The 57,671-nt window shown below is 69.6% G+C and carries 48 protein-coding genes and 3 tRNA genes (1 of these 51 running past the window's edge); 20 read left to right on the top strand and 31 right to left on the bottom strand.

Translation table 11 applies throughout. The annotated features are described in order from the left end of the window. Both JG540_RS00250 and JG540_RS10685 read left to right on the top strand, forming a co-directional pair. Positions 1-986, top strand: partial view of an AAA family ATPase gene (locus tag JG540_RS00250; RefSeq protein ID WP_200275925.1) — the 3' portion only. The gene continues 163 nt to the left of window position 1, outside the view; the window shows 986 of its 1,149 coding nt (coding positions 164-1,149); its start codon lies off the left edge, out of view; it ends in the stop codon at positions 984-986. Beyond that, positions 983-1,549 carry a DUF4276 family protein gene (locus JG540_RS10685; protein ID WP_407648328.1) on the top strand — a complete coding sequence of 189 codons (567 nt, stop codon included), beginning with the start codon at positions 983-985 and terminating at the stop codon, positions 1,547-1,549. The genes JG540_RS00250 and JG540_RS10685 overlap by 4 nt, the downstream gene beginning before the upstream one ends. Here JG540_RS10685 and JG540_RS00245 read toward each other — a convergent pair. Both JG540_RS00245 and dnaB read right to left on the bottom strand, forming a co-directional pair. Further along, positions 1,464-1,772 (bottom strand): thiamine-binding protein, encoded by a 309-nt coding sequence (locus tag JG540_RS00245; protein WP_200275924.1) that lies wholly within the window; start codon positions 1,770-1,772, stop codon positions 1,464-1,466. The genes JG540_RS10685 and JG540_RS00245 overlap by 86 nt on opposite strands. A 163-nt stretch (positions 1,773-1,935) precedes the next feature. Beyond that, a complete protein-coding gene (gene dnaB, locus JG540_RS00240) occupies positions 1,936-3,384 on the bottom strand; it encodes a replicative DNA helicase (RefSeq protein ID WP_200275923.1) in 1,449 nt (482 codons plus the stop codon). Positions 3,385-3,787: 403 nt separating this feature from the next. On the opposite strand from dnaB, the gene JG540_RS00235 reads away from it, so the two are divergent. Beyond that, positions 3,788-5,161, top strand: a complete 1,374-nt coding sequence (locus JG540_RS00235) for an MATE family efflux transporter (RefSeq protein WP_200275922.1) — start codon at positions 3,788-3,790, stop codon at positions 5,159-5,161. Positions 5,162-5,251: 90 nt separating this feature from the next. On the opposite strand, the gene rplI is transcribed toward JG540_RS00235, so the two are convergent. The 5 genes from rplI to JG540_RS00210 form a co-directional block, all read right to left on the bottom strand. After that, the gene (gene rplI / locus JG540_RS00230) at positions 5,252-5,707 is read right to left on the bottom strand and encodes a 50S ribosomal protein L9 (protein WP_200275921.1); all 456 of its coding nucleotides are present in this window, start codon (positions 5,705-5,707) and stop codon (positions 5,252-5,254) included. A 14-nt stretch (positions 5,708-5,721) separates the two neighbouring features. Next, a complete protein-coding gene (gene rpsR / locus JG540_RS00225; RefSeq protein WP_026426343.1) occupies positions 5,722-5,958 on the bottom strand; it encodes a 30S ribosomal protein S18 in 237 nt (78 codons plus the stop codon). A 109-nt stretch (positions 5,959-6,067) separates the two neighbouring features. Next, complete coding sequence (locus JG540_RS00220; protein ID WP_200275920.1) at positions 6,068-6,652, bottom strand: single-stranded DNA-binding protein; 585 nt, start codon at positions 6,650-6,652, stop codon at positions 6,068-6,070. Positions 6,653-6,692: 40 nt separating this feature from the next. Further along, positions 6,693-6,980 (bottom strand): 30S ribosomal protein S6, encoded by a 288-nt coding sequence (gene rpsF, locus JG540_RS00215; RefSeq protein WP_200275918.1) that lies wholly within the window; start codon positions 6,978-6,980, stop codon positions 6,693-6,695. A gap of 220 nt (positions 6,981-7,200) precedes the next feature. Further along, a complete protein-coding gene (locus JG540_RS00210) occupies positions 7,201-9,630 on the bottom strand; it encodes a transglycosylase domain-containing protein (protein WP_200275916.1) in 2,430 nt (809 codons plus the stop codon). 353 nt (positions 9,631-9,983) lie between these two features. Between JG540_RS00210 and JG540_RS00205 the strand changes: the two genes are divergently transcribed. Beyond that, positions 9,984-12,839: a cation-translocating P-type ATPase gene (locus JG540_RS00205; protein WP_200275914.1), complete on the top strand. Its 2,856-nt coding sequence runs from the start codon at positions 9,984-9,986 to the stop codon at positions 12,837-12,839. A 178-nt stretch (positions 12,840-13,017) separates the two neighbouring features. Here JG540_RS00205 and JG540_RS00200 read toward each other — a convergent pair whose 3' ends face one another. From JG540_RS00200 to JG540_RS00170, 7 genes are all read right to left on the bottom strand, one after another. Next, complete coding sequence (locus tag JG540_RS00200; protein WP_234042818.1) at positions 13,018-13,851, bottom strand: MerR family transcriptional regulator; 834 nt, start codon at positions 13,849-13,851, stop codon at positions 13,018-13,020. 18 nt (positions 13,852-13,869) lie between these two features. Then, positions 13,870-15,168, bottom strand: coding sequence for an MFS transporter (locus JG540_RS00195; RefSeq protein ID WP_200275912.1), 1,299 nt, complete (start codon positions 15,166-15,168; stop codon positions 13,870-13,872). A gap of 131 nt (positions 15,169-15,299) precedes the next feature. After that, complete coding sequence (locus JG540_RS00190; RefSeq protein WP_200275910.1) at positions 15,300-16,493, bottom strand: phosphoglycerate dehydrogenase; 1,194 nt, start codon at positions 16,491-16,493, stop codon at positions 15,300-15,302. A 10-nt stretch (positions 16,494-16,503) separates the two neighbouring features. Then, positions 16,504-17,589, bottom strand: coding sequence for a 3-phosphoserine/phosphohydroxythreonine transaminase (gene serC, locus JG540_RS00185; RefSeq protein WP_200275908.1), 1,086 nt, complete (start codon positions 17,587-17,589; stop codon positions 16,504-16,506). Positions 17,590-17,828: 239 nt separating this feature from the next. Then, a complete protein-coding gene (locus JG540_RS10510; RefSeq protein ID WP_267977966.1) occupies positions 17,829-20,891 on the bottom strand; it encodes a CAP domain-containing protein in 3,063 nt (1,020 codons plus the stop codon). 237 nt (positions 20,892-21,128) lie between these two features. Next, positions 21,129-22,187 (bottom strand): YeiH family protein, encoded by a 1,059-nt coding sequence (locus JG540_RS00175; protein WP_200275904.1) that lies wholly within the window; start codon positions 22,185-22,187, stop codon positions 21,129-21,131. A 162-nt stretch (positions 22,188-22,349) separates the two neighbouring features. Then, positions 22,350-23,936, bottom strand: a complete 1,587-nt coding sequence (locus JG540_RS00170; RefSeq protein WP_200275902.1) for an aspartate:alanine exchanger family transporter — start codon at positions 23,934-23,936, stop codon at positions 22,350-22,352. A gap of 90 nt (positions 23,937-24,026) precedes the next feature. On the opposite strand from JG540_RS00170, the gene JG540_RS00165 reads away from it, so the two are divergent. The 5 genes from JG540_RS00165 (at position 24,027) to JG540_RS00145 (ending at position 28,865) form a co-directional block, all read left to right on the top strand. Further along, the gene (locus tag JG540_RS00165) at positions 24,027-24,677 is read left to right on the top strand and encodes a phosphoribosyltransferase (protein ID WP_200275900.1); all 651 of its coding nucleotides are present in this window, start codon (positions 24,027-24,029) and stop codon (positions 24,675-24,677) included. 226 nt (positions 24,678-24,903) lie between these two features. Continuing rightward, on the top strand, positions 24,904-27,267 hold the full coding sequence (locus JG540_RS00160; RefSeq protein WP_200275898.1) for a carbon starvation CstA family protein: 2,364 nt from the start codon (positions 24,904-24,906) through the stop codon (positions 27,265-27,267). A 1-nt stretch (position 27,268) separates the two neighbouring features. Next, positions 27,269-27,517: a YbdD/YjiX family protein gene (locus tag JG540_RS00155; protein ID WP_200275896.1), complete on the top strand. Its 249-nt coding sequence runs from the start codon at positions 27,269-27,271 to the stop codon at positions 27,515-27,517. A gap of 112 nt (positions 27,518-27,629) precedes the next feature. Further along, positions 27,630-28,067: a VanZ family protein gene (locus tag JG540_RS00150; protein WP_234042817.1), complete on the top strand. Its 438-nt coding sequence runs from the start codon at positions 27,630-27,632 to the stop codon at positions 28,065-28,067. A gap of 96 nt (positions 28,068-28,163) precedes the next feature. Continuing rightward, a complete protein-coding gene (locus tag JG540_RS00145; RefSeq protein ID WP_200275894.1) occupies positions 28,164-28,865 on the top strand; it encodes an FhaA domain-containing protein in 702 nt (233 codons plus the stop codon). A gap of 349 nt (positions 28,866-29,214) precedes the next feature. Here JG540_RS00145 and JG540_RS00140 read toward each other — a convergent pair. Further along, a tRNA-Leu gene (locus JG540_RS00140) sits at positions 29,215-29,301 on the bottom strand. A 248-nt stretch (positions 29,302-29,549) separates the two neighbouring features. On the opposite strand from JG540_RS00140, the gene JG540_RS00135 reads away from it, so the two are divergent. From JG540_RS00135 to pknB, 7 genes are read left to right on the top strand one after another with little or no spacing between them, the layout of a single operon-like run. Beyond that, on the top strand, positions 29,550-30,251 hold the full coding sequence (locus JG540_RS00135) for an FhaA domain-containing protein (protein ID WP_200275892.1): 702 nt from the start codon (positions 29,550-29,552) through the stop codon (positions 30,249-30,251). Further along, on the top strand, positions 30,248-30,709 hold the full coding sequence (locus JG540_RS00130; protein WP_200275890.1) for an FHA domain-containing protein FhaB/FipA: 462 nt from the start codon (positions 30,248-30,250) through the stop codon (positions 30,707-30,709). The genes JG540_RS00135 and JG540_RS00130 overlap by 4 nt, the downstream gene beginning before the upstream one ends. Then, positions 30,709-32,139 carry a PP2C family protein-serine/threonine phosphatase gene (locus JG540_RS00125; RefSeq protein WP_200275888.1) on the top strand — a complete coding sequence of 477 codons (1,431 nt, stop codon included), beginning with the start codon at positions 30,709-30,711 and terminating at the stop codon, positions 32,137-32,139. The genes JG540_RS00130 and JG540_RS00125 overlap by 1 nt, the downstream gene beginning before the upstream one ends. 1 nt (position 32,140) lies before the next feature. Continuing rightward, the gene (locus JG540_RS00120) at positions 32,141-33,622 is read left to right on the top strand and encodes an FtsW/RodA/SpoVE family cell cycle protein (protein ID WP_200275886.1); all 1,482 of its coding nucleotides are present in this window, start codon (positions 32,141-32,143) and stop codon (positions 33,620-33,622) included. After that, positions 33,619-35,157: a peptidoglycan D,D-transpeptidase FtsI family protein gene (locus JG540_RS00115; protein WP_234042816.1), complete on the top strand. Its 1,539-nt coding sequence runs from the start codon at positions 33,619-33,621 to the stop codon at positions 35,155-35,157. Before JG540_RS00120 ends, JG540_RS00115 begins: the two co-directional genes overlap by 4 nt. After that, complete coding sequence (locus JG540_RS00110; protein WP_200275884.1) at positions 35,154-36,503, top strand: serine/threonine-protein kinase; 1,350 nt, start codon at positions 35,154-35,156, stop codon at positions 36,501-36,503. Before JG540_RS00115 ends, JG540_RS00110 begins: the two co-directional genes overlap by 4 nt. Then, entirely contained in the window at positions 36,500-38,485 is a 1,986-nt protein-coding gene (pknB, locus tag JG540_RS00105; RefSeq protein ID WP_200275882.1) for a Stk1 family PASTA domain-containing Ser/Thr kinase, read from the top strand. Before JG540_RS00110 ends, pknB begins: the two co-directional genes overlap by 4 nt. Before the next feature lie 128 nt (positions 38,486-38,613). Here the strand turns inward: pknB and JG540_RS00100 are convergent, their stop codons facing one another. Both JG540_RS00100 and JG540_RS00095 read right to left on the bottom strand, forming a co-directional pair. After that, positions 38,614-38,772, bottom strand: coding sequence for a hypothetical protein (locus tag JG540_RS00100; RefSeq protein ID WP_200275880.1), 159 nt, complete (start codon positions 38,770-38,772; stop codon positions 38,614-38,616). Then, entirely contained in the window at positions 38,772-39,473 is a 702-nt protein-coding gene (locus JG540_RS00095; protein WP_234043019.1) for a class E sortase, read from the bottom strand. The genes JG540_RS00100 and JG540_RS00095 overlap by 1 nt, the downstream gene beginning before the upstream one ends. 385 nt (positions 39,474-39,858) lie before the next feature. On the opposite strand from JG540_RS00095, the gene JG540_RS00090 reads away from it, so the two are divergent. Further along, complete coding sequence (locus JG540_RS00090) at positions 39,859-40,176, top strand: cell division protein CrgA (protein WP_234042815.1); 318 nt, start codon at positions 39,859-39,861, stop codon at positions 40,174-40,176. Between the two features lie 1,060 nt (positions 40,177-41,236). Here the strand turns inward: JG540_RS00090 and JG540_RS00085 are convergent. Both JG540_RS00085 and JG540_RS00080 read right to left on the bottom strand, forming a co-directional pair. Continuing rightward, a complete protein-coding gene (locus JG540_RS00085; RefSeq protein WP_200275876.1) occupies positions 41,237-42,085 on the bottom strand; it encodes a rhomboid family intramembrane serine protease in 849 nt (282 codons plus the stop codon). A gap of 79 nt (positions 42,086-42,164) precedes the next feature. Next, positions 42,165-42,686: a peptidylprolyl isomerase gene (locus tag JG540_RS00080; protein ID WP_200275874.1), complete on the bottom strand. Its 522-nt coding sequence runs from the start codon at positions 42,684-42,686 to the stop codon at positions 42,165-42,167. Positions 42,687-42,892: 206 nt separating this feature from the next. Here JG540_RS00080 and JG540_RS00075 point away from each other — a divergent pair, with 206 nt between their 5' ends. Continuing rightward, entirely contained in the window at positions 42,893-43,432 is a 540-nt protein-coding gene (locus tag JG540_RS00075; RefSeq protein ID WP_234042814.1) for a hypothetical protein, read from the top strand. Between the two features lie 335 nt (positions 43,433-43,767). Then, the gene (locus JG540_RS00070) at positions 43,768-44,649 is read left to right on the top strand and encodes an aldo/keto reductase (protein ID WP_200275870.1); all 882 of its coding nucleotides are present in this window, start codon (positions 43,768-43,770) and stop codon (positions 44,647-44,649) included. Between the two features lie 207 nt (positions 44,650-44,856). On the opposite strand, the gene JG540_RS00065 is transcribed toward JG540_RS00070, so the two are convergent. After that, entirely contained in the window at positions 44,857-45,132 is a 276-nt protein-coding gene (locus JG540_RS00065; RefSeq protein WP_200275868.1) for a hypothetical protein, read from the bottom strand. Between the two features lie 9 nt (positions 45,133-45,141). Beyond that, positions 45,142-45,726 carry a hypothetical protein gene (locus JG540_RS00060; protein ID WP_200275866.1) on the bottom strand — a complete coding sequence of 195 codons (585 nt, stop codon included), beginning with the start codon at positions 45,724-45,726 and terminating at the stop codon, positions 45,142-45,144. A 353-nt stretch (positions 45,727-46,079) separates the two neighbouring features. Here JG540_RS00060 and JG540_RS00055 point away from each other — a divergent pair, with 353 nt between their 5' ends. Then, a complete protein-coding gene (locus JG540_RS00055) occupies positions 46,080-46,229 on the top strand; it encodes a hypothetical protein (protein ID WP_200275864.1) in 150 nt (49 codons plus the stop codon). Between the two features lie 145 nt (positions 46,230-46,374). On the opposite strand, the gene JG540_RS00050 is transcribed toward JG540_RS00055, so the two are convergent. The 10 genes from JG540_RS00050 to dnaA all read right to left on the bottom strand — a co-directional run bounded on the left by JG540_RS00050 (position 46,375) and on the right by dnaA (position 57,439). Next, positions 46,375-46,450 (bottom strand) — tRNA-Ala (locus JG540_RS00050). Positions 46,451-46,457: 7 nt separating this feature from the next. Next, positions 46,458-46,604: a hypothetical protein gene (locus tag JG540_RS00045; RefSeq protein ID WP_200278398.1), complete on the bottom strand. Its 147-nt coding sequence runs from the start codon at positions 46,602-46,604 to the stop codon at positions 46,458-46,460. 45 nt (positions 46,605-46,649) lie between these two features. After that, positions 46,650-46,726, bottom strand: a tRNA-Ile gene (locus JG540_RS00040). Positions 46,727-46,775: 49 nt separating this feature from the next. Beyond that, a complete protein-coding gene (locus tag JG540_RS00035) occupies positions 46,776-47,264 on the bottom strand; it encodes a DUF3566 domain-containing protein (protein ID WP_200275862.1) in 489 nt (162 codons plus the stop codon). Then, positions 47,261-49,879, bottom strand: coding sequence for a DNA gyrase subunit A (gene gyrA / locus JG540_RS00030; RefSeq protein WP_234043018.1), 2,619 nt, complete (start codon positions 49,877-49,879; stop codon positions 47,261-47,263). Before gyrA ends, JG540_RS00035 begins: the two co-directional genes overlap by 4 nt. Before the next feature lie 127 nt (positions 49,880-50,006). After that, positions 50,007-52,037, bottom strand: coding sequence for a DNA topoisomerase (ATP-hydrolyzing) subunit B (gyrB, locus tag JG540_RS00025; protein ID WP_200277885.1), 2,031 nt, complete (start codon positions 52,035-52,037; stop codon positions 50,007-50,009). A 315-nt stretch (positions 52,038-52,352) separates the two neighbouring features. Beyond that, positions 52,353-52,955 (bottom strand): DUF721 domain-containing protein, encoded by a 603-nt coding sequence (locus JG540_RS00020; protein ID WP_200275858.1) that lies wholly within the window; start codon positions 52,953-52,955, stop codon positions 52,353-52,355. Beyond that, on the bottom strand, positions 52,948-54,150 hold the full coding sequence (gene recF, locus JG540_RS00015) for a DNA replication/repair protein RecF (protein ID WP_200275856.1): 1,203 nt from the start codon (positions 54,148-54,150) through the stop codon (positions 52,948-52,950). Before recF ends, JG540_RS00020 begins: the two co-directional genes overlap by 8 nt. Positions 54,151-54,184: 34 nt before the next feature. After that, complete coding sequence (gene dnaN, locus JG540_RS00010; RefSeq protein ID WP_200275854.1) at positions 54,185-55,318, bottom strand: DNA polymerase III subunit beta; 1,134 nt, start codon at positions 55,316-55,318, stop codon at positions 54,185-54,187. Between the two features lie 618 nt (positions 55,319-55,936). Further along, the gene (gene dnaA / locus JG540_RS00005) at positions 55,937-57,439 is read right to left on the bottom strand and encodes a chromosomal replication initiator protein DnaA (RefSeq protein ID WP_200275852.1); all 1,503 of its coding nucleotides are present in this window, start codon (positions 57,437-57,439) and stop codon (positions 55,937-55,939) included. Between the last annotated feature and the right edge of the window lie 232 nt (positions 57,440-57,671).

The raw sequence follows: 57,671 nt of genomic DNA, 5'->3' as shown, positions 1-57,671 counted from the left end.
CCTTCCAGGAGTACCTGCAGCAGCGCGGCGGCATCAGCAACCTGCTGTTCGAGGACGCCCAGACCCGGGCCGGGCGCGTCCGGATCGAGCTGACCTCCGGCTTCAACGAGGAGGACAAGCGCAACGGCTACCGGGTGGAGCTCCGGGAGGACTGGAAGGACACGGACCTAGCCACCTTGCACGAGTGGCTCCTGTTCCAGGCTGGGCGGGACCGGGAGCGGCCCTTCGCGGAGGACCTGGGCTCGGGCACCAGCAGCCAGGTCCGCAGCCTGTCCGAGTCGGCGGCCGGGGACCGGCTCAGCGGCTTCGCCAAGCACGTGGGCCCGATCCTGCAGGGGTGCCGGGTCTTCCACTTTGACGACGTCTCAGCGACCGCGCCGGTCAAGAGCTGGTCCACCCTGGGTGACGACCTGGCCCTGCGCTCGGACGCGCAGAACATCGCCGCCTACCTGTACAAGGTCAAGGAGGAGCACCCGCAGCACTACCGGCGCATCGTGACGGCGGTGCGGCACGTAACCCCGTTCTTTGACGACTTCGTGCTGGTGCCCAGCAAGAACGAGCGCATCCGCCTGCGCTGGCGCCAGAAGGGTATGGACCGGGTGTTCTCAGCACGTGAGGCCAGCGACGGCACGCTGCGCTTCATCTGCCTGGCGACGCTGCTGCTGGGCCCGGACCTGCCTGCCACCGTGGTCCTGGACGAGCCCGAGCTGGGCCTGCACCCGGCGGCTATCGGCCTGCTGGCGGAGATGACACGGGTGGCGGGCCGCAACGGCCACAAGGTCATCCTGGCCACCCAGTCCGTGCCGTTGCTGTCCCACTACGGGGTGGAGGAGGTGGCGGTGCTGGAACGGGTCGACGGCGCCACCCAGGCCAGGCGGCCGGACCCCGCACAGCTGGAGGGCTTCCTGGAGGAGTACTCCACCGGGAACCTGTGGGAGATGAACCTGCTGGGAGGCCGCCCCGCAGCCGAGGGGAGCGGCGCATGAGGAAGGTCCTCGTGCTGGTGGAGGGGCAGACCGAGGAGGAGCTGGTCAAGAACGTGCTGGCTCCGGCAGCCCTCTCACGAGACGTCCACCTGGTCCCGTCGGTCGTCATCACGTCAGCGAGCTCCGCCGCGACCCACCGGGGTGGTGGCAGCTGGAGTCACTATGAGAAGCGGCTGCGGCAGTTCCTGGCCACCAGCTACCTGAGCAAGGTCGGTCTGCTGCTGGACTACTACGCCTACCCCAAGGACGCCCCGGGGCAGGCCCGCTGCTGGTGGCTGAGGCCGGCCTGCAGGCCGTGCTGGAGCGCTGCCCCACGTTCAGCGCCTGGTGGGAGGACCTGCTGGCCTGAGGGCGGCCTGAGCGGCAGACGTACGGCAGGTCTGCCGTGCTCATGTACGGGAAGCCCCCATACAACCTGTGCCCGCTCACACCTAGGCATCGCACGCTTGGGCGTGAGCCGCCTGGCCGCCCCGGCGTCTAGGGGTGCGCCTGCAGGTGCTGCTCCACGCGCTCGACCTTGGCGGTTAGCTGGCCGGTCCAGCCGGGGCGGATATCGGCCTTGAGCACCAGGGCCACGCGCGGGCTGACCTCCGCCACGGCCTGGCAGGCGGCCTTGACCACCGCCATGCACTCGTCCCACTCCCCCTCCAGGGTGGTGAACATGGAGGTGGTCTCGTTGGGCAGGCCGGAGGCGCGCACGACGGCGACGGCGCGCGCCACCGCCTCGCTGACCGAGCCGTCCGGCGCGTCGGTGGTGGTGGGGGACACGGAGAAGGCCACAAGCACGCCCCCAGCCTATGCCCCCGGGGCCCTTTCCCGGCCGCCGTGGCCCGCTGAGGCTCCGGCCCGGTTCAGGCCCGGTTCAGGCCCCAACCGGCCCCGCCAGGCACCATCTAGTCCCCTGCCCTGCCCCGCCAGTCCCAGACCAGCCCCGGCCTCCCCCGCTTCCCTACTCGTAGGCGGGCTCGGGGGCGACGTCGCGCGCCATGTTGGCGAAGCGCGCCATATGCCCCTGGAAGGCCACCGGGATCGTGCGGGTCTCACCGTTACGGTGCTTGGCCACGATGATGTCGGCCTCGCCGGGGCGCTGCTCGGGGTCGTAGTAGCTGGGCCGGTGCAGCAGCATGATGATGTCAGCGTCCTGCTCCAGGGAGCCGGACTCACGCAGGTCGCTCATCTGGGGCTTCTTGCCCTCACGCTGCTCCGGCCCACGGTTGAGCTGGGCCACCGCGATCACCGGGATCTCCAGCTCCTTGGCCAGCAGCTTGAGCTGGCGGGAGAACTCGGAGACCTCCTGCTGGCGGGACTCCACCCGCTTGCCCGAGCTCATCAGCTGCAGGTAGTCGATCACCACCATGCCCAGGTCCTCCTGGTCCTTCATGCGGATGCACTTGGAGCGGATCTCCGGCATGGTCAGGTTCGGGGAGTCGTCAATGAACAGGCGGGCCGAGTCCACCGGGTTGTAGGCCTGGGCCAGGTCCAGCCAGTCCTGGTCGCTCATGGACATGCCGCCGCGCAGCTTGGTCAGCTCCACCGCCGCCTCCGCGGAGAGCAGACGCATCATGATCTCCATGCGGCCCATCTCCAGGGAGAAGTAGCAGCTGGTCTTGCCGTGCCGGATGGAGGCGGAGCGGCAGAAGTCCAGCGCCAGGGTGGACTTGCCCATGGCGGGGCGGGCCGCCACGATCACCATCTGCCCCGCCTGCAGGCCCCCGGTCAGCTCGTCCAGCTCGGTGAAGCCGGTGGGGATGCCGGTCATCTGGTTGGCGTCGCGGGACTGGGCGACCTCGATCTCCAGGTTGACGGCGTCCAGCAGCTGGCCGATGGCCACGTAGTCCTCGCTCTGGCGCTTGTGGTTGACGTTGTATACCTCGGCCTGGGCCTGGTTGACCAGCTCCTCGACGTCGCCGGGCTGGGAGGTGTAGCCCAGCTGGGTGACGCGCGTGCCCGCCTGCACCAGGCGGCGCAGGATCGCCTTCTCCCGCACGATCCGCGCGTAGTACCCGGCGTTGGCGGCGGTGGGCACGCTCATGATCAGGGTGGACAGGTAGTCCAGCCCGCCCACGCGCTCCAGCTGGCCGTGCTTGGTCAGGGCGTCCGCCACGATCACCGGGTCCACGGGCTCACCGGCGGAGTAGATCTCCGCGATGACCTCGTAGACGGTCACGTGGGAGGGCAGGTAGAAGTCGTCGGCCACCAGCTCGGACTGGACTACGGCGATCGCGTCCTTGCTCAGCAGCATGGAGCCGAGCGTGCAGACCTCCGCGTTGAGGTCCTGGGGCGGCATCCGGTCAAAGGCCTCGCTCAGCGGCGACGCCGCCGCCTCCTTGTCCGTGCTGGCGGCCCGGTTGCGCGGGTCGGTCGAGGACACGGACGCCCCCTGTCCACTGACGCTCATCTGGCCTCCTGCCCCTTGGCTCCAGCGCTTCACACGGACCGGTCGCGTCGGCCCGGGCACGCTGGGCTCGCGACAATAGCGGCGCCCGCGCGGTACCGCAATCAGCAGGTCGGACGATGGTGTGGACAGGTCCGGGAGCCACTGTGGAGATCCGGGTCCAGCTTGGGGACAAGTGGTGGGTAAACCTGTGGACTACTGTGGAGACCATCTCCGGCAGAGGTCCGGCAGGCAGCTGATCCTCCCTGCTATCGCAACACTTACCTGCGCCAACGCAGCCTGTGTCCGACTTGTTCGCTAACAGTTTGGAAATCTGTGGACAAGTGGACATCTCTGTGGATGAACCTCAACTCCGTCTTGAGGTGACCCGTGAGACACTGCCGTCCCCCAGCACTGAAAGGCCACCGTGAGCAGCCACCCCGCCACGCTCGACCGGCGCATCCTGTCCCTGGCCCTGCCCGCCCTGGGGGCCCTGGTGGCCGAGCCCCTGTTCGTGCTGATCGACTCCGCCATGGTGGGGCACCTCGGGGCGGTCAGCCTGGCGGGCCTGTCCCTGGCCTCCACAGTGCTGACCACCCTGGTGGGCCTGTTCGTGTTCCTGGCCTACGCCACCACGGCCACCACCGCCCGCCTCTTCGGCGCCGGGCAGCGCCAGGCGGGACTGCGGGCCGGTCTCGACGGCGTCTGGCTGGCCCTGGCCCTCGGGGTCCTGGCCGGCTCGCTGCTGGCGGCAACCGCCCCCTGGGTGGTGGGCGCGCTCGGCGGCCAGGGGGCCGTAGCCGCGGCCGCCGTCGCCTACCTGCGGGCATCAGCGGCCGGGGTGCCGGGGATGCTGGTGGTCTTCGCCGCCACCGGCACACTGCGGGGCCTGCTGGACACGCGCACGCCCTTCGTCGTCGCCACCGCCGGGGCGGTGCTGAACGTAGCCCTGAACACCCTGCTCCTGTACGGGCTGGGCCTGGGGATCGCGGGCTCGGGCCTGGGGACCGCCCTGGCCCAGACGGTTATGGGCCTGGCCCTGCTGGTGCCCCTGGTCCGGGCCGCCCGGGCGGAGGGGGTCAGCCTGCGCCCCAGCGGCACCGGCCTGGGAGGCTCCCTGGGGGCGGGCACGCCCCTGCTGGTGCGCACCGTGTCCCTGCGGGCCGCGATCCTGGCCACCGTGTGGGCGGCCACCAGCCTGGGCCAGGCACCCCTGGCCGCGCACCAGGTGGTCAGCACGGTCTGGGGCCTGGCGGCCTTCAGCCTGGACGCGCTGGCCATCGCCGCCCAGGCGCTGGTGGGCAACGCCCTGGGGGCCGCCGCAGCCGACCAGGAGAGGCCGCCAACCGCTCCGCAAGAGCCTCAGGCAGCCCCGAGCCAGCCGGGGGTGGACGCGGTGCTGCGGCGCTGCCTGGCCTGGGGCGTGGGCGCCGGGGTGGTGATCGGGGCCGTGGTAGCCGCCGCCAGCCCCTGGCTGCCGCTGCTGTTCACCAACGACGCCGGGGTCCTGGCAGCCGCCCGCCCGGCCCTGCTGGTGGCGGCCTCCGCCATGCCCCTGGCCGGGGCGGTGTTCCTCTTTGACGGGGTGCTCATGGGGGCGGGCGACGGCCCCTACCTGGCACGGGCCGGGATAGCTACCCTGCTGCCCTACCTGCCCGCCGCCTACGCCGTCGCCCACGGCTGGCCCACGGGCGGCGGCACGGGGCTGCTGTGGCTGTGGGGGGCCTTCGCCTGGCTGTTCATGGGCGCACGGGCCCTGACCACGGGCCTGCGCGCCCGCTCCCAGGCCTGGAGGCACTGAGGGCAGCGGGGCACCCGGGGCGGGTAGGCAGCAGGAGGGCCCGTCACCGGCGATCCGGTGACGGGCCCTCCAGACTCAGTACGGCTGCCCTCAGCGGGCGGCGACGACGTTGACCTCGATCGGGGCCACGACGTCGGTGTGCAGGCGCACGGTGGCGCTGTGACGGCCGGTGGACTTGATCGGCGGCACGATCTGAATCTTGCGGCGGTCCACGGCGGGGCCGCCCGCGGCCTTGACAGCCTCAGCCAGGTCAGCGGTGGACACGGCGCCGAAGAGGCGGCCGTTCGCACCCGCGGTGGCGGAGACGGTCACGACGTTCTCGTTGAGCCAGGCGCGGGCGGTCTGCGCCTGCTCCAGGGACTCGATGCTGCGCTTGCGGCGGGCCTCGGCCATCTGGTCGATCTGGCGCTGGGCGCCCTTGGTCCAGGGGGTGGCCAGCTTGCGCGGCAGCAGGTAGTTGCGGGCGTAGCCGTCCTTGACGTCCACGACCTCACCGGCAGAGCCCAGGTGGGCGACGTCGTGCGTGAGAATGAGCTTGGTGGTCATGCGTGGGCCTCCGATCAGCGAGCAGAGCTCGAGTAGGGCAGCAGAGCCATCTCGCGGGCGTTCTTCACGGCCTTAGCGATCTTGCGCTGCTCCTGGACGGAGACACCGGTGACGCGGCGCGCACGGATCTTGCCACGGTCGGAGATGAACTTCCGCAGCGTGGCGGTGTCCTTGTAGTCGATGACGCCGACCTTGATGGCCTTGACCGGGCCGATCTTCTTCTTCGGCTTACGAAGCTGAGGCTTCGCCATGTTGGTACTCCTTGTTTAGAGCGCCGGGGCGCTCAGTTACGAGATTGGTGTTGGTGGTGGGCGCAGGCGCCCAGGTGATCGTCCGAGAGACGGTGCCGGTCAGGACCGGTCAGAACGGGGGCTCGTCACCGAAGGAGGTGCCGGTGCTCCACGGGTCGTCCGCGGCGCCTCCCTGGGGGGCGTTGTAGGAGGCCTGGCCTCCGCCGAAGCCGCCCCCCTGGTTCTGGCCACCGTTGTATCCGCCGCCGCCCTGGTAGCCCCCCTGGAAGCCGCCAGAACCCTGGCCGCCGCCGTTGTAGCCACCGCCCTGGCCTCCGGGACCACCCGCACGTGGGGTGCGGGTGACCTCGGCCTTGGCGTAGCGCAGCGAGGGGCCGACCTCGTCGACCTGCAGCTCGTAGACCGTGCGGTTCTCGCCCTCACGGGTGGTGTAGGAGCGCTGGGTCAGGCGGCCCTGCACGATCACGCGCATGCCCTTCTTCAGCGAGGAGGCCACGTTGTCGGCCGTGTCCCGCCACACCGAGCAGGACAGGAACAGCGCCTCGCCGTCCTCCCACTGGTTCGTGTTGCGGTTGAAGGTCCGCGGCGTGGAGGCCACACGGAAGGAAGCGACCGCCGCACCGCTAGGGGTGAAGCGCATCTCCGGGTCCGCCACCAGGTTACCGACGACGGTGATTACAGGCTCTCCGGTCATGCTTTCCTCCGTGCTCTCAGGATTCTCGGACGGGTACGGCTCAGGCCTCGGGGCGCAGCAGCTTGGTGCGCAGGACGGACTCGTTCAGGCCGAGCTGACGGTCAAGCTCCTGGGCGATCTCCGGCGTGGTGGTCATGTCGACGACGACGTAGAAGCCCTCGGACTTCTTCTTGATGTCGTAGGCGAGACGACGCTTGCCCCAGATGTCGACCTTGTCCACGGTCCCACCGTTGCTGGGGACGACCTGCAGCAGCTTCTCGAGCGACGGAGCGACGGTGCGCTCGTCCGTCTCGGGGTCGAGGATGATCATGATCTCGTAGTGACGCATGCTTGGTACCCACCTCCTCTGGTCTGAAGCGGTCACGGTCTTTCCGTGACAGGAGGGTGATGCGTGCGGCCGCGGGTGACGGGCGGGTGCCCGGCAGCGCAGCCAGTCCAAGAGCCTACCGGAGACGGCGCGCCCCCCGGAAGGCCAGCACCTTCCCGGGGGGCGTGCGCTGCGACACCTCGCAGGCGCAGGGGCGGCCTTGGTCCCGGCACGGGGAGCCTCAACCCGCCCGCCGTCTGCCGTTGCCCTGGTTCTGGCCGTTGCCAGGCGCGAAACCGTTACCCTCAACGTTCCCTCCAGGCGGAGCGGTGGGCTGCTCCGGCCCCGGTTCCACCGGACCCTCCGTGAGGTCCGGCCCCGGTTCGTCGTTGTCCTTACCGGTAGGAGCCGGTACAGGCGCTGGCTGGAACTGGCCTCCGGTCGGCTCCGCCGTCGGCTCGGGAGCCTGCTGGGTAGGCTGCGGCTCCGCCGGGGGCTGCACCGGAACGAAGGTCGGCTCCTCAGCGGGCAGCTGGACCTTGGAGCGCTGCTCCGCACCCTCCAGGCGCCCAGGCCGGTAGGAGCCAGGGGTCCGGCCGGGGAAGTCCGCCACCGGCAGGTCAGCCAGCGCCTTCTTCATGTACTCCGTGAAGATGTCAGCCGGATAGGTGGAGCCGGTGATCTCGTCGTAGTCACCCCAAGGGGTGATCGACTGCTCGGAGCCGTCCGGGCCGGACTGGTAGAGCGTCACCGCCGTCGCCACCTGCGGGGTGAAGCCCACGAACTGCGCCGACTTGTTGTCCGAGGAGGAGCCGGTCTTGCCGGCCACCGGGCGCCCCAGCTCCAGGGCGGTGGTACCGGAGCCGTACTCCACCACCTTGCTCATAGCGAAGGTCGCGTCAGCCATGACGCCGTCCTCAAAGACCTTCTCCCCCACGGTGTCGGGAACGTACACGACCGTCCCCTGGGAGTTGGCCACCGAGCCGACTATGTGCGTCTCGTGCCGGGTCCCGCCGGAGGCGAAGGTCGCGTAGGCGGTGGCGATATCGATCGTGTGCGGGGAGGCTGAGCCCAGCACCGACTGCACCACGGTGTCCATGCCCACGGTGTCCTCCGGGTAGCCGGCCCGGAAGGCGACGTCGTTGGTCTTGTCCGAGCCCAGCTCGTCGTTGAGCTGCAGGTAGGAGGTGTTCACCGAGTGAGCCGTGGACTTGACCATGTCGCACCAGCCCCAGGAGACATTGTCGAAGTTCTCGAAACGGGTGTCATTCAGCCAGATCGGAGACTTTCCGGAGTAGCCGTTCGCCAGGGTCAAACCGTTCTCCAGGCCCGCCACCAGGGCAAAGGGCTTATAGGTGGAGCCTGCCTGGGCGACGGCGTCGGTGGCTGCGTTCACCTGCTGCGTGAGGTAGTCCCTGCCCCCGTAGAGGGCCAGGACCCCGCCGGTGCTGGCGTCGACAGAGACCAGGGCCACCCGCAGGTTGGGGTCCGCCCCCTCCGGGAGGGCCTCCACGGCGGCCACGGCAGCCTCCTGGTCCTCCTTGTCTATGGTGGTGACGATCTTGTAGCCACCGGTGTCCACCCGCTCGTTAGACAGGTCGGCCTTCTCCGCCAGCTCCTTGCGCACCATCTGCAGCAGGTAGCCCTTGGTGCCGGCGTACACCTCGTCGCTCTTGGGGAGGATGGTCTCCGGCATGGAGGTGGCGGCGGCACGCTCCGCGGAGGAGATGTAGCCGTCCTGCTCCATGAAGTCCATGACCCGGGTCCAGCGCTGCTGGGCCTGGGCCGGGTCCACGGCGGGGTCCCAGGCGCTGGGGGCGGGCATGATGCCAGCCAGCAGCGCCGCCTGCGCCGGGGTCAGCTGGTCCGCCCCCACCCCGAAGTACGCCTCCGCGGCGGCCTCGATGCCGTAGGCCCCCCGCCCGTAGTAGACCGTGTTCAGGTAGGAGTCCAGAATCTCGGCCTTGCTCTTCTGCCGGTCGATCTTGATAGCCATGACCGCCTGCTTGAACTTGCCCGAGTAGGAGGAGGTCGTGTCCACGTAGTAGTTCTTGATGTACTGCTGGGTGAGCGTGGAGGCCCCCTGGCGCCCGCCACCACGCAGGTTGTTCACCAGGGCGCGCACGATGCCCTTAGGGTCCACGCCCTTGTTGGTGTAGAAGCTGCGGTCCTCACTGGCGACCACCGCGTCGCCCACGTACTTGGGCACCTTGGTGGTGTCGATGATCTTGCGGTTCACCTCCGCGAAGTGCCCCATCTCGGTGACGCCGTCGGCGTAGTAGACGGTGGAGCTCTGCGCTTGGGCGAACTCGCTGGGCTCAGGCACGTCAATGCTCGCGTAGGCCCATGAGAAGGCCCCGACCGCCGCCCCCATGAACAGCAGGAGAGTAGCCAGGTTGAAACGCCAGCTGGGTATCCAGCGGTGGATCGGGCCCTTGCCGCGCCGGGGGTAGTTGAACACGCGCCGCCAGCCGGTGGGCCGGTCCACGGGCCTGCCAGCCCTGCCTGGTGCGCTGCGGGAGCCGCCCCTGCTGCTGGCTGGACGCTGCTCACTGGACCTGCCTGCGCCGCGGGAGGACTTCCCGGGCTTCCCCGGCAGCCGTCCGGCGTTGGCAGCCTGGGCGAGCTTGCGCCCTACGGGCCGCTCAGGGACACCAGTCGGTTGTGACACGCGCTTCTCGTTTCCTTGTCAGTTTCCCCTGCCGGGGACGGACTGCACCAGTATGGCGGGGTGAAGGAGCCAGGAAAACTGCTGGCAGCCCGTGAAAACTGCTGCACGCGGGGAATCCGTCACCCTGTTGCGAGGTCGGTCACACTGGACTCCACCCGGAAAGGCTGTCACTGGCGGAGGCTTAGAGGCTCCCACGCCGCTCGCTTATCCTTCAACTACCGCGTAATCAAGCCAAAAGCTCCCCAGGCTCAGTAGCAGGCAACCGCTCTAGTCCTCCACCAGTGACAAAAGATCACCCCCGCCGTCGGCGAAACCAGCAGACGGCCCCCGGCCAGTTCCGCGAGGCTGGGGCAATGACCAGCACCAGCACCCCCTCCGTGCCTTGGGCGGAAGCCCCCGCAACGGTTGCCGCCACCACGGGCACAGACCCCGCCCGGGGGCTTACCGCAACCCAGGCAGCTGAACGTCTCGCCGTCAACGGCCCCAACAACCTGCCCTCCAAGCCCCCCACCCCGGCCTGGCGACGCTTTCTGGGACAGTTCCAGGACCCGCTGGTCTACCTGCTGATCGCGGCGATATTCATCTCCGCGATCGCCTGGGTGCTGGAAGGGGCTCACGGCCTGCCGGTGGACGCCCTGGTTATCCTGGCCGTAATCACCCTCAACGCGGTGCTCGGCTTCGTCCAGGAGAGCAAGGCGGCTGACGCGGTCGCCGCCCTGTCAAGGATGACCCAGGCCCAGTCCACGGTGCTGCGCGACGGCGAGAAGCGCCAGGTGCCCTCCGCCGACCTGGTGGTCGGGGACCTGCTCCTGCTCAGCGAGGGGGACCAGGTAGGGGCAGACGCGCGCCTGGTCCAGGCGGCGGCCCTGCGCGTCGTCGAGTCCTCCCTGACCGGTGAGGCGGAGGCCGTGACCAAGACCGCCGACGCCGTCTCCCCCGACGCTGACCTGGCTGACCGCAGCCCGATGGTCTACCGGGGCACCTCCGTGGCCCAGGGCACCGGGCGCGCGGTCGTCACCGCCACCGGCGGCGACACGGAGATGGGGGCGATCGCCCGCATGCTCGACTCGGTGGAGGAGGAGCCCACCCCCCTGTCCAAGGAGCTGGCCCAGGTCTCCCGCACCCTGGGACTGATCGTGGTGGCTATCGCCGTGGTCACGGTAGGGACCCTCCTGCTGCTGGCCCCGAGCATCAGCTCGCACACGGTCATTGACGCCCTGCTGCTGGGGGTCTCCCTGGCCGTGGCCGCCGTGCCGGAGGGCCTGCCCGCGATCCTGTCCGTGGTACTGGCCCTCGGGGTGCAGCGCATGGCCCTGCACAAGGCGGTGGTCAAGAAGCTCACCAGCGTAGAGACCCTGGGCTCCGCCTCCGTGATCTGCTCGGACAAGACCGGCACCCTGACCCGCTCAGAGATGACCATCCAGGAGGTCGCCACCCTGTCCGGCGACACTGTGGTCACCGGCATCGGCTACGCCCCGGTCGGCGACGTGGCCCCCGACCTGGACGGCGACGGGCAGCCGGACGCGGAGCCCCTGGAAGGCCCCCACCTGGAGGAGGTGACCGTGGTGCTGTCCGGGGGAGCCATGGCCTCGGACGCCGAGCTGGCTGACGACGCCGGGGCCTGGTCAGTGATCGGTGACCCGACCGAGGGCGCCTTCCTGGTGGCGGAGCGCAAGCTCGGCACGCACGGCGACCGTGAGGGGCGTTTCGAGCGCTTGGGCGAGGTCCCCTTCACCAGTGAGCGCAAGCTCATGAGCGTCCTTTACACCGACGCCAAGCACGACACCGTGACCATCGTGTCCAAAGGTGCCCCCGACGTCCTTCTTGAGCGCTGCACGCAGGTGCGCCGGGGCCTGGAGGAGGCCCCTCTGGACGACTCCGCCCGCCAGCTGTTCGAGCAGCGGATCGACCAGATGTCAGGTCGCGCGCTGCGTACGCTGGGAGTCGCCTCAAGGCTACTCACGGCCGCCGAGGCCGCACAGGTCACCCAGGTGCTCGCCGCCGGGGGCGAGGCCGACTTCTCCTACCTGGAGCGGGACCTGGTGCTGGCCGGGGTGGTGGGGATCATCGACCCGCCGCGCCCCGAGGCGGCCGCCGCCGTCGCCGAGGCGCACCGGGCAGGCATCCGGGTGCTGATGATCACCGGTGACCACCCGGCCACCGCCGGTCGCATCGCCGCGGACCTGGGGATCGCGGAGCCCGGGGCAAGGGTGCTGACCGGCCGGGAGCTGAGCGTCCTGGGGGCAGAGGAGCTGAACCGTGCGGTGGCGGAGGTGAACGTGTACGCCCGGGTGGCCCCGGAGCACAAGATGCGGATCGTGGCTGCGCTGAAGGCGCAAGGGCACACGGTGGCCATGACTGGCGACGGCGTCAACGACGCCCCCGCCCTGCGGCAGGCTGACATCGGCGTCGCCATGGGCGTCACCGGCACGCAGGTGACCAAGGAGGCCGCAGAGATGGTGCTGGCTGACGACAACTTCGCCACCATCGTGGCGGCGGTGGCCGAGGGGCGACGCATCTTCGACAACATCAGGAAGTTCCTGCGCTACCTGCTCAGCTCGAATATGGGTGAGGTGGTCACCGTCTTCGGCGGGGTGGTGCTGGCTGGGCTGCTGGGTCTGTCGGACCACTCCACCACGGGGGTGGTGCTGCCGCTGGTAGCCACCCAGATCCTGTGGATCAACCTGGTCACCGACTCCGGCCCGGCCCTGGCCATGGGGGTGGACCCCTCCGTGGAGGACGTGATGGGGCGGGCTCCGCGCCGCCCCGGTGACCGTGTGCTGGACCGCACCATGTGGTCGGGGATCCTTATGGCTGGCCTGGTCATGGGGGCCGCCACCCTGCTCACCCTGGACACCTACCTGCCGGGCGGGATCATTGACCTGCCCGGGGTGAGCGTGGACGACCTGACCACTGCCCGCACGGCCGCCTTCACCACCCTGGTGCTCGCCCAGCTGTTCAACACGATAGCCTCCCGCTCCGAGACGGTCTCCGCCTTCCGGCACATGTTCGTCAACCGCTGGCTGTGGGGGGCGGTCCTGCTGGGACTGGTGCTTCAGGTGGCGGTCGTGGAGCTGCCGGTGCTGCAGGCGGCCTTCTCCACGGCACCCCTGGACCTGCACCACTGGCTGGTGTGCCTGGCCATGGGCTCCCTGGTGCTGTGGTTCTCTGAGCTTCGCAAGCTGGTACGGCGCTCCCGGCGGGCCTGAGCGGGGCGGGGCTGGCCCCGCCGCCAGCCCAGAATGTCGGCGGGCGCGGTCCCCCCTGCCCGCCCCGCCGTCGGGTCACCCAGGCCCCGGGTAGCCCCCGGCCGGGCGAGCCGACCGGGGGCTACCTGCTTGGAAACGCAGGCCTCTCTATGCCTCCGCCAGTGTCAGAACGCGCCGTTCAGGCCCAGGTGACGGAATCCAGGTCCACCCCGTTGGCGGCGGCGTTGGCCTCCACCACCTCCTTGAGCCAGGCGGCCAGGCCGGGGGCGACCTGCTCGTAGTGCTGCTTGAAGCGCGGGTCGCAGACGTAGCCGCGGGCCAGCAGGACCTGCTTGGCGTGGGTCACGTCGAACCAGCCCAGGCTGGCCCGGTGCTTCTCCGCGAGCGCGTTGGCGCGGGGCGACCCGGGCTGGACGCCCTCGGCCAGGGCGGCGGCAAGCTCGCGCTCCACCGCCTCCACGCGTTCCTTGTCCGCCTTGAACTCGGCCGGGGTCTTGGCGGCGAGCCGCTCAGCGGAGACCCGCCAGTCCTCCGTGTGGCCCCAGCGCTCCTGCGCCTCGGCCTCCCAGGCGGGGTCCCACTGGTCCCCCATGATCTCGGCGCGCTGCGCGGCGGTTAGCTTCTCTCCCATGGTGTCCTTCTCCATCATCGTGTCCACTGCCCGGAGCATCCGGGTCAGGTGGGCGATGCGCTCAGCCAGCAGCTCGCGCTGCCGGGCCAGGTGCGTGCTGGCGTCCGTGCCGGGGCTGTCCAGCACCTCAGCCACCTGGGCCAGGGGCATCCCGGTCTCCCGATACAGGAGGGCCTGCTGCAGGCGCTCCAGGTCCGCGGGCGTGTAGAGCCGGTAGCCTGCCCGGCTGCGCCCCGACGGCGTCACCAGCCCCACCTGGTCCCAGTGGTGCAGCGTCCTGACGCTGACCCCCACCAGGGCGGCCACCTGGCCTACGGTCAGGGGCTGGAGCCCGTCGTCGTCACGATTGCGCTCCACGGTCACCTCCTGTGCATCACTCACGCAGCCAAGCCTGGTGCCTCACGCCGCGTTAGGGTCAAGCCCCGCGGGCCTGCTTGCCTGGACCTGGCGCCAGTAGCCCACGGCCAGGGCCCACACGAGCAGCAGCAGAGCCGTCTGGAGGGTGCGCGACCAGCCCACGGCGGGCATGACCAGCACCGCCACCCCGGCGGCCAGGCACTCAGCGGTGTTGAACAGGACGTCGTAGATACTGAAGGCGCGCCCCCGGTAGGCGTCGGCCGTGTCCCGCTGCACGATCGTGTCCACCGCGATCTTGGCGCCCTGCACCCCGGCACCAAAGACCACCAGCCCCGCCGTCATCAGGTGCTGCTCGTGGCTGGCGACCAGCAGCAGCTGGCCCAGGCTGCCGCCCAGCAGGCAGGTCACCACCCAGGCCGGGGGCGTAAGGCGCTCCTGGGCCAAGGGCGTGAGCACCACCGCCAGGCCGTGCCCGGCCACCAGCGCCCCCATGAGGGAGCCGAAGACCAGCAGTCCCTGGTCGGCGTCCCCAGGGGCTAGGAGGTTGCGGGAGGCCAGGATGATCGTGACCAGCTCTATGCCGTACACGAAGCGGTGCCCGGCCATGGTGCCCAGCGCCAGGGCGGGGCTGCGCCGGGTCACCAGGTGCCTGACGGCGGCTGCCAGGTCGCTGCCGACGTGGGACAGGGCGGCGGCCAGGGAGCCTGCGGCCGGGTACTGCGGCCCCAGCTCGTCACGACCCAGGCGGGTGCCGGCGGCGGCGGCCCCACCGTAGAGCAGGGCGGCCACCAGCAGGCTGGCGGTGTCCTGCGCCAGTCCGGCAGGTAGGAGCAGGCGCAGCACCAGACCGACGGCGGCCCCCAGCACGATGGCCACCCCGCCCAGGCTGGGCACCAGGGAGTTGGCGGTGAGCAGGCGGCGGGCGTCCACCACCTGGGGCAGGCTGGCGGACAGGACCGCCAGCAGGAAACGGTTCACCCCCAGGACCACCAGGGCGAGCAGGTAGATCGTGGCGCCGGTGCCCCACAGGCCCAGCACCAGGGCGGCCAGCCCGGCCAGGGCCGCCCGCAGCAGGTTGCCGCCCACCAGGGTCTGACGGCGTCGCCAGCGGTCGATGAAGGGACCGGTGAAGGGCCCTACCAGGCAGAAGGGCAGCAGCAGGACCACCAGGGCTCCCGCCACCCCGGCTGCGGTGGTCATGTTCTGGGGGTGGAAGAAGAAGAGGGTGGCTAGTCCGGCCTGCACCAGCCCGTCCCCGGTCTGGCCTGCCAGACGCACGGTGAGCAGGCGCCGGAAGCCGGGCAGCTGCACCAGGTCCTTGAGGTCGTCCACCAGTCGCACCGGCCCATCCTCCCCCGACTTGTGCATTTTGGCTTGACTGGTGCCGGAATTCGGCACCAGTCAAGCCAAAATGCACAAATGGGGCGCAGGGGGGCGCGATAAGGCGCGGTCCGGCAGGGATCAGGCAGGGATCAGGCAGGGATCAGGCGGGCGGACAGGACGCCGTCGATGGCCCTAATCTCCGCGCACAGCCCAGGGTCCACCTGCCCGTCGATGTCCACCAGGGTGACGGCCAGGCCGCCGCGGGAGCGGTTGAGCAGGTTGGCGATGTTCTGGCCGTGCTGGGCCACCAGGGTGGAGACCTGGCCGACCATGTTGGGCACGTTGCGGTTGACGATCACCAGCCGGTGGGTACCTTCCTCCCGGTCCATGACCGCCTCCGGGAAGTTCACCGAGTTGCGCACCTGCCCCTCCTCCAGGAAGCCGCGCAGCTGGTCCACCGCCATGACGGCACAGTTGCGCTCAGCCTCCTTGGTGGAGGCCCCCAGGTGCGGCAGGGAGATGCACTTGGGGTGCTTGTGCACCGCCGTGGAGGGGAAGTCGCAGACGTAACCGGCCAGGTAGCCCTGGTCCAGGGCGGAGACGATGGCGGGCTCGTCCACGATCTCGGCGCGCGCGAAGTTCAGGATCACGGCACTGTGGCGCATGAGGGCCAGGCGCTGGGTGGAGACCAGGCCGCGGGTGGCCTCAACCAGGGGCACGTGCACGGTCAGGATGTCGGCACGCTTGAAGACCTCCTCGATGCTATGGGCCCGCTGCACCTCGGCGGAGAGCATCCAGGCGTGGTCCACGCTGATGGCCGGGTCGAATCCCACCACCTTGAGCCCCAGGCCCAGGGCGGCGTTGGCCACCTGCACCCCGATGGCCCCCAGGCCGATCACCCCCAGGGTCCTGCCCGGCAGCTCAAAGCCCACGAACTGCTTCTTGCCTGCCTCCACGGCCCGGGCGATAGCGGCGTCGTCCCCCTCCAGGGTGTGGGCGAAACGGGCCGCGGGGATCAGGTTGCGGGAGGCGATGAACAGGCCCGCAAGCACCAGCTCCTTGACGGCGTTGGCGTTGGCGCCGGGGGTGTTGAACACGGGGACACCGCGCTCGGTCAGGGACTCCACGGGGATGTTGTTGGTGCCCGCCCCGGCCCGGGCCACCGCCAGCACCGACTCCGGCACGGGGGTGTCGTGCAGGCGGGCGGAGCGCAGCAGCAGGGCGTGGGGCTGCTCGACGGCGTCCCCCACCTCGTAGAGCTCGGCGGGCAGGCGGGTCAGGCCGGTGCCGGAGATGGCGTTGAGGGTGCGTACGCGGAAACGCTGGGCGGGGGCGGGGGTCATGGTCTTCCTCTCAGGCGCGGGTACGCTCGAACTCGGTCATGTAGTCGATCAGGGCGGTGACGCCCTCGTCAGTCATGGCGTTGTACAGGGAGGCCCGCATTCCGCCCACGGAGCGGTGTCCCTTGAGGTTCATGAGCCCGGCGGCGCTGGCCCCGGCCAGGAACTCGGCGTCCAGGGCGGGGTCGGCCAGGGTGAAGGGGATGTTCATGGCGGAACGGGAGCGCTTCTCCACGGGGTTGGCGTAGAAGCCGGAGGCGTCGATGGCGTCGTAGAGCCGCTGGGCCTGGGCGTCGTTGCGCTCTCCCATGGCGGCCAGTCCACCGGTGTCCTCGATCCAGTGCAGGACCAGGCCAAACAGGTATATGGAGAAGGTGGGTGGGGTGTTCAGCATGGAGTCGTTGTCCGCCATAGCCTGCCAGTCCCACACGAGGGGCACGTCCGGGCGGGCGCGTCCGAGCAGGTCCTCACGCACGATCACTACCGTGAGGCCCGCCGGGCCCAGGTTCTTCTGGGCGCCCCCGAACACCACCCCGAAGCTCTCTACCTCCAGGGGCCGGGACAGGTACATGGAGGAGAAGTCCGCTACCAGGGGCACTCCGGCGGCCTCGGCAGCGGGCACGTAGGGCATGGTGACGCCGCCAATGGTCTCGTTGGCGCAGTAGTACAGGTACTTGGCACCTGCGGGCACGGTGAAGGAGCCCGGCTCAGGGGTGGTGGTGTAGGAGCTGGCGGCCTCGTCAGCGACCAGCCGCACCTCCACCCCCATGCGAGCGGCCTCGACGGCGGCCTTCCTGGACCACTGGCCGGTACGGATGAAGGCCACTGTGTCTGCCCGCGCGGTGAGGTTCATGGGGATGGCGGCGAACTGCCCGGTGGCCCCGCCCTGCAGGAAGAGCACCCGGTAGTGCGCCGGCACCCCTGCCAGACGGCGCATGGTGGCCTCAGCGTCGGCGGCACAGGCCATGAAGTCCGGTCCCCGGTGGGAGGCCTCCAGGACGCTCATGCCCGAACGCCACTCAGGCAGCTCAGCCGCCGCCTGCTCCAGGACGGGCAGAGGCAGCTGGGCGGGTCCGGCGGAGAAGTTGTGCACGCGCATACCCAACTCTAAGCAGAACCGGGCCCCCGGGCGCCTACTGGTCCGGCAGCCGACCGCAGCCGCCGCAGGCGCACCGGCACCCAGGCCCAACACGGTGGGACCGGTCTACGGCACGCTCGGAGACCATCTCGCACCCTCACCCAGGCCGGGGGTGGTCTCCACCACCGGGTACGCCGGGAGGCTGGGTGCCACAGATCTGGCACCCAGCCTCCCGGCTTCCGGTCAGGTCCCTGCCGTGCTCAGGAGCGCTGGCGACGACGTGCCAGGACCGAGCCCGCTAGCACCAGGCCACCGGCCAGGGGCAGCAGGGTCTCAGCGCCAGCACCGGTACGGGCCAGCTCCGGGGCGGCCGCCTGGGACTGGGCCCGGTGGCGAGGCTGGTACTGCGGCAGGCTCTCCTGGCGCACCCGGCCCTGGCCGTCCACGTGGATGTGGATGTCAGAGACCTGCGGACCAGCCGGCGGCTGCTTGCCCTCCGGAGCCACCGGCGGCTGCATGCCCTCCGGAGCGACCTGGCCGGGAGCCTGCTGGCCCGGCTTCCCTGACCCTCCCTGGCCTGCCAGCTTCTCGGCGGCCAGGCGGGCGGCGGCCGCCACCTGCTGGGCGCTGCGTGCGTTGCTGTAGACCTTCACCAGCAGGGGGAACCGCTGGTCGGGGAAGCCCTTGTCCAAGGCCTCCTGGTGGACCACTACGGCCAGGTCCTTGGCCAGGGCCTGCAGGACCGCGGACCCGGCGTCGTCGTAGGCCTGGGAGCCGATGGCGGCGGCCAGGCGCTGACGGGAGGCGGTCAGGGTGCGCTGTGCGCCGTCGTGGGCGGCCTGCGCCGTGTCAAGCACCTTGTGCGCCTGCTCCTTGGCCTCCAGCAGGCTGCGCTGACGCTGGAGCTTGGCCTCAGCCTCTCGCAGCTGCTCACCGGCGGTGCGGAGGGAGGCGTCCGCCTCCGCACGGTGGCCCAGGGCCGTGGCCGCGGCGGCCGTGGCCTGCTCCACCTTGGTCTGGGCCTGCGCCAGGGCCTGCTGGGCGGTGCCTACCTTCTTGGCGGCGGCCGCCGCCCCCTCCTGGGCCTTGCCCAGGGCTGCCTCTGCCGCGTCTACCCGCTGCTGGGCCTCACGCAGAGCCTCACCGGACCGGATCTTCTCCAGGTTCTTGGAGGCCTGCCCCTCCGCCCCCAGCGCCTGCTCAAAGGCCTGCTGGAGTGAGCTGACAAGGGCCTCGGCCTCGCGCACCTTCTGCCGGGCCGTGGCGGTGCCAGCCGCAGCCTGCTTGACAGCCTCCTGCTTGAGGGCCTGGGCCTGCTGGGCCTGCTCAAGGTCGGCGGCGGCCTCCTTACGGACGGTCTGTGCAGCCTCAGCCTGGCGCTGGGCGGCAGCCAGGCCCTGCTGGGCGGCAGCCAGGTCGGCACGGGCCTGGGCAGTATCCTGCTGCTTGGCGAGCAGGGTCGCCTTGGCCTGCTCAAGAAGGTCCTGGGCCTGGGCCACCGCCTCCTGAGCAGCCTCAAGCTTCTTCTGGGCCGCGTCGATCTTCTTCTGGGCCTCGTCCCGGGCGGACTTGACCTGGTTGTAGTAGTCCATGAACGCCTTCTCGTAGGCGTCCAGGGCCAGGCCGCTGTCCTTCTCCGCAGGGCCCAGGTCATACAGGTACTGGAGGTCCGCCCAGGCCATGACCGATACGCCGCGCCCCTTTACGGTGGACACCGCCATCCCAGTAGAGGCGAAGTCACCCCTAACCATGTTCAGGTAGTCCTTGACCTGACCGTACAGGTCAGGGTCCTTCTTGCGAAGCTCATCCATGTTCAGCAGGTCGTCAGAGTCGACCCTGCCTGAGCGGACTGCCTGGTCCCAGATCTTCTTCTGCGCGTACCAGCGCTCCACGGCGACAACCGGGTCAGGCGTCTTGGTGCGGTTGTCCGCGCTGGTGTTCAGCGCAGGCTCGTTGCTGTTGGCGGGGGTGCGCTCCCCCACACGGTTCTGCGCGGAGTGCCAGTTCGCATACACCTGGGAGGCAGCCATCAGGGCGTCAGAGACCGTCAAAGGCTCCAGCCCGGTGGGCGCAGTCAGCACCTGGGCACGACGGATCCCTTGCAGGGCCAACCGCATGTTCTCCAGGCTGGTGGCGTCACCGTCAGCACCCAGGACCGTGGACTCACGGAAGGGCTTACCGTCCTCCCCTGAACGGCTCTTGGTCAGTACCTCCACCGCCTTAGTGGATCCACGCTTCTCAAAGAAGCCTAACGAGCCCTTGGCGTAAGCCGCCAGGGCATCCTTGGCGGCCTCCTTGGCGGCCTTCAGCTCCTCCGCGGCCTCGGCCACCAGGCTCCCGCGCCGGGGGACCTCCTGCATGGCCTCGGCCTGGGCCTGGCGCGCCTGCTCCTCAGCCTGCTCAGCCTGCTTGAGTGCCTGCTCCTTGGCCACCACCCCGGCCTGGGCCCCGGCCACGCCCTGGTTAGCCGTCTCTACGCCAGCCTGGGCCTGCTCAGACTGCTTCCGGGCCTGCTCCACGGCTCCTGCAGCAGCCTGCTCCTCAGCCTGGGCCTGGCGCTCCTTCTCCTGGGCCTCAGCCACGTCCTGGGCGGCCTGGGCCACGCCCTCCTGGCCGTCCTGCAGGAGCCTGGACGCCTTCCCGGTCTCCTCCTGGGCAAGGGCCAGGGCGGCCTCAGCCTGCTTGATGGCGGCCTCGGTGTTAGAGGCCAGCAGGTCCCGAGCGGCCTCGGCCGCGTCCTTCTCCTTGCCGGCTTGCGCTACGGCGGCGTCGGCGGCGCCCTGGGCCGCCTGCGCGTCCTGCACGTCCTGCCTGGCCTCCAGGGCCTGCTTCTCCGCCTGGTCCTTGGCCTCCAGCGCCTGCGTGGCCTGGGCGTGGGCGGACTCCTGGGCCTTCTGGGCCTCCAGGACACTGTCGGCAGCCTGCCTGGCCTCCGCAGCGGACTGGTTGAGGGTCTCCTGGTCCAGTCCGGCAGCGTTGCGGTCCGCAGCGGCAGCGTCCTGCTGGGCCTTGGCCAGCTCCGCGCCGGTCCCCTCAGCCTGGGCGGCGTCCCGCGCCGTCTCCTGCGAGGCATCCTGGGCCTCCTTCAGGGCCGCCTGGGCCTGTTCGGCGACCTTCGCGGCCTCCTTCTCAGCAGCCTGGGCGACGGCTTCAGCCTGCTCAGCAGCAGACCTGGCGGGGGTGGCCTCTGCAGCGGCCTGCTCGCTAGCTACGGCTGCGGGGCTCTCAGGCTGAGGCGTAACCTCCTCCGCGTTGGCCGTGGCGGGTAGCAGCAAGGCGGCGCCGGTGGTGATTCCAGCGGCGAGCAGCATGGGGCAGGGCACCGAGGACAAGCTTTTCTCGTTTCAGCTAGGGGACAGACAGACCGTTTCCGTCTTTTCAGCAACATGGTTGCATAAGAACGAACACGGTGGCTCCGACGTTAGGGTTCTGTGACCCTGCGGGGCACGCCAGCGCGGGGCCCAAAACTACCTGCTCCCGGCGAGCGCGCCTAACGCAGACATACCGCCTCCTGGCGTCCAGGCCCCCGGCCTGGCCTGCTGGCGCGGTCCAGGCCCCGCTCACACGAGCAAGATCACAGCCAGCCAGGAGACCAGCAAGGAGACCAGCCCGGCTGCTCCCCCCAGTCCCAGGGCCCGCAGGCCGTTGCGGGTCAGACGCCGCAGGTCCACTCCCGCCCCCATGGCACACATGGCCATGGTCAGCAGGAAGGACGCTGCCTGTCCCGCCCAGCCGAGCACCCACGCAGGCACCGTCCCCTCCAGCAGGGAGCGGGCGGCCACCATCGCCAGGAACCCGACGACGAACAGCGGCACCAGCGGGGCCTGGCGCCGTGGGTGCGTCACCGGCCGCCCTGCCAGCACCTGGGCCACCTCAGCACCAACGACCTGCGCACCGACCCTGCGGGCCTGCCGACGCCCCTCCCACACCCCTACCAGAGCCACCAGGGGGGCGAGCAGCACCACCCGGCCGAGCTTGGCCACCACAGCCACCTCCAGCACCTCCTGGGAGACCAGCCCGCCAGCCGCGACCACCTGCCCCACCTCATGCACCGAGGCCCCCACCCACACCCCGGCCGGCACCGGGGACAGGCCCAGGACGCCTACCAGCAGGGGCAGCAGAAGGATCCCCAGGGTGCCGAACAACGTGACGGAGGCTATAGCGGTGGCTGCCGCAGACTCGACGTCGTCGTCCTGCTCCCCGCCGCTGACCACGGCGCTCATGCCAGCCACTGCAGCCGCCCCACAGATGGCGGTGCCGGTAGCGGTGAGCAGGGTGGTCGCCCGCGGCACCGCCAGCACCCGCCCGAGCCACAGCGTCGCCGCGAACACGGCGACCACCGTGACCACGATCACTCCGACCGCACCCCAGCCCAGCTCCAGCACCGCAGGCAGGGACAGCCGCAGCCCCAGCAGCACCACCCCGGCCCGCAGCACCGTCCTGCCCGCGACCTTCAGCCCAGGCTCAGCCGCCTGCGGCACCAGCCCCGTGTTACGCAGCACCACCCCCACCAGGATCGCCAGGAGCATGGCGGACAGCAGCGGAACCTGTGAGTTGACGGCGGTGGCCGCGAGCGCGACAGCGGCGCACAGCCCTAGGCCGGGGAGCAGCTTGTTCACGTTGCCTGATTCTGCACCTTGACCTGCCCCGGGCCGCAACCTTGCTGGCCCCCGGTGGCCGGAACCGCCCGGGTGGCACCCGTACCGGCGGTGGCCTGGGCGACCTCGCGCAGCAGGACCGCCCCGGTGGCCCCAGGCCGCCCCTGAGCGCGCCGGTGGGTGCTAGAGCGCCACCAGCACCTGCACCATCACGATCTTCACCACGATAGCCAGGGCGAAAAGCGTGGCGTATCCGGCCTCCACCCGCTCGTCGTCACGCTTTGACAAGGCGTAGCCCAGGATGGCGGGCTGCCCCACCAGCCCGGCGAAGCCGCCTGCGGCCCGCTGCGCGCTGACGCCCGTGAGCCGTGCCCCCAGCAGCAGCACCGCCGCGTTCACCAGCACGATCAGGGCCGCCAGCACCCCCACGGCCACCCCGGTCCAGGAGAAGGCGGCCGCCGCGAAGGAGGGCCCGGAGGCCAGGCCGATGGCCGCCAGGAAGAACAGCATGCCCAGCTGGCGGATAGTGGCGTTGGCCGCGTGCGGCAGCACCCAGATAAAGGGACCGGTACGCGCCAGCCGGCCCAGCACCATGCCCACCACCAGCGGGCCTGCCGCCACCCCCAGCCTCAGGCTGATCCCGCCGGGCAGCGGGATGGCGACCAGGCCCAGCAGCACGCCCAGGGCCATGCCCATGCCTACGGAGAAGGCGTCGATCTGGGAGATGGACTTCTCGGAGTCACCAAAGAAGTCAGCGGCCTTCTCCAGCTCGTCGGAGGGGACCACCGCCAGCACACGGTCCCCCAGCTGGAGCACCAGGTCCTCGCGGGCCAGCAGGTCCAGGTCGCCGCGCTTGACACGGGTGATGACTCCCTGGAAGCGGCCGTGCATGTCCAGCTCGCCGATGGTCTTGCCTGCCACACGGGTGCTGGAGACGGTCAGCCGCCGGTGGTCCACCACGCTGTGGTCCTTGGCCAGGCAGCGCAGGTAGCCGGTGCCGAGGTCGTGCACGGCCTCCTCGATGGCCGCCGGAGAGCCGACGACGACGACCTTGTCCCCGGGCAGCAGCTCCTCCCCCGGCTCAACCACCCGGGTGTCACCGTCCCGCTCCAGGTAGGAGATGCGTATACGCCCCTCCCGGAAGGCTTCCAGCTCGGTCAGGCGCACGCGGGTGAGCAGCAGGACGCTGGTGGCCTTGATGCCGTCGGCGCTGGCGGGCCGGGGGTCACGGCGGCTGGGCCAGTCCCGGGTCACCACCGCGGCGACCACCAGTATGGCTACCGCCACGCCCACGGGGTAGGCCAGGGCGTAGCCGACGGCGGGCTCCTGGTTGCCTGCGGCCTCGATGGCCGCGTCCAGCACCGGGGAGGTCAGGGCGCCCGCGAAGGCCCCTGAGTCCATGGCGGGCGTGATACCGGTCAGCCGGGAGAAGACAGCACCCGCCCCACCAGCCAGTACCAGGGCCACGACGCAGAGTCCCATCAGGGGCAGCTGGCGGCGCAGGTCCCGGAAGAAGCTTCCGCCTGCGCCGATGCCTACGGTGTAGCAGAACAGTCCCAGCCCCAGGCTGCGCAGCAGGCTCAGGTCCGCGCCCAGACGCGGGTCCAGCGACCCGACGGCCAGGCCCACGAAGAGGGCCCCGGCCGCACCGAAGCGGATCGGCCCCAGGGGCACGTGCCCCACTGCGGTGCCCAGGCCGATCACCAGGAAGACGGTGAGCAGCGGGGCGGTGGCTAGCACTTGCACAGCTGGGTCAAGCAGATTGGGCACGCCCCCAGGCTAGCCGCTGGCCCGAGGGCCCTGGCCTTCCGGCGGTCCGTGGAGGCCAGGGCACCCGGCGCACCCGTTACGATTGGCCGGGTGAGCGACGAGCAGAGCACCCCGGCACCTGTCCCCTCTGAGCACCCCGGCCCGCGCCAGCCCTTTGACGACGGCGCCACCTCCGCTGAGTCCCCCGACCGGGAGGAGCTCACCTGGGAGCTGTTCGGCACCGCTGAGCGGGAGCTGAGCGCCCAGATCGTGCGCTCCGGCTGGATGCCGGACCTGATTATCGCCATCGCCCGCGGGGGCCTGATCCCTGCCGGGGCGATCGGCTACGCCATCGGTATCAAGGCCATGGGGGCCATGAACGTGGAGTTCTACACCGGCGTGGGCCAGACCCTGGAGGAGCCGGTGATCCTGCCGCCGCTGATGGACGCCTCCGAGCTGCCGGGCAAGAAGGTGCTGGTTGTGGACGACGTCGCCGACTCCGGCAAGACCCTGAAGCTGGTCATGGAGATGCTCACCAGCCAGGGGCTGGACGTGGGCGGTGAGGTGGTGCGGGTGGACGCGCGCAGCGCCGTCATCTACCGCAAGCCCCGCAGCGTGTTCGAGCCTGACTACTGCTGGCGCGTGACCGACAGGTGGATCAACTTCCCCTGGTCCGTGCTGCCGGTCATCACCCCCGAGTCGCTGGACGGTGAGGCAGACCAGGAGGCCACGGACCTGCTCGACGGCGTCGCCGGGGCCTGACTCCTGGCAGCCGGGACCAGGCAGCGGGTCCGTGCCACCCACCGGCCTGACAGCTGACCTGGCAGTGGCCTAGCACCTGACCTGACACCTGGACATATAACTCCCAGGTTCAATTTCCGGACCTGGGCCCTGTGACGCCGCTACCGTGTGAGCTGCGACGCGCCTGCGCCGCCGACCGATCTCCCACCAAGGCGGTGAACCTGTGGCAACCCAGACCAAAGAAGCTATGCCCTCCTACACGCCGGAGGAGGAGCGCCTGATCATCAGGAACAAGGACGGCGTACCCGTAGGCATCAGGCCGCACCACAAGTGGACCCCCCGGTCCATAGCCACCTGGGTGGCGATCACCGCCGTCGGGGTCCTGGGCTGGTGGATGCTGGCCGTGGCCCGCGGCGAGAACGTGAACACCATCTGGTTCGTGGTGACCGCGGTGTCCACCTACGCGATGGGCTACCGCTTCTACGCCTTGTACATCCAGCGCAAGATCATGCGGCCGGACGACTCCAACGCCACCCCCGCCGAGCGCATCAACAACGGCCGGGACTTCGACCCCACCCACCGGGTGGTGCTCTACGGCCACCACTTCGCCGCCATCGCGGGCGCCGGCCCCCTGGTGGGCCCGGTGCTGGCGGCCCAGATGGGCTACCTGCCCGGCACCCTGTGGATCATCCTGGGCGTGATCGTGGCCGGGGCGGTGCAGGACATGCTGGTGCTGTTCTTCTCCATGCGCCGCGGCGGCCGCTCCCTGGGCCAGATGGCCACGGACGAGATCGGCAAGATCGGTGGCACCGTGGCCACCGTGGTCGTGCTGGTCATGCTCATGATCGTGCTCGCGGTGCTCGCGATGGTCTGCGTGAACGCGCTGGCGGAGTCCCCGTGGGGCGTCTTCTCCGTGGGCATGACCATCCCGATCGCCGTGGGCATGGGCCTGTGGCTGCGCTTCGTGCAGCCGGGCAAGATCACCCAGGTGTCCGTGCTCGGCTTCGCGCTGCTGATCGTGGTCATCATCGGTGGCCGCTGGGTGGCGGAGTCCTCCTTGGGCGAGTACCTGCACCTGTCCCCCACGGCCCTGGTGTGGGCCATGATCGTCTACGGATTCCTGGCGGCCGTGCTGCCCGTGTGGGTGCTGCTGACCCCCCGCGACTACCTGTCCACCTTCATGAAGGTGGGCACCATCCTGATCCTGGCGCTGGGCATCATCATCGTGCGCCCGGTGGTGGAGATGGCGGCTGTCTCCGAGTTCGCCCTGAACACCGAGGGCCCGGTCTTCGCCGGTGAGCTCTTCCCCTTCCTGTTCATCACCATCGCCTGCGGCGCCCTGTCCGGCATGCACGCCATGGTCTCCTCGGGCACCAGCCCCAAGATGATCCAGAAGGAGAGCCAGGTCCGCATGATCGGCTACGCGGGCATGCTCATGGAGTCCTTCGTGGCGATCATGGCGATGGCGGCCGCCGTCTCCCTGAGCCCCGGCATCTACTTCTCCATGAACACCTCCGTGGACTCGCTCAACAAGCTGGCCCCGGAGGTGGCGGCCACCGCCCCCTGCAAGACCGCCGACGACCCGGAGCACCACTGCGAGAAGCTGGCCGCCGAGGCCATGAAGAACCTGAAGGTGACCGACGCGCACGGCAACCGTCTGAACCCCACCTGGGAGTCCTGGGACGAGGCGGGCAACCCCAAGACCTTCACCGGGGAGGAGGCCCTCAAGCAGCTGGCCTCCGACGTCGGTGAGCGCAACGTGGTCTCCCGCACCGGCGGCGCCCCCACCCTGAGCGTGGGCATGGCCCACATCCTCCACCAGATCGGCGGCGGCCGGGCCATGATGGGCTTCTGGTACCACTTCGCGATCATGTTCGAGGCGTTGTTCATCCTCTCGGCCGTGGACGCCGTGACCCGGGTGGCCCGCTTCCAGCTGGGTGACGCGCTGGGGAACATCTGGCCCAAGTTCCGTGACCCCTCCTGGCACGTGGGCGCCTGGTCGACCACCGCCGTGGTAGTGGCCGCCTGGGGCTCCCTGCTGCTGATGGGCGTGACCGACCCGCGCGGCGGCATCAAGACCCTCTACCCGCTGTTCGGTATCGCCAACCAGCTGATCGCGGCGGTGGCGCTGCTGATGTGCCTGGTGATGACGGTGCGCAAGGGCTACCTGAAGTACGCCTGGATCCCGGCGGTACCGCTGGTCTTCGACACGGTGGTGACCTTCACGGCCTCCTGGCAGAAGATCTTCTCCACCGACGCCCGCGTAGGCTACTTCCAGCAGTGGCGGGACGCCAAGGCGGCCCTGCCGGGGCTGACGGACCCCAACCAGGTCTCCGTGACCAAGGCGATCATCCGCAACACCATGATCCAGGGGACGCTCTCGGTGGTGTTCCTGGTGCTGGTGGCCTTCGTGATGGTCTGCGCGGCCGTGGCCATGGTCAAGGCGGTGCGTGCCGGTGACACCACCACCTCGGAGGACCCCTACCAGGAGTCCCGCTTCTACGCCCCCGAGACGATGATCGCCTCGGACCTGCAGAAGCGCCTGGTCAAGGAGTACGAGCTCGTGGGCGACCCGGCCCTGGTGCCTGGCCGCTCCCACTCGGGGCACTGAGATGCGTGCAGCGCGACCGGGCCCGGTGGGGCCTGCGGCCCCGCAGGCGGCTGGCCCCTGGGGGAGGCTGCTGGACGGGCTGCGCCAGGCCCACCACCTGTGGCGTGACTTCACCGGGGAGTCGGCCTACGACCGCTACCTGGTGCGGCACCGCCGGGAGCACCCCGACCACGAGCCACTGACCGAGCGGCAGTGGTGGCGGGCCCGTGCCGCCTTCGACGAGTCGAATATCTCAACCGGCTGCTGCTGAGCCGGAGACGCCGGTGCCCGGTGGTGCTGCCGCCACCGGGCACCGGCGTGCTCGCGGCAGGCAGCTCAACCTCTTTCAGGAAACCCTCAAGTTAGAGGGTAGGGTCAGCAGGGTGTCTGAGAAGCTCCTGCGCCCTGAGTCCTGGACCTGGCTGGTACGTGCCGCCTGGCTGGCCTACCTGCTGGTGGTGCTGGTGGCGGTGCTGTGGCCCAGCGGCGAGGAGGTCTCCGGCTTCAAGGAGACGGTCGGCCCGCCGCCGCTGACCGCAGAGCACAAGGACACCTTCCTGAACCTGGTGATGCTGCTGCCCCTGACGGCGCTGGGGCTGCTCGGCTGGCCCCGGCTGGGGCCGTGGCGCTGGCTCCTGGCGGGGGTCCTGTTCGCCGTCGCCGCGGAGGCCACCCAGTACGCCCTGCCCGCCCTGACGCGCCGGGCCAGCCTGGCCAACGTCGTCGAGAACAGCGCCGGTGCCGGGGCCGGGGTGCTCCTGGCGGCGGCCCTGCTGAGCTGCTGGCCGCTTTTGACGGCGCGCGCTGGCAGAGCATCCTGAGGTATGCCGTTACTATCGGAGCAGTTGCGGTCCTGCGCCCGTGACCGACCCTCCCCCTGGGGTCGGCAGGTCCGCTCGCAGACGTGAGGAGTCGCCATGGGTCTTCTGGACGGGATCGAGAAGAGCTTCGGAAGTGTCGGGGACGCCGCAAAGCGCACCTTCTCGCAGCTTCCTTCCGGCTCAGTCACCGACGTGCTCGGCCAGGAGCTGCGGCGGGTGCTGGCTGAGACGGCCACGCCTTTCGGCCACGGACGCTCGGTGGTGGCCAACTCCTTCATCCTGACCGTCAACCCGGCCACGGCCCAGCGCATCTCCCAGGAGGGTGAGCAGGCGGTGTTCTCCTCCTTGGAGAACGCAGCCACGGTCTTCGCCACTGAGCAGGGGCACTCCTTCGTGGGGCCGATCCAGTTCGGCCTGGTCCTGGGGCCGGAGGGCTCCCAGCCGGTCACTGTCGAGGCCAGCCGCAAGCGTGGGGCCGCCGCCCCGGCCACCTCCCTGCCGACGCCGGAGCGGCCGGTGATCGAGGTGGACGGCCAGCGGTACGTACTCACCGGTGAGGTCACCATCCTGGGGCGCGGCAGCGAGGCGGACGTCGTCGTGGACGACTCCGGCGTCTCCCGCCGTCACCTGGAGATCCGCAACCGCTCCGGCCACTACGTGGCCACGGACCTGGGCTCCACCAACGGCACCCTGATCGAGGGCCACCCCATTGACGCCGCCACCCTGGTGGACGGCAACACGATCCAGGTGGGGCGCACCACGATCCGCTTCTGGGACGGCAGCCAGCACCGGGGCTAGGGCTTACGCGCCCGCCCTGGGGGAGCCTGCGTTGCGGCCCGCTGAGCCCGCTGACAGCTGCCAGACAGCCTCCCCGTAGCCGAGGAACGGCTCCCGGCGGGGCCCGTACCGGACCAGCCAGGGAGGGCACCCGGACCGGGGGCCACCAGCCCCTCGTAGGCAAGCAGCCTGCTGGACGGCGAGCCCCGTGCACCCTGGTGAGCGCCTGCCCGGGGCGAGCAGCCACCTGTGACGCAGGTGGTACGCAATCGTTACCACGCTGCCGTACCTGCCTGTGGGGCAGCTTCCGGGGCGCGTCGTCGTGCCCAGGGAGTCAAAAGGCCCGGTCGGTGAACCGACCGGGCCCGGCTGGTGCGCGAGGGGGGACTCGAACCCCCATGATCGTTAGATCACACGGACCTGAACCGTGCGCGTCTACCAATTCCGCCACTCGCGCTGGAAGCGAGGATGACGATAGCACGCCCTCCCTGCACCTCGTCCAACTGAGAAGGCCCTTCTGCTACGTGAGACCGCTCACGACCGCTCCCCAGGCAGTACTACCCGCGTTTCAGGACCTATATCCCAGCCCCCAGGCCCTGCCGCTATCCACTCCAACGCGCCCCACCCGCTACGATGAGCAAGCCCGTCGGTCCAGGCCGATGCGCCCACGTGCACAACGCCCCCGGAAAGGAGGAGCCTAAGGACATGGCACCCTTGTGGAACAGCAGGAAACCTGGTCCGAGCACGGGCTCCCCCACCCGCGGCAAGGACGTGGAGGCGATCGAGATCCTCACACGTATCAAGGAGCTGATGGACACCGGGGCCCGGCGCACCTCCTCAGGCAAGTACCTGGTACCTGATACCTACACCGTCCACCTGCTGCCCGCCGACTACTCCCGATTCGTGTCCTGGGGCCTGGACGCCATGCGCGCCGAGCTGGCCAGCGCCGCCCAGGAGGCCGTCGCCGAGCAGGGCTACCAGACCACCACCCGCGTGACGGTGGACCTGGTGCCGGACTCTGAGATCCACTCCATCTTCGGGGCCTTCGAGGTCGTCCCCACCTTCACGGAGCCGCACCGCGGCGCCATCATCACCGTCCACGTCCACGGCACCACCAGCGCCGAGCGCTACGCCCTGCCCTTCACGCCGGTAACCATCGGACGCCGGACCGGGGCCGATATCGTGGTGCCGGACACCGCCGTCTCCAGCCGCCACCTGCGCCTGACCACCACGCCCCAGGGCCTGGTGGTCGAGGACCTGGGCTCCACCAACGGCACCCGCGTGAACGGCCGGCGCCTGGCCCAGAAGTCGCCCCTGCTGCTGCGCCAGGGCGACCTGGTGATGATCGGCGAAGGCACCTCGATCACCGTCACCCAGGCGCCCCTGGGAGCAGGAGGCAGCCTGTGAGCGACTTCCTCTTCTCCACCCTGCGCTTCGCCTACCTGGGCCTGCTGTGGCTGCTGATATTCCTGATGCTGCGTGCCCTCGCCCGGGGTACCGCGGAGGCCACCTCCGTCTCCCACGCCCCAGTCCGGCGCCCCGGCGCCCGCGGCGTGGCCGGACAGGGCCGCCGCAAGGGCGCCACCACCATCTACATCTCCGAGGGCCGTCTGGCAGGCACCTCCATGCCGCTGTCCCCCGTGTCCATCACCATCGGCCGCGCCGTGGACAACACCCTGGTCCTGGACGACAACTACACCTCCTCCCACCACGCCCGGATCTACCCGCAGGCGAGCTCCTGGTGGGTCGAGGACCTGGGCTCCACCAACGGCACGATCGTGCAGGGCCGAGCCATCGACCGGCCTGTGCGCCTGGACCTCCACGTACCCGTTTCCATTGGCAAGACCACCTTGGAGCTGCGCTGATGACCATCTACCTGCGCTTCGCAGCGCGCTCCGACGTCGGCCTGGTGCGCCAGTCCAACCAGGATTCTGGCTACGCCGGCCCCCACCTGGCCCTGCTGTGCGACGGCATGGGCGGGCCCGCGGGTGGGGACATCGCCTCCGCCGTCGCCATCGAGCACCTGGCCCACCTGGACTCTGACATCTACCGCGCCGACGAGATGCTGGACCTGCTGCGCCACTGCGTGCAGGAGGCCCACGCCGACCTGATCTCCCGCTCCTCGGAGAACCCGGACCTGTCGGGGCTGGGCACCACCTGCATCGCCATCATGCGCAGCGGCAACAAGCTGGCCATGGTGCACGTGGGCGACTCGCGCGCCTACCTGGTACGGGGCGGGGTGCTGGCCCAGGTGACCACCGACCACACCTTCGTGGAGTACCTGGTGGAGACGGGCCGCCTCACCCGCGAGCAGGCCCGCCGCCACCCCCAGCGCTCCGTGCTGCTGCGGGTGCTCGGCGACACCGAGGGTGAGGTGCAGCTGGATGAGTCGATCCGCGAGGCCCTGCCCGGCGACCGCTGGCTGCTGTGCTCTGACGGCCTGTGCGGCCCGGTGACCGCCGAGACCCTGCAGGAGGTGCTCACCGGCACCGAGGACCCCGGTGAGGCCGCCGACAAGCTGATCGACCTGGCCCTGCGCGCAGGCGGCCCGGACAACGTGACCGCGGTGGTCTTCGACGTCGTCGAGGGCGACCCCCTGGACGCCCCCGCCCCGCAGGTGGTGGGCTCCGCCGCCGCCATCCGCTCCCGCAACGAGGCCCTGCTGGACGGCAGCAGGATCAGCACCATGCGGCTGCCCACCAGCGCCGAGGCCACCTCCCCGGCCGCCAAGGCCGCCGCCCTGGTAGCCCAGGCCAGCGGACAGGTGCCCGGCTCCAACGAGCGCCTGGCCCAGCAGGAGGAGCTGGCGCTCAAGGAGGCTGCCGAGCTGCACGCCCTGGCCCGCAGACGCTCCCGCCGCAACACGGTGCTGGGCACCCTGCTGCTGGTGGTCACCCTGTTGGTAGCGGGGCTGCTGGCCTACCAGTGGACCCAGACCCAGTACTACGTGGCCGCCCTGAACGACCGCGTGGTCATCTACCAGGGGGTCAACCGCTCCGTGGGGCCCCTGGACCTGTCCCGCGTGGTGCAGACCTATGACGGCCCGCAGGACCCCGCCGTCTCCGCCCTGGACGAGGAGATGCGCAACCGCCTGCAGCAGACCGTCAGCGAGCCCAGCCTGGAGGCAGCCCGCAAGTACGTGGAGGAGACCGTGCGCAACCGCCGGGCTGACGCCGTGCTGCCCGGAGCCTCCGAGCCCACCTCCCCCGCCACCCTGGCTCCGGCCACCCCGGCACCCTCCGCCGCAGCCCCTGAACCTGCGCCCTCCAGCTCGACGCCGCCAGCGGGAGCCTGAGATGTCTGTCGTCCCAGGCCCTGGGGTGATCTCGCCGGACAGCCGCCGCCGCACCGAGGCCAAGCTCCTGGTGGTGGCCGTGCTGGTGGGTGTGCTCGGGCTGGTGCTCACCGTCGCGGGCCGCGATGACGCGACCTGGGGGGCCATCACCCCGCAGGTGGTGGCCCTGGTGCTGCTGCCGCTGGGCGCCCACCTGGCTGTCCGCTTCCTGGCGCCCCACGCCAACCCCCTGCTGCTGCCTGCGGCTACCGCGCTAAACGGCCTGGGGGTGGCCATGCTGCGCCGCCTGGACTTCGCCTTCCTCAGCCAGGACCGGCCGGTCATGGGCAACGGCCCGGTCCTGCACATGGCTATCGGCGTGGTGCTCATGGTGCTCGTGCTCGGGCTGCTCAAGGACACCCGCCGTCTGGAGCGGGGGATCCCCCGCTTCTGGGAGCGGGCTCAGGACGGAGTCGCCCCCCGGCCCCTACCGGTTACCCCCGCGCAGGCGGCTGGCGTCCTGTCGGTCCCGCTGCTGCTGCTGCCCTTCGTGCCAGGTATCGGCCAGTCGGTCAACGGCGCCCGCATATGGGTGAGCATCGCGGGCTTCAGCTTCCAGCCCTCCGAGCTGGCCAAGATCCTCCTGGCGGTCTTCTTCGCCTACTACCTCAAGACGCGCGGCGCGAACCTGGCCCAGGCCGGGCGCCGCAAGATCGGCCCCGTGCCGCTGCCCTTCGGCTGGCGCGTACCCAAGTCCCGGGACCTGGTGCCCCTGATGATCGTGTGGGCCCTGGCCACCGCCTTCCTGGTGGCCCAGAACGACTGGGGGATGTCGGTCATGTTCTTCGGCATGTTCGTGGTGACGCTGTGCGTGTCCACGGGCACCTTCATGTGGGCCTTCCTGGCGGCCGTGCTGACCGTGCCCATGGGCTGGATCGGCTACCTGACCACCAGCCAGATCGCCTCCCGCTTCACCTCCTGGCTGCACGCCATGGAGCCGGAGTACGCCGACGGCACCTCCTACCAGCTGGTGCAGGGACTCTTTGCCCTGGCCTGGGGTGGGACCTTCGGCACCGGCTGGGGGCAGGGGGACCCGGACCTGATCCCGGAGGTGCAGACCGACTTCATCCTGGCAGCCTTCGGTGAAGAACTAGGCCTGACCGGCACGATCGTGATCATCCTGCTGTACGCCGTGATCGTGATGGTGGGGCTGCGCACCGCCCTGGTCGCGCGGGACAACTTCGGCAAGCTGCTGGCCACCGGCCTGTCCTTCTCCCTGGCGCTGCAGGTCTTCGTGATGGTGGGGGCCCTGACCCGGCTGCTGCCGCTGACCGGGCTGACCACCCCCTTGCTGTCCAACGGCGGCTCCTCCGTGCTGTCCACCTGGATCATCCTGGCGCTGCTGCTGCGCCTGTCCCACACCGCCATGCAGCCGGGCACGGAGGACAGCCCGATCAGCCGCAACGCGGTGGTGCTGCCCGCCGGTCAGGAGGTGCGGCCATGAGCGTGTCCGCCCTGGACAAGGCTGTGCGCCGGGTACAGCTCCTGGTCACCGTGATCTTCGTGTCCCTGTGCGTGGGCCTGACCTCGGTGCAGTTCTTCGCCCGCCCCGCCGTCTGGGAGGCTGGTTCCCCCGATGCCCTGGGTGAGCAGGCCAACCTGTGGCAGGACCCCCGCAACCGCCGTATCGTCCTGGAGCGCTACACCCAGCCCCGCGGCTCTATCGTGGCGCGGGGGGCCGACGGCGCCACCGTCACCCTGGCCAGCTCCTCCAAGCTGGACAACGGCTACTACGCGCGCAGCTACTCCAACGGCCCCCTGTACGCCCACGTCACCGGCTACATCTCCATGACCCAGCAGGCCAGCACGGGCCTGGAGCAGACCGAGAACGCGGTGCTGGCAGGCTTTGACGGCTCCCTGTGGTGGTCCCGCCTGCGCAACGCGCTCCGCAACCAGAACCGTCACGGCGGCTCGGTGGAGACCACCATCGACCCCAGGATCCAGCAGGCCGCGCAGGAGGCGCTGGGGCAGCGGGCTGGCTCGGTGGTGGCCCTGGACCCCCGCAGCGGCGAGATCCTGGCCCTGGTCTCCACCCCCTCATTCGACCCCGGCCCCCTGTCCAGCCTGGACGCCGCCACCGCCTTGGACGCCTCCGCCAGCCTGTCCTCCATGTCCGGGGCCCCCTTGGTGAACCGCGCCCTGAACGGCCAGTACGCCCCTGGCTCCACCTTCAAGGTGCTGACCGCCTCCGCCGGGCTGCGCACCGGGAAGGTCAAGCCGGACAGCCAGGTGGCGGCGCCAGACACCTTCACCCTGCCGGGCTCCAGCCACCGCATGACCAACTACGCAGGCGAGTCCTGTGGGGACGGCACAGTGTCCTTCACCTACGCCTTCGCCCAGTCCTGTAACACCCCCTTCGCCCAGCTGGCCTTAGACGTGGGTGAGCAGGAGCTGCGTGCAGAGGCGGAGGCCTGGGGCTTCAACTCCCAGCTCTCCGTGCCCCTGCACGTGTCCGGCTCGGTGTACACCCCGTCTGGCGACGACCTGGCACGCACCGCCCTGGCGGGCATCGGCCAGGGCGGGGTCACGGCCACGCCCCTGATGATGGCGATGGTCGCGGCCACGGTGGCCAATGACGGCGTGCAGATGCGTCCCTACCTGATCCGCCGGGTGCTGGACCACAGCCTCAACACGGTGGAGCAGACCAAGCCGCAGGTGCTGCGCACCCCGATCACCCCGGAGCAGGCCCAGTCCCTGTCCACCATGATGCAGCAGGTGGTGGGCTCCGGCACCGGGACGACGGCGCAGGTCGCGGGGGTCACGGTCGCTGGCAAGACCGGCACGGCGGAGAACGACAGCCAGCAGGACGGGGAGGGCCCCACCACCTGGTTCATCGGCTTTGCCGGTACCGACATCGCCAAGCCCACTATCGCGGTGGCGGTGGTGCTGGACTCCGGGCAGCAGACCTTTGGCGGCACCGGTGGGAGCCTGGCCGGCCCCATCGCCGCCCAGGTGATCGACGCGGCGGTGGACCAGTGAGGCCACGCACCGGGTTAGAGATACAGGGCCGCTACGAGCTCGCTGAGCGCATCGCCCTGGGGGGCATGGGTGAGGTCTGGCGGGCCACGGACCTGCGCTCCGGGCGGGCTGTGGCCGTGAAGATCCTGCGCCCCGAGCTGCAGGGCGACGAGATCTTCCTGTCCCGGCTGCGCGCGGAGGCCAAGAACGCCTCCGGGCTGAGGCACCCGAACCTGGCGGTGGTGCTGGACGCCGGGGAGCGCCAGGGGACCGGCTGGATCGTGATGGAGCTCGTCCAGGGGCGGCCCCTGTCCGACATCCTGGCGGAGCGGGGCACCATGCCGCCCGAGGAGATCCTCACCATCCTGGCTCAGGTGGCCAGGGCGCTCCAGGTAGTGCACGATGCCGGTGTGGTACACCGGGACGTTAAGCCCTCAAACATCCTCATTACCCGGGAGGGACTGGCCAAGCTCAGCGACTTCGGCATCTCCACCGGCACGAACCAGCTACCGATGACGGCCGCGGGCATGGTCATGGGCACCGCCCAGTACCTGGCCCCGGAGCAGGCCACAGGCAACCTGGCCACCCCTGCCGGGGACCTTTACTCCCTGGGGATCATCGCCTATGAGGCGCTGACCGGGAACCGGCCCTTCGTGGGGGCCTCGCAGGTGGATATCGCCTACCAGCACGTCAACTCCCCGGTCCCGCCGCTGCCGGAGACCGTGCCGGCCGCGGTGCGTCAGGTGGTTATGGAGCTGCTGGCCAAGCGGCCCACGGAACGTCCTCTGTCCGCCCGGGAGCTGGCCCGGCGGCTGGACCGGATCGTGATCCGTCTGCCCCAGGAGGACTGGGACCCTCAGCAGGGGATCAGGTGGCCGGGTACCCAGACCACCAGTCCGGAAGGGGCTGCCACCGCCTCCGGCGCCGGCCCCGCCGTCGGTGCTGCCCGCAGCAGCCTGACCGCCAGCCCTGCAAGCCGTAGCAGTGTTAGCGGCAGTGCAGGTGGCAGCGGATCGGAGCAGCCCTTGGCGGTGGACCGCAGGGCGCCCAGCCGTGCCACAGCAGACCGGGCGGGCTCAGCCAGCCCCGCCGGTAGAGGCAGGACGCGCCGCCGGGTCAGCGCACCGGCCCTGGCTGGCGCGGCCCCGCTACAGCTGGCACCCGCCCTGGTGGACGGTGCCCCCGCCCGGCGCCACGGCCGCAGCGAGCTGCTGCTTGTGTATACGCTGCGGCTGGTCACACTCTTAGTACTCGTTGTGGTTCTCGCGCTGCTGGGCACGCTGCTGTCCGGCGCCGGGAGCACCGCAGCCTCTGGCACTGCGCCTTCAAGGGCCGTGTCAGTCATTCCCGACAAGGAGGCACAGTGACAGAGCATTTCCCCCGCGTGCTGGCGGGACGCTACGAGGTCCGTGACCTGGTCGGTCGCGGCGGCATGGCTGAGGTCCACCTCGGCTATGACACTCGGCTGTCCCGCACGATCGCGGTCAAGCTGCTGCGCGCCGACATCGCCGACGACGAGACCTTCCAGGCGCGCTTCCGCCGGGAGGCGCAGTCCGCGGCCGGCCTGAACCACCCCTCCATCGTGGCGGTCTACGACTCCGGTGAGGAGCCCATGACCCAGTCCGACGGCAAGGTGCGCAACGTGCCCTACATCGTCATGGAGTACGTGGAGGGGCACACGGTACGTGAGCTGCTCGCGGAGGGCGAGGCCGTCCCCATCGACGAGGCCGTGGAGATCACCGTCGGCGTGCTCAACGCCCTGGAGTACTCCCACCGGGCGGGCATCGTGCACCGGGACATCAAGCCCGGCAACATCATGCTGACCTCCACCGGTGACGTGAAGGTCATGGACTTCGGCATCGCCCGGGCGGTGGAGGACTCCGCGGCCACCGTCACCCAGACGCACTCCGTGGTGGGCACCGCCCAGTACCTGTCCCCGGAGCAGGCTCGGGGGGAGCTGGTGGACGCCCGCTCCGACCTGTACTCCACCGGCTGCCTGCTCTACGAGCTGCTGACCGGGCAGACCCCCTTCCAGGGAGACTCGGCGGTGGCAATCGCCTACCAGCACGTGCGTGAGCTGCCCAAGCCCCCCTCCAGCCTGGCTGCGGACGTGCCCGAGTCCCTGGACCGGGTGGTGCTCAAGGCCCTGGCCAAGGCCCGTGACGACCGCTACCAGGACTCTGCGCACATGCGCTCGGACCTGCTGGCGGCCTCGCAGGGGCTGGCCGTGATGGCCCCGGCCGTGGACTCCTGGAGCCAGGCCACCGCCTTCATCCCGGTGCAGCGTCAGCCGGTGGGCACCTCCCCGGCACCGGCCCCGCCGTCGGCACCCACCTCTGAGGACAGCGAGGAGGAGGCTCAGCGCTCAAACACCTGGGTGTGGTGGCTGGTGGGTGTGCTAGTCCTGCTGGCCGTGATGCTGGGTGGCCTGTACGCCTCCGGGGCCATTGGTGGCCGCGAGCCCTCCGAGCGTCCCACCCAGGTAGCCACAGCCGCCCCGGTGCCGGATATCACGGGCCAGAGCGAGGCCGAGGCCAAGGCAGCGGTGGAGGCCGCGGGCCTGGTCTTCAAGCGGGGCGAGGACGTGGCCTCCGACACGGTGGCCGCGGGCCTGGTTGTGTCCACCGAGCCGGGGGTCGGCACGAACATGGTGCTGGGTGAGACTGTCACGGTGCACTTCTCCTCCGGCTCGGCCATGGCCGCGGTGCCGGACGTCAAGGGCAAGAGCCAGTCTGAGGCACGTTCGCTCCTGCAGGCCGCAGGCCTGGTGGTCGGTGACGTGACCACGGAGGACGCGGCCGGCTTCGACGCCGGTGAGGTCATCCGCACGACGCCGGTGGCGGGTACCTCCGTCAAGCGGGGCGCCACGATCTCCCTGGTGGTGGCCTCCGGTAAGGTCACGGTTCCCACGGTGGTGGGTCTCAAGCTCTCCGAGGCGGAGGAGGCGCTGCGGGCAGCAGGGCTCAGCTACAAGATCGTCACGGAGAAGACCACTGACCCTGCGCAGGTGGACACGGTCAAGTCCGTGGACCCGCTGGAGGGCGCGGCCGTGAACGCCAGCAAGGACCAGATCACCCTCACCGCCTGGGTGGCGGACCAGGTGGACGTCCCGGACGTTAAGGGACAGACGCAGGCGCAGGCGACTGCTGCCCTCCGGGCCGCTGGCCTGGGTGAGGTGACGGTGACGGAGGTGGAGGCCCACAGCCCGGCGGAAGCCGGCAAGGTCGTCTCGCAGACTCCGGAACCCGGCCAGAAGGCCATGCGCAACGCCCCGGTGAGCATCTCGGTGGGCAAGGCCGCCGCCCCCACCCCGGCTCCCACGCAGAAAGCCACCAAGAAGTCGGAGTGAGCAGGCCTGAGGCTGGGTGGGGCTGGCTGGATGGTTAGCCCCACCCAGCCTCTAGGTGTGCCTGACCAACTCCACCCCGGGAGACCACCGGGCCGCCGTCGGCGCGTTGGGGCCTGTCCGCCTGGGCGCTAGCCGACGTCGGCCTGGCCGGAGAAGTGCCAGCGGGCGTCCGCCCAGGGGAAGCCGTACTCCATGAGCAGGTAGACCACCCCCAGCAGCAGCACCAGCGCCTCGATCGCCCGCAGCCAGGTGGGGCCCGGCAGGTGCCGCCAGATGAATCCGTACATCAGTTGACCTCCGGGTCCTTGAGGACCGACTCGGGGCGCCCCTCAGAGCGCGGCATCCAGTAGGAGAACTTGGCGTGCACGATCCAGCGGTGGTCGTTGCCCCACTCGCCCACGTTTACTGAGTGGCAGGTGGTCATGGTCAGGTACTGCTCCGTGGCCGCCTGCTCCGGGTGCCCAGGCACGGGCGCGATCACCTCAGTCTGGGAGGGCAGCACGATCTCGTGGCTCTCCACCGTGTACACGTACCACACGTCCTTGGTGGAGACGACGATCTCGTCCCCCGGCTCCAGCAGGTCCACCCGGCGGAAGGAGTTGCCGTTGGAGCGCCGGTGCCCGGCCACCGCGAAGTTGCCGATCTCGCCGAGCTGCTGGGTGTCGCTGTAGTGGCCCGCGGCGGCCTGGTCCAGCACGTCCGGGCCGGTGCCCTCAATCACCGGCATGTTGTTGTTGGTGACGCCGTACCACTTGGGCACCACCAGCATGCCGATGGTCTCCCCGTAGCCGACCTGGGGCATGGCGGGGGGCGGCTCCGTGTGCTTGGTGCCAGCGGTCTTGGGGGACTCCACCTGCGTCTGGGTGAAGGTCTTGGTGGCAGCCTCAGCCTTCTGCGTGGCCTCGATCCCGGTCCACCACAGCTGCCACACCAGGAACAGGCCGATCACGGCACCAGCGGTGATAAGCGCCTCACCGATCAGGGTCAGCAGGATGTCCAGCACCCCACGACGGCGTCGGGCCGGTCTGCGGCTGGCGGCATGTGCAGGCTGGTGCCGCAGCTCCTTTCGGCTAGGCCGCCTGGACCGTTTCTGCCCGTCGGGGAGAGGCTCCGCCGTCGCCGTGGCCAGGGTGGGCGTGCTGGGGGCGCCGACAGGCTCCGCCGCCTGCGGGGCTATCGAGGGTGGTAGTCCTGGTTCTGCCGGTGGCGCCTGCGGTTCTAGCTCAGCCATCAGTGCTCCTTGCCGCCTCTAGGTGAGACTGCGGCCAGTCTATGCACAGCACCCTGATGGCCTACGCTAAGGCCGGTGGTGGTTCGCTCTGAACAGACGAGCCCCAAGCTTCACAGTTGTTCTCTGTAGTCAGGAGGTCCGCGTGGCTGATCCAAGGAAGTCCGGCAACCCGGCCAAGGCAGCCAAGGCCATGGAGGAGTCGCGCGCCGCGGCCAACCGTGTCTCGCGCACTCCCGTGAAGGTCAGGGACGTGCACAGCCCCGGCTGGTACGCCCCGACGATGGTCGGGCTCATGCTGATCGGCCTGGTGTGGGTGGTGGTCACCTACCTGTTCCAGGGAGCCTATCCGGTTCCGTACTTCGTGAAGAGCCACGGCGGTGACTGGCTGCGCAACGGGAACCTCTACGTGGGCGCACTGATCGCCCTGGTCGGTTTCCTGGGCCTGCTGCGCTGGAAGTAGGACGGCTAGGGCCTGGGAGAAAACCGTCCGGCCCTTAGCTGACTGCCAGGTGCTGGAGCGACGTGACGCTTCAGCCGGTTGGTCGTATCCGCCTGACTGGGCTTAGACGCTTGGGGCCTGCATGCCCGTAAGCCGCCGCTGTAGGCGTCCTGCCCCACACCCCGACTTGTGCATTTCGGCGCGAGTGGTGCGGTTTTTCGGCACCACTCGCGCCGAAATGCACAAGTGGAGGCGGAGACCGAGGGGAACATGCCTCGCTTGAGGGGCCTTTGGCCCAAGTAGGAGGTGCCGCCCGTGTAGGAGGTGATGCTTGCGTGCGAGACGTGCTCGCCACGGGTTGAGGACCCGGACCTGCCGGTGAGGGGTGTGCGCCCGGCGTAGGAGGCTGGCTAGGCGCCGGTGGTGAAGGCCTTGGAGCGCGACTCGGCCAGGAGGACGGCGTCAGCCGTACCCCCGGTCCGGCCGGTCCCGGCCCCACACGGCCGCTCCCTAGGGTCTGGTTGTCCACAACCGTGGAGAACTGTCACCAATGCCCCTGTGGAGGTGTGAACAACTGTGATCTGCTGGCAGACAGGGCTTTTCCCCAGGTGTGTACAAGCCTGTGGACAAACTACAGATCTGTTATTCCACAGACCTGTCCACAGCTGTGGACTACTTACACATGTGTAAGACAGCTGTCCCTGAGGTAGGGGAGGAGCCCCCAGCCTCCATCCCTGTTCAGGCAGGTAGGGCAGCGCAGCAGGGATGGTTAGCAGGTCCCGGTACAGGACCACCCGTTACGCACGGCGAGGCGCAAGCACGACCTGGGGACAAAGTCATCAATCTGCTACCCACCCGTTACGCACGGCTGGGCGCAAGGCTGCCCTAACCAGTGCAGCAGGTGAGGTGCTCCGCTGAGCCTGTTTAAGGCCCGGCTGCCTGGGAGGGGGCCCGCAGGCAGGCCATCGCGCACGAAGAGTCCTGGCAGCCACTGGGGTACCAGGGTGACTCACAGCCAGGCGTCCCACACACGGTTGGGCCCCCAGCCAGTTCTGGCTGGGGGCCCAACCGTGGCTGCGGCTCAGGCCGCCAGGAAGGCGCGCAGCACCACCACAGCCAGCAGCAGCCCCGCCAGCCCCACCGTGCCCGCCACGGAAACCTGCGTGCGCCGCTCCCGGGGCGCCCAGGCGTAGACGGAGGCCAGCGCCGCCCCCGCCAGCAGACCCCCCAGGTGCCCCTGCCAGGAGATATTCGCCCCGACGAAGGAGATCACCAGGTTCAAACCCAGGAGCCCCAGCACCGCGGAGGTGTCACGCCCAAAGCGCCGCTGCACCACGAACAGCGTGGCGAACAGCCCAAAGACCGCCCCGGAGGCCCCCACCGTCCAAGTGACCCAGCTCTGTGAGCCAGGGGTGGCCAGCAGGTAGATCATGGCGGAGCCACCAAAGGCGCTGAGCAGCAGCAGGGCCAGGTAGCGCCAGCGCCCCAGCACCTCCTCCAGCTGCCCGCCCACGACCCACAGGGCGAACATGTTGAAGGCCAGGTGCAGGGGCGAGCCGTGCAGCAGGGCGGTGGTGAGGAAGCGCCAGGGCTCGGTGGCCGCCAGCGCCGGGTTGAAGGCCAGCCACCGGGTTACCCCCAGCCCCGGCACCTGCTGCAGCAGGTAGACCAGCACGCACAGGCCGATGAACCCGACGGTCACCTTGGCGCCGCTGGCCTGGACCCCGCCGAGCACCGTGCGGGTGGGGCGGCGGGAGGCGGCGGCCGCGCTGGCACAGTCCACGCAACGCACCCCGACCGGGCTGGGCAGCTGGCAGCTGGGGCACACGGGGTGGTTGCAGCGTTGGCAGCGCACGTAGGCCACGCGCTCAGGGTGGCGCGGGCACACGGGGGCCTGCTCCTGGCTGTGGTAGGTGGGAGGCTGGGTCACTTCCTGCTACTCCTGGTTCAGGTACGGCGACGCCGCCGGGCAGGAACCCGACGGCGTCTGGTCTGCTTGAGGCGGCCTGTCACTCGCTGACGGTGACCGACTTGATCACGACGTCCTGATGGGGGCGGTCGCGGCCGTCAGTGGGCACGGCCGCGATAGCGTCGACGACCTGCTTGGAGGGCTCGTCGGCGACCTGGCCGAAGATGGTGTGCTTTCCCTGCAGCCAGGGGGTGGGGGCGACGGTGATGAAGAACTGGGACCCGTTGGTGCCCCGCCCCATGCGCAGTCCCGCGTTGGCCATGGCCAGCACGTAGGGGGCGTTGAAGTTCAGGGAGTGGTCGATCTCGTCGTCGAAGTTGTAGCCGGGACCGCCGGTGCCGGTGCCGAGCGGGTCGCCGCCCTGGATCATGAACCCTGGGATGACCCGGTGGAAGACAACGTCCTGGTAGAGCGGCTCGTTCTTCTGCTCGCCGGTGCGCGGGTCTGTCCAGGTCTTGGTGCCGGTGGCCAGGCCGGTGAAGTTGGCGACGGTCTGCGGGGCCTGCTCAGGCAAGAGCGTGACCTTGATGTCGCCGTGGTTGGTGTGCAGTGTGGCTTCCATGCACGCATGTTCCCACGCCTGCCGGGGCGGTTACTAGCACGCTCCGCTGAGCGCGCAGGTGTTCACCCCAGGCAAAACCTGTAGGGATTCAGGTGCCAGTCGGATGCGGAGGGGTCCAGGGAATGCGACGATGTAGCTCCGACGACGGCGCCCTTGCCGTCAGCAGGTCCGGATCGGCCCGGCAGCAACCAGTCAGGAGGCAGATGATGACCTTCGAGAAGAGGCTCGAGAGATTCGACTTCGACACGGACAAGCTGAAGCAGGAGGCTGCCCAGCTTGCAGGGAACCTCGCCACCCAGGCTGAGTATGCTGTCGACCGGGTAGCCGGGTGGGCGGGCACCGGTCTGAGCCGGGCGCGTGCCGGGGCGGAGAAGGTCGCCCGCGACGCCCAGGCCCGCACCGCCCCGGTGCTGGAAGAGGCGCGTACACGTGTCGTTGAGGACTACGTGCCGCGTGTCCAGCGCACCACCGCCGCGGTCCGCGCGGCTACTGACAAGTCCGAGGGCGTACCGCTTATGGAGCGCGCCCAGATCATCAGCACCGCTGCCAAGCAGGCGGCACTTCAGGAGGTTCCCGTGAAGAAGAAGCACCCCGTTCTCAAGACCTTCGGCTGGGTGGCCCTGGCCGGTGTCGCCGCAGCTGCCGCCTACGTGGTCTGGCAGCGTAGCCAGCCGGTGGAGGACCCCTGGGCGGAAGAGTACTGGGCCGACTCGGAGGAGGCCGAGGAGGCCGAGGTCATCAGCTGAGGCACCACTGAGAGCCTGAGCGGGGGGCCCTGCAGGAGCGGATCCTGCGGGGCCCCCGTCGTCTTGGGGGCCCACCGGCGTGTGCTGCCCCTCCTGCTCCGCCCCCTGAGGTCTGCCCACCACGACCAGTGGCTCTTGGCGTGTCCTTTCCTGTTTCTCTTGCTGGCCAGTGACCCTGCCTGCGGCTCCAGGGCGTGCTCGACGGCGCCAGGTGCCCGGGCCAGAGCGCAGGGACCCCGCGGACCCAGGGACCCGCGGGTAGCAGCGGGTAGCAGCGGAGCCAGGGGGCGCCGTCGCCCCTGGTAGTTCCCAGGCGGGCCCTTTAGGCTCCTGGTATGAGCTGTGTCCCAGTCTGTAGCACGCTGCCGGTGACCCTGCTGCCCCTGAGCCAGGGGGTGGCGGACAGGCCGGTGCTCATGCCCCAGCTGGGCCTGGGCACCTACAAGATCCCTGATGACGACGCTGCCCGCTGCGTGCGGGCTGCCTTGTCCCTGGGCTACCGGCACGTGGACACGGCCCAGATGTACCGCAACGAGGCCGGGGTGGGGCAGGGCCTGCGTGACTCGGGGCTGCCCCGGGAGGAGCTGTTCGTCACCTCCAAGCTGGACAACCCCAACCACCGACCTGAGGCGGTGCGCCGCTCCTTTGACGAGTCCCTGCGTGCCCTGGGGCTGGAGTACCTGGACCTGTTCCTGGTGCACTGGCCGCTGGCCACCTCCCCGGGACTGGACCTGGTGGAGACCTGGCAGGCCATGGTCAAGCTGCTGGAGTCGGGCCGGGTGCGGGCTATCGGGGTGTCCAACTTTGAGCCCGGGCACCTGGAGCGGATCGTGGCGGCCACCGGCGTGGTCCCGGCGGTCAACCAGGTGGAGGTGCACCCTTACTTCACGCAGGAGCCGCTGCGGGCGGTGAACTGGGCGCAGGGCGTCGTCACGCAGGCCTGGTCGCCCTTGGCGCGGGGGCGGGTCCTGGAGGACCCGGTGCTGGTGCGCGTGGCCCAGGAGGTGGGCCGTAGCCCCGCCCAGGTGGTGCTGCGCTGGCACCTGCAGCGCGGCGACGTCGTGATCCCCAAGAGCACGCACCCGGAGCGTATGGCGGCCAACGCGGCGGTGTGGGACTTTGCCCTGAGCGGGGCGCAGATGGCGCTGGTGGACGCCCTGGACCGGGGGGAGCGCCACGGCCCCCACCCTGACGAGATGCGCGAGCCCCGCCAGTAAGCACCCTAAGCCAGCGTCAGTATGGTAGAAGCCGCACCATGTGGTCCACAGCCTCTCCTCACAAGACGCAGGGCATGAGTGAACCGCCGGGCTGCCTTGAGGGCAAGAAGGTCACGGGCACGGCTGAAACAGAGCGCAACGAGGGTGGGCTACTCCTGCTTTGCCGGAAGTAGCCCACCCTCACGCTCGCAGCTGTCTCGGCCTCGTCTAGACCCACAGATAAAGACCTAGACAGGCTAAGAGAACCACGGCAGCGACTGAGGCAAAGGCGATGAGGCTCTGGCTGGTGAACCGTCCTTTGTTGATCACCTTGTCCCAGAAGTAGGCTGCTACCAGAAATATCAACCCTGACGCAGCATAAGACCACCAAGGGAAATCTCTGGTCAGCATGAACGCCGACATAACGGCCCACGCAACCACTGCATGCAACGCGGGATACCATGCGCTGGGTCCCCGCACAGCAACACTCTTCTCAGTGCTCATGGCTCCGCCTCAACAGGCAGTTGCGGTTGTCAAGGCGCCTCCTGCGGCGTTGCATGCCAAGTCAGTCGCTACTCCGGCAATAGGAGTGGCGACAGCACCAACACCTACACCTAGCGGCAGGCACACAAGACCACCCCAGGCAATATTCCAGCCCCAGCCTACCCAACTAGGCATGCAACGTGCTGAGTTGGCATACATCATGTCCCCCGCGAACGGAGTTGAGGCTTCGGACGACGTTTCCGGAGCAATGCGCTTGCTGACGCTGTCATAGGAGAACACCAAGTCCTGGTCACCCTCACCACGCAAGGCAATCTGAGCGACTAAATCGCCTTGTGAATCTGTCCATAAAGCAACCCCGTCCTGAATCTCGACGTTGTCGCCTTCCAGGGTCCCAAGCTGGAGGCCGCTACCTTCCACGGGAGTTACTGAGCGCAGCCCATCAGGAGCGACGGTTGTCTCCCCCTCCTCTGTAGCAAATGTAGCTGGATCTAACTGCACAGGTTCAGCAGCATCGTTGGTAGCAGCATAGGCAGTTGCTGGCATCAGAAAAGAAGAGGCCATCAGCACTGCAGCAAGCTTACGGGATGCAAACATGATCGTGATACCTTTCTAGTTGACTGGGCACGATACTTGCTTGATCCTTAGCACTATAAAACATAGCGCTAAAGCCCATGCGCTTACCACCGTACTCCTGCATTGTTTTCAATGCAAGCAAATGTTTATCAACCCTTCGTAGGAGGTGAGTGGTTGGGCAAGGGCTGGCCGTGGCCTGCTAGCGCGTGGGGCCCTGCCAGGACCTGCTGGGCCGGCGGCCCGCTGCGCCGTCGTGGTCGTGCCTGTCCTGAGCCAGGGTGGGGGAAGGGGCCTGTCTCGTGTGGCCGCACACGGGGAGCACGAACAGGACAGGGGTTGACGTATATCCCTGATACCTCTTGGAAGGTCCCAGCGTGCTGTCCTATCGTGCGACCCTTGACGTGCCCAAGGCCGCTGCCCGCACCGTGTCCGCCTGGCTGGCCACCCACCGCAAGGTCCCTGACATCCGCCCCACCAGCGGGCGACGGCCTGCGGGGTCCAGGTGGATGTCCACCGGCACGTAACGTGCCGAGGGGACCCCACCAACCGATTCGCCGACACCCGCAGCGGCGACTGCAACAATGCACTCGCCTGGGTCCACGAGACAGGAGAGCAGCAAGGCCCGGGCCGAGGCCGTCGTCGATGGCCAGGGACCGGACCTTGTGGAAGTGGTGGAGCCAACGGGACTCGAACCCGTAACCCCCTGCTTGCAAAGCAGGTGCGCTACCAATTGCGCCATGGCCCCCTGTGGCTCATGCCTGGGAGGAGTCAGCCTCCGCGGGCTCTGCCACCGGGTCGGTGACCTCGGCCCAGGCGGTCCGCCAGGAGCGGGCCTCCTCGATCTTGAGCCACGCGGCGTAGCCAGCAGCTGCCAGGCATGAGAAAACCGCAGCAGTCACGACCGTCCGGCTCCTCATGGACCCTCCTCATCGTTCCACCGCGGGTGGTGGGCCTAGCTGGACTCGAACCAGCGACCTCATCCTTATCAGGGATGCGCTCTAACCAACTGAGCTATAGGCCCTTGCGACCGGATGAGACTAGCGCACCCGGTCCGAGGCGGACAAATCGAATCAGTCGTCCGCCAGTGTGAGATGAACCCCACCGACCAGTGAGGCGGTGATGTTGTACAGGAAGGCGCCGATCGTGGACAGGGCCGTGGTCAGCACGATGTTGACCACCCCGATGATCGCCGCCATGGCGAGCGCCCGAGAGAACTTCATGTACTCCACCAGCGCCTGGAAGGCGTTGTTCTTCTCGTCAAAGACCGTACCCACCAGGTCCTGGATACCGGAGAACACGTGCATCCGGTCCAGCATGAACCACACGACCGCCGCACCCACGATGATCATGATGAAGGCCGCGAAGGACAGCAGGAAGGACACCTTCATCACGGACCAGGGGTCCACCCGGGTCAGTACCAGGCGCACCTTGCGGGGGCCAGCGATCTTCTTCTTGACCGACTTGCCGCCATGCGCCGCCTGGGCCGGGCCCACGCCAGCGGAGGGTGCAGCAGCTGCCGCGACCGGCGTACCTGGCGCGGCGGAAGGCGACTGGCTCATTCCTGGTCCTCACTTTCGTCCTCCACCGAGCCTACCGCCTCAGTGTGATCCTGCGCCTGCTCAGTGCTCACACTTTCGGCGGAAAGGTCCCCGACAGGCCCAGCGGCCACGCCATCCACAACGCTGGCGACGTCGTCCGCGGTGCTGTCAGCACTAGCGGCGCTGGGGGCGCTGGCGGGCGTCTCGTCGCTGTCCAGCTCCCGCTCGGTGTTGCGGGCCACCGCGATGATGCGGTCGCCGTCGTCAGGCTTGGCGAAGGTGACCCCCTGGGTGTTGCGGCCGGTGCGGGAGACCTCGTCCACCGCCGAGCGCAGCACCTTGCCGGACTCCATGATGCACAGCACCTCGTCACCCGGGCCGGTGACCAGGGCCCCCACCAGGTCCCCCCGCTCCTCGACCAGGTTGGCGACCTTCACGCCCAGGCCGCCGCGGCCCTTGACCGGGTAGTCGGCCACGTTGGTCCGCTTGGCGTAGCCGCCCTCGGTGACCACGAACAGGTCCGCGTCAGTCCACTGGGGGTCCACCACGTCCATGGCCAGCAGGCTGTCGCCCTCCCGGAAGCGCATGCCGGTCACGCCGCTGGTGGCCCGGCCGGTGGGACGCAGGGCCTCGTCGGTGGCGTGGAAGCGGGCGGACTGGCCGTGGCGGGAGACCAGCAGCAGGTCCTGCCCGGCGGACAGCAGGGCGGCGGAGACCAGCTCGTCGGCGTTGCCCTGCTCGTCCTCCCGCAGGTTGATGGCGATCACCCCGCCGGAGCGGTTGGAGTCGTACTCGCTCAGGCGGGTCTTCTTGACCAGGCCGCGGCGGGTGGCGAGCACCAGGTAGTCGGCGGCCGCGTAGTCCTTGAGCTCCATGACCTGGGCGATCTCCTCGCCCGGCTGGAAGGCCAGCAGGTTGGCCACGTGCTGGCCCTTGGCGTCGCGCCCGCCCTCCGGCAGCTCGTAGGCCTTGGCCCGGTAGACCCGGCCCAGGTTGGTGAAGAACAGCAGCCAGTGGTGGGTGGTGGTCACGAAGAAGTGGTCCACGACGTCGTCCTCGCGCAGGGCGGTGCCCTTGACCCCCTTGCCGCCCCGGTGCTGGGAGCGGTACTGGTCGGTGCGGGTGCGCTTGGCGTAGCCGGAGCGGGTGATGGTGACCACCACCTCCTCCTCGGGGATCAGGTCCTCCATGCTCATCTCACCGTCGAAGGGGACGATGCGGGTACGCCGCTCGTCACCGAACTTCTCCACGATCTCACTGAGCTCGGTAGAGACGATCCCGCGCTGGCGCTCCGGGGAGGCGATGATGTCACGCAGGTCAGCGACCTTGGCCTGCAGGTCCTCCGCCTCCTGCTGGATCTTCAGTCGCTCCAGGGCGGCCAGACGGCGCAGCTGCAGGGACAGGATCGCCTCGGCCTGGGCCTCGTCCACGCCCAGCAGGCCCATCAGCCCGGAGCGGGCCTCCTCGGTGGTCGGGGAGCGGCGGATCAGGGCGATCACGGCGTCCAGGGCGTCGATGGCCTTGAGCAGGCCCTCCAGGATGTGCAGGCGCTCCTCGGCCTTGCGCAGGCGGTACCGGGAGCGGCGCACGATCACGTCGATCTGGTGCTCCACCCAGTGGCGCACGAAGCCGTCCAGGCTCAGGGTGCGCGGCACGCCGTCCACCAGGGCCAGCATGTTGGCGGGGAAGTTGTCCTGCAGCTGGGTGCGCTTGTACAGGTTGTTGAGCACCACCTTGGCCACGGCGTCGCGCTTGAGCACGATCACCAGGCGCTGGCCGGTGCGCCCGGAGGTCTCGTCCCGGATGTCGGCGATCCCCCCGACCTGGCCGTCACGCACCAGCTGGGCGATCTTGTCCGCCAGGTTGTCAGGGTTGACCTGGTAGGGCAGCTCGGTGACCACCAGGCACTGACGCCCGTGGATCTCCTCCACGTTGACCACGGCCCGCTGGGTGATGGAGCCGCGCCCGGTACGGTAGGCCTCCTCGATACCGCGCCGCCCCAGGATGGTGGCACCAGTAGGAAAGTCCGGGCCGGGGATGCGCTCGATCAGGGCCTGGAGCAGCTCCTCACGGGAGGCGTCCGGGTGCTCCAGGAACCACTGCACACCCCGGGCGACCTCCCGCAGGTTGTGCGGGGGGATACGGGTGGCCATACCCACGGCGATGCCCTCGGAGCCGTTGACCAGCAGGTTGGGGAACCGGGCCGGCAGGATGGTGGGCTCCTGGTTCTTGCCGTCGTAGTTGTCCTGGAAGTCGACGCTCTCCTCGTCGATGTCCCGGACCATCTCCATGGCCAGGGGGGCCATCTTGCACTCGGTGTACCGGGGGGCGGCCGGCCCCAGGTTGCCGGGGGTGCCGAAGTTCCCCTGCCCGGCCACCAGCGGGTAGCGCAGGGACCAGGGCTGTACCAGGCGGGCCAGGGCATCGTAGATGGCGACGTCGCCGTGGGGGTGGTAGCTGCCCATGACGTCGCCGACGATGCGGGAGGACTTGGAGAAGGCGGCGTTGGGGCGGTAGCCGCCGTCGTACATGGCGTACAGGACCCGGCGGTGGACGGGCTTGAGGCCGTCACGCACGTCCGGCAGCGCCCGCCCCACGATGACGCTCATGGCGTAGTCCAGGTAGGAGCGCTGCATCTCCAGCTGGAGGTCCACGGGCTGGACGCGGTCGTGGGTCTGCTCGCTGACAGGAAGCGTGGTGTTCTCTTCGCTCACGGGGTTCCTTTGCTTGTCTGGGTACGGGGTTCCGGCGGGCGCGGGGCGCTCAGATGTCCAGGAACCTCACGTCGGCGGCGTTGCGCTGGATGAAGGAGCGACGCTGCTCGACGTCGTCGCCCATCAGGACGGAGAAGGTCTCGTCGGCGTCGGCGGCCTCGTCAAGGGTCACCTTCTTGAGGATGCGGGTGGCAGGGTCCATGGTGGTCTCCCACAGCTCGTGGTCGTTCATCTCGCCCAGGCCCTTGTAGCGCTGGATACCGCCCTCCTTGGGCAGGCGGTAGCCGGCCTCGGCCCCGGCCTTGAGGAGCTTGTCGCGCTCGGCGTCGGAGTAGGCGAACTCGTGCTCGGCGTTGGACCACTTGAGCCGGTACAGGGGCGGCATGGCGATGTAGGTGTGCCCGTGCTCGATCAGCGGCCGCATGTAGCGGAACAGCAGGGTGAGCAGCAGGGTGGCGATGTGCTGGCCGTCGACGTCGGCGTCGGCCATGATCACGATCTTGCCGTAGCGCAGCCGGGACAGGTCAAAGTCCTCACCGATGCCGGTGCCGAAGGCGGTGATCAGGGAGCGGATGGCGTCCGAGGACAGGGCCCGGTCCAGGCGGGCCTTCTCCACGTTCAGGATCTTGCCGCGGATCGGCATGATGGCCTGGTGCTCCGGGTCGCGCCCACCGACGGCGGAGCCGCCCGCGGAGTCACCCTCCACGATGAAGATCTCGCACTCGGCGGCGTTGCGGCTGGAGCAGTCGCGCAGCTTGCCGGGCATGGAGGCTGACTCCAGCACGCCCTTGCGGCGGGTGGCCTCCCGGGCCTTGCGGGCGGCCACGCGCGCCGCCGCCGCCTGGGTGGCCTTGGTGATGACGGCCTTGGCGTCAGCGGGGTGGGAGTCCAGCCAGTCACCGAGCTTGGCGGAGACGGTCTGGAGCACGAAGGTGCGGGCCTCGGTGTTGCCCAGCTTGGTCTTGGTCTGGCCCTCGAACTGCGGCTCGGAGAGCTTGACGGAGATGACGGCGGTCAGGCCCTCGCGGATGTCGTCACCGGTGAGGTTGTCGTCCTTGTCCTTGAGCAGGCCCTTCTCACGGGCGTACCGGTTGACCAGGGTGGTCAGGGCGGTGCGGAAGCCCTCCTCGTGGGTACCGCCCTCGGTGGTGTTGATGGTGTTGGCGTAGGTGTGCACCGACTCGGAGTAGGCGCTGGTCCACTGCATGGCGATCTCCAGGCTGATGCCCCGCATCTCGTCCAGCTGGGTCTCGGCCTCGAAGTCGATGATCTCGGGGTGGATCAGGTCCACCTTCTTGGAGCGGTTGAGGAAGCCCACGTAGTCGCGCAGGCCGTGCTCGTAGAGGTAGGTGTCGGAGCGGTGGCCCTTGACGGGGTCGTCGCTGGTGCCCAGCTCGTCGCCGGTGATCTCGTCCCCGGCGTCGTTGACCCCGGCGCGCTCGTCGGTCAGGGTGATGCGCAGGCCCTTGTTCAGGAAGGCCATCTGCTGGAAGCGGCGCCGCAGGGTCTCGTAGTCGAATACCACGGTCTCAAAGATCTGCGGGTCGGGGTAGAAGACCTGGGTGGTGCCGGTCTCCTGGGTGGCCTCGCCCTTGACCAGGGGGGTCTTGGGCTTGCCGCCGTCACCAAAGCTCATGCGCCACACGTGGCCCTGACGGCGCACCTCCGTGTCCACCCGGGTGGACAGGGCGTTGACCACGGAGATACCCACCCCGTGCAGGCCGCCGGAGACGGCGTAGCCGCCGCCCCCGAACTTGCCGCCCGCGTGGAGGATGGTCATGACCACCTCGACGGTGGGCTTGTGCTCGGTGGGGTGCTCGTCCACGGGGATGCCGCGGCCGTTGTCCACGACCTTCAGCCCGCCGTCGTCCTGGATGGTGACCTGGATGTGGTCGCAGTACCCGGCCAGGGCCTCGTCGACGGCGTTGTCCACCACCTCGTAGACCAGGTGGTGCAGGCCCCGCTCACCGGTGGAGCCGATGTACATGCCGGGGCGCTTGCGCACCGCCTCCAGGCCCTCAAGGACGGTGATGTCACTGGCGCCGTAGCTCTCGGGCCCTGGGGCCGACCTGCCTGCCACCTGGTTGCTGAGGTCCTGCTGGTCGACGGCGTCGGCGGTCACAGTGATGTCCTGGTCAGACACGTGTTGGTCGCTCCTCATCGTGTGCCGGTCACACACCTGGTCCCGGTGCGCCACGGTCCGTGAAGGTGCCGCTGCGGGCTCCTGAGCCTCAGGCACCCCGTCCACGTGGAGGGGTACGTCTGCAGGCACTTGGGCGCACCACGTTACTTCCAGGGCGATTCTAGCCTGTTCGGGACTGCTTCCCGGCAACGGATGCTGTTGGCTGGCAGTGGCCCCAGTCACCAAAGGGGCGCCCGGGACCTGCCGTGGGTGTCAGCCGTAGGTGTCGCGGGGTCCGCGCCCGTTGCGCACGGTGCGCCTGCCGTGGCGCCAGCTCGGGCCCTGCGGACCCAGCACCGTCATCCTGGTGACGGCGCCGGGGCCCACCTGCTCGGACAGCAGGGACTCGATACGCGGCTGCAGCAGACGCAGCTGCTGCGCCCAGGCGGAGGAGGAGGCCCGTACGGTCAGCTCCCCGGCCTCAAAGGACTCCACCACACAGTGCTCGGCAACCTGCGCCCCCACGATCTCCGCCCAGCGCACGATCACCATGGCCATGCGCAGCTTGCCGCCCCAGCCCTTCTCCCGGGCAGTCGCCCGCAGGGCCTTGGAAGCCAGGTGCGGGTCAAAGCGGCTGGGACCGGGACGGCCCTTGCCCGGAGCCAGACCGGGGGCGGGCGGGGCCAGGGGGTCGGCCTCAGCCTCACTGCCCTGCCCGTTGGCGCCTGGTCGCTGCCGCCTGGCGGCCAGCCGTCCCGCAGCCGCCAGGTCCCGGACCGGACGGCGCGCCAGGCCCCGGTCCCAGGCCACGGAGACCTGACGGGCCAGGGCCCGCTGGGCCAGGACGTCCCCAGCCGCCTCCCAGTCCTCAGCCACTGCTGACCTCCGAGCCCTGCACCCGCAACCGGCTGCCCGCCAGCTGGGCGGGCACGTCCTCGTCGACGGCGGCGGTCAGCAGCACCTGCTGGGCCTCGGCGACCACCTCGACCAGGGCCTGCCGCCGCCTGCTGTCCAGGGAGGCGAAGACGTCGTCGAGCACGAGCACCGGCTCGGCGTCGCCGCTGAGCTCCTGCGCGTCGTGACGCAGCACCTGGTAGGAGGCCAGGCGCAGGGCCAGGGCCAGGGACCACTGCTCCCCGTGGGAGGCGTAGCCCTTGGCAGGCAGCCCGCCCAGGAACAGCAGCAGGTCGTCACGGTGGGCGCCCACCAGGTTCACGCCCCGGTCGATCTCCTTGGCGTGCAGGCTCTCCATGGCCGCTACCAGCCGGGCGGTGGTCCGCTCGGTGTCCAGCAGCTGGCTCTCGGTTTCCTCCACCTGCCCGTCAGGGCGGGGCTCGGGAGCGCCCTCCTGCTCCAGCAGGCTGGAGCGGTAGACGGGCAGGGCCGCGGACTGGCCCAGGCTGATGGACTCGTAGCTGGCGCTGACCCAGGGGCGCAGCAGACGCAGCAGCCGGACGCGGGCGGCGATCAGCTGGGCAGCGGCCGCAGCCAGCTGGGCGTCCCACACCTCCAGGGTGGCCTGCAGGCTCCTGGTGGGGGTACGCGAGCTGCGCGCGGACTTCAGCAGCCCGGCCCGCTGGGCCAGTACCCGTTCATGGTCGGCACGCACCCCGGCCAGGCGGGGGGTCAGCTGGACCGCCAGGTCGTCCAGGAAACGACGGCGCACCGCGGGCTCCTCACGCACCAGGTGCAGGTCCTCCGGGGCGAAGACCACGGTGCGCAGTATCCCCACCAGCTCACGGGGCCGCACTGCGGCCCGGTTGAGCCGGGCCCGGTTGGCCTTGCCGGAGATGATCTCGATCTCCAGGACGCTGGGCCGCTCGCCACGCACCACCCTGGCCTGCACCACCGCGCCCGCGGGCTGGGACTGACCGGCTGGGGCCTGGCGCACCAGGGCCCTGTCAGCCCCCACCCGGTGGCTGGAGAGGGTGGAGAGGTAGGCGATCGCCTCCACCAGGTTGGTCTTGCCCTGGCCGTTGGCCCCTACGATCGCCGTCGGCCCCGGTGCCAGCTGCACCAGCAGCTCACGATAGGAACGGAAGTCCTGCAGGGCGAGGTCGGAGACGTACATGCCTGCTGGGCCCGGGGCGCGGAGCGGAAGGCTCTCAGGCCCCGAAGCGGATCGGCATGATCAGGTAGCGGAAGCTGGGGTCCTCCTGGCCACCGATCGCGTCCATGCCGGTGAGCACCGCCGGCTTGGAGGGGTGGGTGAAGTCCAGGCGCACGTAGGGGGTGCTCAGGGCCGCCAGCCCATCCAGCAGGTAGCCGGGGTTGAAGGCGGTGGAGATGTCCTCGCCGTCCAGGTGGGCCACCAGCTCCTCGCTGGCCTGGGCGTCGTCACCCTGCCCGGCCTCCAGGGACAAGGTGCCCTGGGTGAAGCTCAGGCGGATTGGGGTGGAACGCTCCGCCACCAGGCTGACGCGGCGCACCGCCGCCACCAGCTCGTCCTTGCCGACGGTGGCGTGGATGGTGGTGGTCTCCGGGAACAGCCGCCGCACCGGCGGGTAGTCGCCGTCGGTCAGCAGGGAGGTGGTGCGCCGCCCGCCGGCCTCGAAGCCGATCAGGCCCGCGGAGCTGGAGCCGTCCTCGCTCAGGGCCACCGTCACGTCACCGGAGCTGGTCAGGGACTTGGCTACGTCAGACAGGGTGCGGGCCTTCAGCAGGGCGGTGGTGGAGATGCTCTGCTCATCGGGGGACCACTGCATCTCCCGCATGGCCAGGCGGTAACGGTCGGTGGCCAGCAGGGTGAGCGTGCTGCCCTCCACCTCCATCTGCACGGAGGTGAGCATGGGCAGGGTCTCGTCACGGGAGGCGGCGGTAAAGACCTGGGCCACGGCCTTGGCCAGGTCCCCGGCGTCGATAGTGCCTGCGACGGCGGGCATCTGCGGCAGCGCGGGGTAGTCGTCCGCCGCCATGGCCGCCAGGGTGAAGTGGGCTGAGCCGCAGGTGACGGTCACCTTGGTGCCCTCCACCTCCAGGTCCACCGGCTTGGCAGGCAGGGCCTTGGCGATATCGGCCAGGAGCCGACCGGAGACCAGCACCACCCCAGGCTCCTCGACCTCTGCGGCCACCTCGCAGCGGGCCGAGACCTCATAGTCGAAGGAGGACAGGGTCAGGCTGGAGCCCTTGGCCTCCAGACGCACCCCGGCCAGGACGGGCACCGGTGGGCGCTGCGGCAGTGAGCGGGCGGTCCAGGTAACTGCCTCCGCGAGGACGTCGCGGTCAACCCTGAGCTTCACGGTCGTTGTCTCTCCTGTGGCAGTGGCTTGAGTTACTGGCAGGCAGTGTAGACGAATCACAGCTCCGACCGGCAGGGCCTGTGCTGGGGGCTTAGCGGCTCGGCTGCAGACGGTCGCCTGAGGTGCAGGTGCCCGCACCGTCCCTGGCCCGGCTGTACCCCGTCCCGTGGTGGCGGCCATGGTACCGAGAGGAGATGCGCCGTGGACCAGGTTTCTTGTAAGTAGTTGTAGTAGCAGCTGTGGATCCTGTGGATGTACCAGCTTTGCGGCTTGATCCAGCCAAGCAGGCTTGTGGAAGCACACGGGTGTGCTTCCGTGGAGTACGGCCTGGGCCTGTGGGTGGGCACAGTCTGCGATCTTGTAACTACACAGGCACCCGGCAGCGCTGCACAGGCTGGAGGCGACTTGTCCACGTCTTGTCCCAAGCGCTGTACACAGGTCTGTCAGCGGCTTCTGTCAGTGTCTGGCCAGCGGCTGGAAGGCAGGTGTCAGTCCTGGGGGCAGACGGACAGGCGCGGCGTTACGGCGTCGCCGCAGCGGCAGAGGGGCTGGACGCGCAGACAGCCGGTGGATAGCAGGGAGCCTGCACTCAGGCAGGGGAACAGGCTGCGGCAGGGCTCAGGCGCTGCGGGGGGCCTGGGCCGCCTGCTTGATCCGGCTGGTGATCTCCGCGACGTGGTTGTAGGTCTCGCGCCGCTCCGCCATCTGCGTGCGGATCTTCTTGTCCGCGTTCATGACCGTGGTGTGGTCCTTGCCGCCGAACTCCCGGCCGATCACCGGCAGGGACAGGTCCGTGAGCTCGCGGCACAGGTACATGGCGATGTGGCGGGCGGTCACCAGGGTCTTGGAGCGCTTGCGCGAGCACAGCTCGTCGATGGTGATGCCGAAGTAGTCCGAGGTCTGCGCCATGATGAGCGGCACGGTGATCTCCTCACCACCGGGGTCGGTGATGATGTCCTTGAGCACTTTCTCTGCCAGGGAGCGGTCCACGTGCTGCTTGGTCAGGGAGGCGAAGGCCGTGACCCGGATCAGGGCCCCCTCCAGCTCACGGATATTCGTGGTGATGCGGGAGGCGATGTAGTCCAGCACGTCTATGGGCAGGTCCAGGCCCTCCACCCGGGCCTTCTTGGACAGGATAGCGGTGCGTGTCTCCAGGTCCGGCGGCTGCACGTCCACGATCAGGCCCTCAGCGAAGCGTGAGCGCAGCCGCTCCTCAAAGCCCCCCAGGGACTTGGGAGGCTGGTCGGAGGTGAGCACCACCTGCTTGTTGGCGGTGTGCAGCGCGTTGAAGGTGTGGAAGAACTCCTCCAGCGTGCCCTCCTTGCCCTGGAGGAACTGGATGTCGTCGATCAGGAGGATGTCCACCTCCCGGTAGCGGCGCTTGAAGCCGTCGATCCGCTCCTGGTCGCCCACCGAGTTGATGAAGTCTGACAGGAACTCCTCGGAGTTGACGTAGGTGACCTTGATGTCCGGGAACAGGCTGCGGGCGTAGTGGCCGATGGCGTGCAGCAGGTGGGTCTTGCCCAGGCCGGAGCCCCCGTAGATGAACAGGGGGTTGTAGGCCTTGGCAGGGGCCTCGGCCACGGCCACGGCGGTGGCGTAGGCGAAGCCGTTGGAGGGTCCCATGACGTAGGTGTCAAAGGTGTAGCGCGGGTTCAGCGGGGTGCCGCTAGGGCCTGCGACCGGGGTGGCCGCGGTGGAGGCGGTGGGGCTGGTGGTGGACAGGTAGCCGGGTAGGCTGGAGGTGCTGGCCTCCTCGCGGCTGACCTGCACGGCCACGGGGGTGACGGGGGCGCGCGGTGCGGCAGGTGCGGGCACCTCGGTGCGGGCTGGGCGGTTAGCCAGCCAGGAGGCGGGTGCGGTCTCCAAGGAGGTGTCCACCGTCACCTCCACGTCCACCGGCCGTCCCAGCACCTGCCGCAGCGCGTCCTTGATCTGCTCGTAGGCCTGGTTGGCGATCACGTCCCGGGCAAAGGCCGAGCCGACGATCAGCACGATGGTCCCGTCAACGTCCACGGCCCTGGTGGTGCGGATGATCGAGAGCTTGCCGGGGCCCAGTCCAGAGGTGGCAGTGAGGATGTCGCAGGCGTCGCGCCACTGCGTCGTCGCTGAGTCAGACACGTCAGGACCTCTTCTCACTGCCTTGGCTGCCGTCAGCCGCGGGTCGTGGCCCGGACGGCGCAAGGCTGTCCGCAACCGGTGTTGGTCAGAACCTGCAGAGCCTATCGGATGGCCCTATACGTAGGGTTGTCGACAGGCTTGTCCACAGACGGGGACAATCTACGGCGTACACACCCAGGTTTGTCCACAGGCTTGGGGGTAGCGCTGCGCACGGCCTGTGTACAGCTGCCGC

Source organism: Actinomyces weissii, assembly GCF_016598775.1.
GTDB lineage: Bacteria > Actinomycetota > Actinomycetes > Actinomycetales > Actinomycetaceae > Actinomyces > Actinomyces weissii.
This window is presented reverse-complemented; position numbering and strand designations above follow the sequence as displayed.

What these genes read in the sequence shown, in the direction of transcription:
- JG540_RS10685 (WP_407648328.1), top strand. Translation starts at nt 983, where the DNA reads ATGAGGAAGGTCCTCGTGCTGGTGGAGGGGCAGACCGAGGAGGAGCTG.
- dnaB (WP_200275923.1), bottom strand. Translation starts at nt 3,384, where the DNA reads ATGAGCGTCAGTGGACAGGGGGCGTCCGTGTCCTCGACCGACCCGCGC.
- rplI (WP_200275921.1), bottom strand. Translation starts at nt 5,707, where the DNA reads ATGACCACCAAGCTCATTCTCACGCACGACGTCGCCCACCTGGGCTCT.
- rpsR (WP_026426343.1), bottom strand. Translation starts at nt 5,958, where the DNA reads ATGGCGAAGCCTCAGCTTCGTAAGCCGAAGAAGAAGATCGGCCCGGTC.
- JG540_RS00220 (WP_200275920.1), bottom strand. Translation starts at nt 6,652, where the DNA reads ATGACCGGAGAGCCTGTAATCACCGTCGTCGGTAACCTGGTGGCGGAC.
- rpsF (WP_200275918.1), bottom strand. Translation starts at nt 6,980, where the DNA reads ATGCGTCACTACGAGATCATGATCATCCTCGACCCCGAGACGGACGAG.
- JG540_RS00205 (WP_200275914.1), top strand. Translation starts at nt 9,984, where the DNA reads ATGACCAGCACCAGCACCCCCTCCGTGCCTTGGGCGGAAGCCCCCGCA.
- JG540_RS00190 (WP_200275910.1), bottom strand. Translation starts at nt 16,493, where the DNA reads ATGACCCCCGCCCCCGCCCAGCGTTTCCGCGTACGCACCCTCAACGCC.
- serC (WP_200275908.1), bottom strand. Translation starts at nt 17,589, where the DNA reads ATGCGCGTGCACAACTTCTCCGCCGGACCCGCCCAGCTGCCTCTGCCC.
- JG540_RS00160 (WP_200275898.1), top strand. Translation starts at nt 24,904, where the DNA reads ATGCCCTCCTACACGCCGGAGGAGGAGCGCCTGATCATCAGGAACAAG.
- JG540_RS00155 (WP_200275896.1), top strand. Translation starts at nt 27,269, where the DNA reads ATGCGTGCAGCGCGACCGGGCCCGGTGGGGCCTGCGGCCCCGCAGGCG.
- JG540_RS00145 (WP_200275894.1), top strand. Translation starts at nt 28,164, where the DNA reads ATGGGTCTTCTGGACGGGATCGAGAAGAGCTTCGGAAGTGTCGGGGAC.
- JG540_RS00135 (WP_200275892.1), top strand. Translation starts at nt 29,550, where the DNA reads ATGGCACCCTTGTGGAACAGCAGGAAACCTGGTCCGAGCACGGGCTCC.
- JG540_RS00125 (WP_200275888.1), top strand. Translation starts at nt 30,709, where the DNA reads ATGACCATCTACCTGCGCTTCGCAGCGCGCTCCGACGTCGGCCTGGTG.
- JG540_RS00120 (WP_200275886.1), top strand. Translation starts at nt 32,141, where the DNA reads ATGTCTGTCGTCCCAGGCCCTGGGGTGATCTCGCCGGACAGCCGCCGC.
- JG540_RS00115 (WP_234042816.1), top strand. Translation starts at nt 33,619, where the DNA reads ATGAGCGTGTCCGCCCTGGACAAGGCTGTGCGCCGGGTACAGCTCCTG.
- JG540_RS00100 (WP_200275880.1), bottom strand. Translation starts at nt 38,772, where the DNA reads ATGTACGGATTCATCTGGCGGCACCTGCCGGGCCCCACCTGGCTGCGG.
- JG540_RS00080 (WP_200275874.1), bottom strand. Translation starts at nt 42,686, where the DNA reads ATGGAAGCCACACTGCACACCAACCACGGCGACATCAAGGTCACGCTC.
- JG540_RS00075 (WP_234042814.1), top strand. Translation starts at nt 42,893, where the DNA reads ATGACCTTCGAGAAGAGGCTCGAGAGATTCGACTTCGACACGGACAAG.
- JG540_RS00070 (WP_200275870.1), top strand. Translation starts at nt 43,768, where the DNA reads ATGAGCTGTGTCCCAGTCTGTAGCACGCTGCCGGTGACCCTGCTGCCC.
- JG540_RS00065 (WP_200275868.1), bottom strand. Translation starts at nt 45,132, where the DNA reads ATGAGCACTGAGAAGAGTGTTGCTGTGCGGGGACCCAGCGCATGGTAT.
- JG540_RS00060 (WP_200275866.1), bottom strand. Translation starts at nt 45,726, where the DNA reads ATGTTTGCATCCCGTAAGCTTGCTGCAGTGCTGATGGCCTCTTCTTTT.
- JG540_RS00035 (WP_200275862.1), bottom strand. Translation starts at nt 47,264, where the DNA reads ATGAGCCAGTCGCCTTCCGCCGCGCCAGGTACGCCGGTCGCGGCAGCT.
- gyrA (WP_234043018.1), bottom strand. Translation starts at nt 49,879, where the DNA reads ATGCAGCGCTCCTACCTGGACTACGCCATGAGCGTCATCGTGGGGCGG.
- recF (WP_200275856.1), bottom strand. Translation starts at nt 54,150, where the DNA reads ATGTACGTCTCCGACCTCGCCCTGCAGGACTTCCGTTCCTATCGTGAG.